At 71.3% G+C, this 45,703-nt stretch carries 40 protein-coding genes, 1 tRNA gene and 2 pseudogenes (1 of these 43 only partly in view); 23 read left to right on the forward strand and 20 right to left on the reverse strand.

Annotated features, from left to right (window positions below):
- A protein-coding gene (locus ACZ60Q_RS30800; protein WP_469640843.1) for an NADP-dependent oxidoreductase crosses the window boundary here: on the forward strand, positions 1-519 show its 3' portion. 417 nt of this gene lie to the left of the window's left edge; only the last 519 of its 936 coding nucleotides appear in the window; the start codon falls outside the window, past its left edge; it ends in the stop codon at positions 517-519.
- Positions 520-587: 68 nt separating this feature from the next.
- On the opposite strand, the gene ACZ60Q_RS30805 is transcribed toward ACZ60Q_RS30800, so the two are convergent.
- The 3 genes from ACZ60Q_RS30805 to ACZ60Q_RS30815 form a co-directional block, all read right to left on the reverse strand.
- The gene (locus ACZ60Q_RS30805; protein WP_469640844.1) at positions 588-902 is read right to left on the reverse strand and encodes a DUF202 domain-containing protein; all 315 of its coding nucleotides are present in this window, start codon (positions 900-902) and stop codon (positions 588-590) included.
- Positions 899-1,294 carry a YidH family protein gene (locus ACZ60Q_RS30810; RefSeq protein WP_469640845.1) on the reverse strand — a complete coding sequence of 132 codons (396 nt, stop codon included), beginning with the start codon at positions 1,292-1,294 and terminating at the stop codon, positions 899-901. Before ACZ60Q_RS30810 ends, ACZ60Q_RS30805 begins: the two co-directional genes overlap by 4 nt.
- Before the next feature lie 118 nt (positions 1,295-1,412).
- Positions 1,413-1,922 carry an NUDIX domain-containing protein gene (locus ACZ60Q_RS30815; RefSeq protein WP_469640846.1) on the reverse strand — a complete coding sequence of 170 codons (510 nt, stop codon included), beginning with the start codon at positions 1,920-1,922 and terminating at the stop codon, positions 1,413-1,415.
- 139 nt (positions 1,923-2,061) lie between these two features.
- Between ACZ60Q_RS30815 and ACZ60Q_RS30820 the strand changes: the two genes are divergently transcribed.
- Positions 2,062-3,717: an FAD-binding dehydrogenase gene (locus ACZ60Q_RS30820; protein ID WP_469640847.1), complete on the forward strand. Its 1,656-nt coding sequence runs from the start codon at positions 2,062-2,064 to the stop codon at positions 3,715-3,717.
- A 77-nt stretch (positions 3,718-3,794) separates the two neighbouring features.
- Here ACZ60Q_RS30820 and ACZ60Q_RS30825 read toward each other — a convergent pair whose 3' ends face one another.
- On the reverse strand, positions 3,795-4,220 hold the full coding sequence (locus ACZ60Q_RS30825; protein ID WP_469640848.1) for an ASCH domain-containing protein: 426 nt from the start codon (positions 4,218-4,220) through the stop codon (positions 3,795-3,797).
- A gap of 203 nt (positions 4,221-4,423) precedes the next feature.
- Between ACZ60Q_RS30825 and ACZ60Q_RS30830 the strand changes: the two genes are divergently transcribed.
- Positions 4,424-5,395 (forward strand): hypothetical protein, encoded by a 972-nt coding sequence (locus ACZ60Q_RS30830; RefSeq protein WP_469640849.1) that lies wholly within the window; start codon positions 4,424-4,426, stop codon positions 5,393-5,395.
- Between the two features lie 45 nt (positions 5,396-5,440).
- The gene (locus ACZ60Q_RS30835) at positions 5,441-7,012 is read left to right on the forward strand and encodes an APC family permease (RefSeq protein ID WP_469640850.1); all 1,572 of its coding nucleotides are present in this window, start codon (positions 5,441-5,443) and stop codon (positions 7,010-7,012) included.
- Positions 7,013-7,088: 76 nt separating this feature from the next.
- Here ACZ60Q_RS30835 and ACZ60Q_RS30840 read toward each other — a convergent pair whose 3' ends face one another.
- A complete protein-coding gene (locus tag ACZ60Q_RS30840) occupies positions 7,089-8,486 on the reverse strand; it encodes a GntP family permease (RefSeq protein WP_469640851.1) in 1,398 nt (465 codons plus the stop codon).
- An 11-nt stretch (positions 8,487-8,497) separates the two neighbouring features.
- The gene (locus ACZ60Q_RS30845; RefSeq protein ID WP_469640852.1) at positions 8,498-9,025 is read right to left on the reverse strand and encodes a gluconokinase; all 528 of its coding nucleotides are present in this window, start codon (positions 9,023-9,025) and stop codon (positions 8,498-8,500) included.
- A gap of 131 nt (positions 9,026-9,156) precedes the next feature.
- Here ACZ60Q_RS30845 and ACZ60Q_RS30850 point away from each other — a divergent pair, with 131 nt between their 5' ends.
- From ACZ60Q_RS30850 to ACZ60Q_RS30860, 3 genes are all read left to right on the forward strand, one after another.
- Positions 9,157-9,858: a FadR/GntR family transcriptional regulator gene (locus tag ACZ60Q_RS30850; RefSeq protein WP_228924992.1), complete on the forward strand. Its 702-nt coding sequence runs from the start codon at positions 9,157-9,159 to the stop codon at positions 9,856-9,858.
- Between the two features lie 96 nt (positions 9,859-9,954).
- Positions 9,955-11,040 carry an S-(hydroxymethyl)mycothiol dehydrogenase gene (locus ACZ60Q_RS30855; RefSeq protein WP_469640853.1) on the forward strand — a complete coding sequence of 362 codons (1,086 nt, stop codon included), beginning with the start codon at positions 9,955-9,957 and terminating at the stop codon, positions 11,038-11,040.
- The gene (locus ACZ60Q_RS30860; protein ID WP_469640854.1) at positions 11,040-11,669 is read left to right on the forward strand and encodes an MBL fold metallo-hydrolase; all 630 of its coding nucleotides are present in this window, start codon (positions 11,040-11,042) and stop codon (positions 11,667-11,669) included. The genes ACZ60Q_RS30855 and ACZ60Q_RS30860 overlap by 1 nt, the downstream gene beginning before the upstream one ends.
- Positions 11,670-11,681: 12 nt before the next feature.
- Here the strand turns inward: ACZ60Q_RS30860 and ACZ60Q_RS30865 are convergent, their stop codons facing one another.
- Together ACZ60Q_RS30865 and ACZ60Q_RS30870 are read right to left on the reverse strand one after the other, a co-directional pair.
- On the reverse strand, positions 11,682-12,620 hold the full coding sequence (locus ACZ60Q_RS30865; RefSeq protein ID WP_469640855.1) for an RluA family pseudouridine synthase: 939 nt from the start codon (positions 12,618-12,620) through the stop codon (positions 11,682-11,684).
- A 62-nt stretch (positions 12,621-12,682) separates the two neighbouring features.
- Positions 12,683-12,770: transfer RNA gene (locus tag ACZ60Q_RS30870), tRNA-Leu, on the reverse strand.
- A 184-nt stretch (positions 12,771-12,954) separates the two neighbouring features.
- Here ACZ60Q_RS30870 and ACZ60Q_RS30875 point away from each other — a divergent pair.
- The 3 genes from ACZ60Q_RS30875 to ACZ60Q_RS30885 all read left to right on the forward strand — a co-directional run bounded on the left by ACZ60Q_RS30875 (position 12,955) and on the right by ACZ60Q_RS30885 (position 15,631).
- Positions 12,955-14,289 (forward strand): M20/M25/M40 family metallo-hydrolase, encoded by a 1,335-nt coding sequence (locus ACZ60Q_RS30875; protein WP_381874789.1) that lies wholly within the window; start codon positions 12,955-12,957, stop codon positions 14,287-14,289.
- Between the two features lie 153 nt (positions 14,290-14,442).
- A complete protein-coding gene (chpH, locus tag ACZ60Q_RS30880; protein WP_469640856.1) occupies positions 14,443-14,676 on the forward strand; it encodes a chaplin ChpH in 234 nt (77 codons plus the stop codon).
- 139 nt (positions 14,677-14,815) lie between these two features.
- Positions 14,816-15,631 (forward strand): chaplin, encoded by an 816-nt coding sequence (locus ACZ60Q_RS30885; protein ID WP_469640857.1) that lies wholly within the window; start codon positions 14,816-14,818, stop codon positions 15,629-15,631.
- A gap of 70 nt (positions 15,632-15,701) precedes the next feature.
- Here the strand turns inward: ACZ60Q_RS30885 and ACZ60Q_RS30890 are convergent, their stop codons facing one another.
- The gene (locus ACZ60Q_RS30890) at positions 15,702-15,890 is read right to left on the reverse strand and encodes a DUF5703 family protein (protein ID WP_469640858.1); all 189 of its coding nucleotides are present in this window, start codon (positions 15,888-15,890) and stop codon (positions 15,702-15,704) included.
- A 47-nt stretch (positions 15,891-15,937) separates the two neighbouring features.
- On the opposite strand from ACZ60Q_RS30890, the gene ACZ60Q_RS30895 reads away from it, so the two are divergent.
- The gene (locus ACZ60Q_RS30895) at positions 15,938-16,603 is read left to right on the forward strand and encodes a hypothetical protein (RefSeq protein WP_469640859.1); all 666 of its coding nucleotides are present in this window, start codon (positions 15,938-15,940) and stop codon (positions 16,601-16,603) included.
- Between the two features lie 101 nt (positions 16,604-16,704).
- On the opposite strand, the gene ACZ60Q_RS30900 is transcribed toward ACZ60Q_RS30895, so the two are convergent.
- Together ACZ60Q_RS30900 and ACZ60Q_RS30905 are read right to left on the reverse strand one after the other, a co-directional pair.
- Positions 16,705-19,014, reverse strand: coding sequence for a helix-hairpin-helix domain-containing protein (locus ACZ60Q_RS30900; RefSeq protein WP_469640860.1), 2,310 nt, complete (start codon positions 19,012-19,014; stop codon positions 16,705-16,707).
- Positions 19,011-19,994 (reverse strand): aldo/keto reductase, encoded by a 984-nt coding sequence (locus tag ACZ60Q_RS30905; RefSeq protein ID WP_469640861.1) that lies wholly within the window; start codon positions 19,992-19,994, stop codon positions 19,011-19,013. The genes ACZ60Q_RS30900 and ACZ60Q_RS30905 overlap by 4 nt, the downstream gene beginning before the upstream one ends.
- 138 nt (positions 19,995-20,132) lie before the next feature.
- Between ACZ60Q_RS30905 and ACZ60Q_RS30910 the strand changes: the two genes are divergently transcribed.
- Positions 20,133-21,182 (forward strand): LLM class F420-dependent oxidoreductase, encoded by a 1,050-nt coding sequence (locus ACZ60Q_RS30910; RefSeq protein ID WP_469640862.1) that lies wholly within the window; start codon positions 20,133-20,135, stop codon positions 21,180-21,182.
- 222 nt (positions 21,183-21,404) lie between these two features.
- Complete coding sequence (locus tag ACZ60Q_RS30915) at positions 21,405-22,193, forward strand: ferritin-like domain-containing protein (protein ID WP_469640863.1); 789 nt, start codon at positions 21,405-21,407, stop codon at positions 22,191-22,193.
- 28 nt (positions 22,194-22,221) lie between these two features.
- Here ACZ60Q_RS30915 and ACZ60Q_RS30920 read toward each other — a convergent pair.
- Positions 22,222-23,215, reverse strand: a pseudogene (locus tag ACZ60Q_RS30920) (magnesium and cobalt transport protein CorA).
- Between the two features lie 54 nt (positions 23,216-23,269).
- On the opposite strand from ACZ60Q_RS30920, the gene ACZ60Q_RS30925 reads away from it, so the two are divergent.
- The 5 genes and pseudogenes from ACZ60Q_RS30925 to ACZ60Q_RS30945 form a co-directional block, all read left to right on the forward strand.
- Positions 23,270-23,992, forward strand: a complete 723-nt coding sequence (locus ACZ60Q_RS30925; RefSeq protein ID WP_469640864.1) for a histidine phosphatase family protein — start codon at positions 23,270-23,272, stop codon at positions 23,990-23,992.
- Positions 23,993-24,062: 70 nt separating this feature from the next.
- A complete protein-coding gene (locus tag ACZ60Q_RS30930) occupies positions 24,063-24,653 on the forward strand; it encodes a DUF3090 domain-containing protein (protein ID WP_469640865.1) in 591 nt (196 codons plus the stop codon).
- Positions 24,617-25,456 (forward strand): SCO1664 family protein, encoded by an 840-nt coding sequence (locus ACZ60Q_RS30935; RefSeq protein WP_469640866.1) that lies wholly within the window; start codon positions 24,617-24,619, stop codon positions 25,454-25,456. The genes ACZ60Q_RS30930 and ACZ60Q_RS30935 overlap by 37 nt, the downstream gene beginning before the upstream one ends.
- 121 nt (positions 25,457-25,577) lie before the next feature.
- A complete protein-coding gene (mshC, locus tag ACZ60Q_RS30940) occupies positions 25,578-26,807 on the forward strand; it encodes a cysteine--1-D-myo-inosityl 2-amino-2-deoxy-alpha-D-glucopyranoside ligase (protein WP_469640867.1) in 1,230 nt (409 codons plus the stop codon).
- 212 nt (positions 26,808-27,019) lie between these two features.
- A pseudogene (locus ACZ60Q_RS30945) lies at positions 27,020-27,313 on the forward strand (NPCBM/NEW2 domain-containing protein); the annotation flags it as partial.
- A gap of 81 nt (positions 27,314-27,394) precedes the next feature.
- On the opposite strand, the gene ACZ60Q_RS30950 reads toward ACZ60Q_RS30945, so the two are convergent.
- The 6 genes from ACZ60Q_RS30950 to ACZ60Q_RS30975 all read right to left on the reverse strand — a co-directional run bounded on the left by ACZ60Q_RS30950 (position 27,395) and on the right by ACZ60Q_RS30975 (position 34,984).
- Positions 27,395-28,447 carry a PAC2 family protein gene (locus ACZ60Q_RS30950; RefSeq protein WP_469640868.1) on the reverse strand — a complete coding sequence of 351 codons (1,053 nt, stop codon included), beginning with the start codon at positions 28,445-28,447 and terminating at the stop codon, positions 27,395-27,397.
- Between the two features lie 194 nt (positions 28,448-28,641).
- On the reverse strand, positions 28,642-29,700 hold the full coding sequence (locus ACZ60Q_RS30955) for an LLM class flavin-dependent oxidoreductase (protein WP_469640869.1): 1,059 nt from the start codon (positions 29,698-29,700) through the stop codon (positions 28,642-28,644).
- 129 nt (positions 29,701-29,829) lie between these two features.
- Complete coding sequence (locus ACZ60Q_RS30960; protein WP_469640870.1) at positions 29,830-31,440, reverse strand: glycerol-3-phosphate dehydrogenase/oxidase; 1,611 nt, start codon at positions 31,438-31,440, stop codon at positions 29,830-29,832.
- Positions 31,441-31,454: 14 nt separating this feature from the next.
- On the reverse strand, positions 31,455-32,999 hold the full coding sequence (glpK, locus tag ACZ60Q_RS30965; protein ID WP_469640871.1) for a glycerol kinase GlpK: 1,545 nt from the start codon (positions 32,997-32,999) through the stop codon (positions 31,455-31,457).
- 39 nt (positions 33,000-33,038) lie between these two features.
- Positions 33,039-33,830 carry an MIP/aquaporin family protein gene (locus ACZ60Q_RS30970; protein ID WP_469640872.1) on the reverse strand — a complete coding sequence of 264 codons (792 nt, stop codon included), beginning with the start codon at positions 33,828-33,830 and terminating at the stop codon, positions 33,039-33,041.
- Between the two features lie 389 nt (positions 33,831-34,219).
- Positions 34,220-34,984 (reverse strand): IclR family transcriptional regulator, encoded by a 765-nt coding sequence (locus ACZ60Q_RS30975; RefSeq protein WP_032752890.1) that lies wholly within the window; start codon positions 34,982-34,984, stop codon positions 34,220-34,222.
- Between the two features lie 239 nt (positions 34,985-35,223).
- Here ACZ60Q_RS30975 and metH point away from each other — a divergent pair, with 239 nt between their 5' ends.
- The 3 genes from metH to ACZ60Q_RS30990 all read left to right on the forward strand — a co-directional run bounded on the left by metH (position 35,224) and on the right by ACZ60Q_RS30990 (position 41,519).
- Complete coding sequence (gene metH, locus ACZ60Q_RS30980) at positions 35,224-38,742, forward strand: methionine synthase (RefSeq protein WP_469640873.1); 3,519 nt, start codon at positions 35,224-35,226, stop codon at positions 38,740-38,742.
- Between the two features lie 145 nt (positions 38,743-38,887).
- On the forward strand, positions 38,888-39,598 hold the full coding sequence (locus ACZ60Q_RS30985) for an HAD family hydrolase (RefSeq protein ID WP_469640874.1): 711 nt from the start codon (positions 38,888-38,890) through the stop codon (positions 39,596-39,598).
- Positions 39,599-39,920: 322 nt separating this feature from the next.
- Positions 39,921-41,519: an ABC transporter substrate-binding protein gene (locus ACZ60Q_RS30990; protein WP_469640875.1), complete on the forward strand. Its 1,599-nt coding sequence runs from the start codon at positions 39,921-39,923 to the stop codon at positions 41,517-41,519.
- A gap of 123 nt (positions 41,520-41,642) precedes the next feature.
- On the opposite strand, the gene ACZ60Q_RS30995 is transcribed toward ACZ60Q_RS30990, so the two are convergent.
- Together ACZ60Q_RS30995 and ACZ60Q_RS31000 are read right to left on the reverse strand one after the other, a co-directional pair.
- A complete protein-coding gene (locus ACZ60Q_RS30995) occupies positions 41,643-42,314 on the reverse strand; it encodes a response regulator transcription factor (RefSeq protein ID WP_352241707.1) in 672 nt (223 codons plus the stop codon).
- 9 nt (positions 42,315-42,323) lie between these two features.
- Positions 42,324-43,169, reverse strand: a complete 846-nt coding sequence (locus ACZ60Q_RS31000; RefSeq protein ID WP_469640876.1) for a RecB family exonuclease — start codon at positions 43,167-43,169, stop codon at positions 42,324-42,326.
- Between the two features lie 177 nt (positions 43,170-43,346).
- Between ACZ60Q_RS31000 and ACZ60Q_RS31005 the strand changes: the two genes are divergently transcribed.
- On the forward strand, positions 43,347-44,597 hold the full coding sequence (locus tag ACZ60Q_RS31005) for a site-2 protease family protein (protein WP_469640877.1): 1,251 nt from the start codon (positions 43,347-43,349) through the stop codon (positions 44,595-44,597).
- 82 nt (positions 44,598-44,679) lie between these two features.
- Positions 44,680-45,591, forward strand: coding sequence for a tRNA (adenine-N1)-methyltransferase (locus tag ACZ60Q_RS31010; protein WP_469640878.1), 912 nt, complete (start codon positions 44,680-44,682; stop codon positions 45,589-45,591).
- Positions 45,592-45,703: the final 112 nt, after the last annotated feature.

Raw genomic sequence — 45,703 nt, forward strand, 5'->3', positions numbered from 1 at the left:
CGCACCCTGAGGATCCGCGACGGCGACACCGTCCTGGTCCACGCGGCGGCCGGCGGCGTCGGATCGCTGGCCGTCCAGATCGCCCGGCACACCGGCTGCCGGGTGATCGGTACCGCGAGCCCCCACAACCACGAGCACCTCCGCAGCCTCGGCGCGGAGCCCGTGGAGTACGGCGAGGGACTCGTCGACCGGCTGCGCGAACTGGTCCCGGACGGCTTCGACGCCTCCTTCGACACGGTGGGCGGCGACGCGTTGCGCGCCTGTGCCGACACCCTCGCCCCGGGCGGCCGACTCGCCTCCATCGCGGACAGCGAGGTCTTCTCCTACGGCGGCCGCTACGCCTTCGTACGCCCCGACGCGAACGACCTGGCCCAGGTCGCGGAGCTGGCCGAACAGGGCATCGTCACCGTCCATGTGGACCGGGTGTTCCCGCTGGAGCAGGCCGCCGACGCGTACCGGCTCAACCAGGAGGGGCGGACCCGTGGCAAGATCGTGGTGACGGTGGACTGGGACGGCTGAGGGTCCCCGCCGGAGCGGGCGCGCTCAGAACAGCGCCGCCGCCCGTGTCCGGGTCGGGCCGGTCCGGCTCAGAACAGCATCGCCGCCGCGAACACCGCCAGTGCCACCGTGCACAGGGTCGCCGCCACTGCTCCACGCGGGGGGAGCGGCTCCGGCCGCGCCACCTCCATCCGCGTCATCCGGCGGTGGGCCACCACCAGGAAGCCCAGCCAGGCCGCCGCGCTCAGTGCCACCGCGATCAGCCCGGCCGGGGTCACCCCGCCGTGCAGCGCCTGCCGCACCGCGAGCAGTGCGACGACCGTCGCGGACAGGGTCGTGCGCCGCCAGGCCAGCCGCGTCCGCTCGGGCTGGAGCCCGGGATCCCGGTCCACCGTCGCCGTCACACGCCCTCCCAGCGGAAGAGGACCACCACCACCATCGCCACGGCGACGACGGCGACCACCAGGCTCAGCAGGGTCGGGAACCGGGACACCGGCAGGTCCTCGCCCCGCCGCATCGCCCGCTCGCACCGCACCCAGTGGTTGACCGCCCGCAACGCGCAGAGCACCCCGGCGGCGAGCAGCCCGAGCGCGAGCCCGGCCCGCACGCCCCACACCAGCTCCGGCAGGAACTGGTCGACGGCGAAGCCCCCGCCGATCAGGGCCAGTGCCGTCCGGATCCAGGCGAGGAACGTCCGCTCGTTGGCCAGCGAGAACCGGTAGTCGGGGGTGTCCCCCTCTTCCCGGATCCGCTGCGGCGCGAACCACATCCGTACGCTCTGCACGATCTTGTTCACACCGGGAACCCTAGAGGCTGCTCGACGATCGGGCCCGGTCAGCCCCGGTCAGCCCCGGTCAGCCCCGGTCAGCCCCGGTCAGCCCCGCTCGGATCCGGTCGGGGGCGGTCGCGCCCGGTCAGGCCGCCCGGAACTCCCGCAGCCGCCGGTACGCCTCCAGCCCGTCGGGCACCCAGGCCCACTCACCGAGCCGCCGCTCCAGCTCCGCGTCGTCCAGAAAGGTGTGCCAGGCGACCTCCGCCGCCTGCGGGGCCACCGGCAGCTCGCACCGCACCTGATAGACGGCGGACCACCAGGTGTGCTCGCCGTCGGCATAGAGGAACCGGAACAGCGGCTCGGGCTTCGGCAGCCCCGAGACCCCCAGCTCCTCCTCCGCCTCGCGCAGCGCCGCCTCGTCGTAGGACTCGCCCGCGCCCACGACGCCGCCGACGAACATGTCGTAGGAGGAGGGGAAGACCAGCTTGGTGGCCGTACGCCGGTGGACGAACAGCCGCCCCCGGCCATCGCGCGCCTCGATGAAGACACAGCGGTGGCGCAGGCCCCGCGCGGTCGCCTCGCCGCGCGGGGCCTGCCCGATGACCTCGTCTCTCTCGTCGACGATGTCCAGAATCTCGTCAGAGGGCGTCATACGTCTCATCCAACAGCACCCGGACGGTTGACGTGGCCCCGGCGGTTATCCAAGATCTGACGCACGGGTAACGTGAACGTTCCTTCCGCCGCCGAGCCACCCCGACAGAGCCCCTGAGCCACCCGACAGGATGGGACCCATGGCGTACGACGCTGATGTGATCGTGATCGGGGCAGGACTCGCCGGGCTCGTGGCCACCGCCGAACTGGTCGACGCCGGCCGTTCTGTGATCCTCCTCGACCAGGAGCCCGAGCAGTCCATCGGTGGCCAGGCGCACTGGTCCTTCGGCGGCCTCTTCCTCGTCGACTCGCCCGAACAGCGCCGGCTCCGGATCAAGGACAGCCGGGAGCTGGCCCTCCAGGACTGGTACGGCACGGCGGGCTTCGACCGCGAGGAGGAGGATCGCTGGCCGCGGAAGTGGGCCGAGGCGTACGTCGATTTCGCCGCCGGTGAGAAGCGCTCCTGGCTGCACCAGCAGGGGCTGCGCATCTTCCCGGTCGTCGGCTGGGCGGAGCGCGGCGGCTACGACGCGATGGGTCACGGCAACTCCGTCCCCCGCTTCCACATCACCTGGGGCACCGGTCCCGGCGTCGTCGCCCCCTTCGAACGGCGGGTCCGCGAGGGCGTCGCCAAGGGGCTCGTCCAGCTGAGGTTCCGCCACCGGGTCACCGGCCTCGCCCGCACCGCCGGGGCGCTCGACACGGTAACCGGCGAGATCCTGGAGCCCAGCGCCGCCGAGCGGGGCACCGCGAGCGGCCGGGAGGCCGTGGACGCCTTCGAACTGAAGGCCCAGGCGGTGATCGTCACCTCCGGCGGCATCGGCGGCAACCACGACCTGGTCCGCTCCCAGTGGCCCGAGCGCCTCGGCACCCCGCCCGAGAAGATGCTGTCCGGGGTGCCCGCGCACGTCGACGGCCTGATGCTCGGTATCGCCGAGAAGGCGGGCGCGCACCACATCAACCGCGACCGGATGTGGCACTACACCGAGGGCATCGAGAACTGGAACCCGATCTGGGCCAAGCACGGCATCCGGATCCTGCCAGGCCCCTCGTCCCTCTGGCTGGACGCGCGCGGCAAGCGGCTGCCGGTCCCGCTCTTCCCGGGGTTCGACACGCTCGGCACCCTCGAACACATCATGGGCTCCGGCCACGGCTACACCTGGTTCGTGCTCAACCAGCGGATCATCGGCAAGGAGTTCGCGCTCTCCGGCTCCGAGCAGAACCCGGACCTGACCGGCAAGTCGGTCCGCGACGTGATCGGCCGGGCCCGCGCGGACGTGCCCGCACCGGTCAAGGCGTTCATGGACCACGGCGTGGACTTCGTCGTCGAGAAGGACCTCGGCGCGCTGGTCCGGGGCATGAACGCGGTCACCGGCGAGGACCTCATCGACGAGGAGGGCCTGCGCCGCGAGATCACCGCCCGCGACCGGGAGATCGCCAACCCGTTCACCAAGGACCTCCAGGTCACCGCGGTCCACGGAGCCCGCGCCTATCTGGGCGACCGCCTCATCCGTACCGCGAAGCCGCACCGGATCCTGGACCCTGCGGCGGGCCCGCTGATCGCCGTCCGCCTCAACATCCTCACCCGCAAGTCCCTGGGCGGCCTGGAGACGGACCTGTCCTCCCGCGTCCTGACCGCCGGGGGTGCCCCCCTCCCCGGCCTGTACGCGGCGGGCGAGGCCGCGGGCTTCGGCGGCGGCGGAGTCCACGGCTACCGCTCCCTGGAGGGCACGTTCCTGGGCGGCTGCATCTTCTCCGGCAGGGCGGCGGGCAGGGCGGCGGCAACCGCCCTGTAGACCTTCTGGACCGGGCCCGCGCATCGCCATCCCCTCCGGCGACGGGCGCAGCGGGGTCCGGGGCGGAGCACCGACGGTCACCCCAGCCGCTCGACCACCCGGAACCGCTCCGCCACGATCAACGTCCCGTCGTCCACCGTGAACGACGGATCCCCCAACGCCTCCCGCATCTCCTCGCTGTGCCAGAACCGCTCGTGCGCCGCCCGCCACTCGGCCACCGACCGAAATCCCTCGCCCTCGTCGAGCGCATGCTGGAGATCCACCTCCCCGAGCGGCAGCACCCGTACGCCGGTCAGCTCCAGCACCGCCACCTCCCGCCCTTGCGAGTCGATCAGCGCGGACCGCATCCCCACGGGGGGAAGCTCTTCCCGCTCCCGTTCGTACTCGGCCAACAGCCCGGAGGTGGAAACCTTTTCGCCGGAGAGGACCGCCGCCACCAGCTGGTCGCGCAAGGGTCCGGGAAAGGCGAGGAGGAAGGGGCTGAGGGGTTCGCGAGGTTCCATGTCCTCAGTGTGTCAGGCGCCACTTCGCGCCCACCGACCCCGCCGCACGCTGCGCGAACACCCCACCCGACGAGGTGAATTCCAGCCAAGTAGTCGAAAAATGAACGGAGTTGACACAAAGCGCCCCTTGACGTGGAGCACGGCCTGCCGGTTTGCTGTGCGCGATCATCCGCTCGCACACCGCATCGAAAGAAGCCTGCGGAATGCCCCCGCCTCCGCCGCCCCTGGGCCGCTCCCGCCGCCGGGGCGGCCGCTCGGACCACGTCTTCGACCCGGCCCTCGACGACGATGAACTCATCGCCGCCCGCGGCCGGTTCGTTCAGGGCAGATGGTCCGAGGCCCGTACCCTGCTGGTGGCCACCGGGCGGGACTGGGACCGCCGCGGGCATCGTGTTCTGGCCTTGGCCGAGACCCCGTCCGCCGTGGACTGGGCCGGTGACTGGCTGCTCGTCGAACCCGAGAGCGCCGATGCCGCCACCCTTCTCGGCTGCGCCCGCGTCGCCCGCGCACTGCGGCCCAAGGCCAAGGCGAACGACGCCGCCCGCGCCCGGGAGGCCTGCCTGGCAGCCGCCCGCCTCATCCCCGACGACCCCACCCCCTGGCTCGCGCTCCTCCTCCTGGACCGGGGCCGCGACGACGGGGCGGACGAGACCGGCCGGCTCTTCGAGGAGGTGCGCTCCCGCCATCCCGACCACCATCACGCCCACCATGTGATGACCGCTCTACTGGCCGAGAGCAACCCCGCCAGCGGCCACGACCCCCTCCACGAGGTGTACGACTTCGCCGCCTGGGCCGCCGAACTGGCCCCCGCCGACTCCCCGTTGGCCGTTCTCCCGGTCATCGCCCACGCCGAGCGCTACCGCGTCCTGGTCGCCGCGGGCATCGAGTCCGAGGACCCGGCGGACTCCGGGCACTGGTCCGGACGCCGGGCCCGCCAAGTGATGAAGGCCGCCTTCGACTGGTGGCTGGAATGGGAGCGCGAGGACCACCCGCGCCACCGCCTCGACCTCAACTTCCTGGCACACGCCAAGGTCTGCGAGGGGCGGCCCGCCGAGGCCGCCGCCCTCTTCCACCGCATCGGCCCGTACGCCACCGCCGCGCCCTGGTCGTACGCGGGCCGGGAGCCGCACGACGCGTTCGTCGCCGCGCGCGCCCACGCGCTCGGCACCCCGTGAAGCACGAAAGGCATCACCCACCACGAAGAAGGGACCCATCCCGCCATGTCGAGGGGCAGTTCGTTTTCCAGCGAGACCGGCACCACGAGGGGGGCCGCCGATACCGGGGGGATCAACACCTACAAGGGTGAGGAACGCGCCCTGCGCGCCGACCGGCTCGGTACCCCCGGCCTTCTGCTGTCGGTCGTCGCGGCCAGCGCCCCCCTGATGGTGGTCGCCGGAGTGATGCCCACGGTCTTCGGTGTGACGGGCATCGTCGGCCAGCCGCTGCTCTACATCATCCTGGGCGTCGTCCTGATGCTGTTCAGCGTCGGCTACGCGGAGATGAGCCGGCACGTCCACAACGCTGGCGCGTTCTACGCGTACATCGCCCGCGGGCTCGGCCCGACAGCCGGCGCCGGAGCCTCGCTCGTGGCGCTGGTGGCGTACAGCGCGATGCAGGTCGGCATCTACGGGATCCTCGGCTTCGAGGTCTCCGGCATCTTCGCCACGTATCTCGACATCGAGCTGGCGTGGTGGATTCCTGCCCTGGTCGCGGCGGCCGTCGTCGGCGTCCTCGGCTGGCTGAAGATCGACCTCAACGCCAAGGTGCTCGGCGTCCTGCTGGTCATCGAGTGCGCCCTCGTCGTGATCTTCGACATCGCCGCCGTCAGCGAACCCGGCCCGGAGGGCCTGTCGCTGCACGCCTTCAACCCCGACACCCTCACCGGCGTCGGGCTCGGCACCGCGCTCTGCTTCTGCATCGCCGCGTTCGTCGGCTTCGAGCAGGCCCCGGTGTACGCGGAGGAGACCAGCCGCCCGCAGATCGTGGTGTCCCGGGTGATGTTCCTCGCGGTGGGATACGCCGCGCTGTTCCTGGCGATCAGCTCCTGGGCCCTCACCGTCGCCGCCGGACCCGGCTTCATCGTCGACACCTCCGTCAAGGAGGGTCCCGGCGTGCTGTTCGGCCTCACCGAGGATCGGCTCGGCTCCACCTTCACCGACATCCTGCACGTCCTCTTCGTCACCGGGATGTTCGCCGCGCTCCTCAGCTTCCACAACGTCGTCGCCCGTTACGCGTTCGCGATGGGCCGCGAGGGCCTGCTGCCCGCCCGCTTCGGCCGCACCAACCGGGCGAGCGGCGCCCCCGGCACCGGCTCGCTGCTCCAGACCGTCGTCTCCGTCGTGATCGTGCTGACCTTCGCCCTCACCGACGACAAACCGGTCGGCGACCCCACCGCCCCCGTCCTGCGGCTGTTCACCTGGATGGGCAACGTCGGGGCGCTCGGCGTCATCCTGCTGATGGCCGCTGCCTCCTTCGCCGTCATCGCCTTCTTCGTCAGGCGCGGCGCGGGCCGCGCGCAGGCCCCGCGCCTGGTCGCCTCCGGCCTCGCCGGACTCGCGCTCCTGTCGATCGCCGTCCTCACCGTCCGCGACTTCGGCGTCCTCGTCGGATCCGGCCCCGGCTCGGCCCTCAACTGGCTGCTGCCGGGCGTGATCATCCTCGCGCTCGTCGGAGGCCTCGTGTACGGGGCGGTGCTGCGCTCGGTCAAGCCCGAGGTGCACGCCCGGATCGGTCTCGGCAACGAGGCGTTCCAGCTGGAGAAGGCGGCCGAGAGCGAGTCCGCCCGCCGCTGACGACTCCCGGTCGCACAGGGAAGCGCCCGCCCCGGACACCGGAGCGGGCGCTTTCGTCCACGGAAGTGGGGTCGCGCTACAGCAACAGCGACAGCAGCAGGATGAAGGCCAGGGCCACCACGGAGATGATCGTCTCCATCACCGACCAGGTCTTCACGGTCTGGCCGACGTCCATGCCGAAGTACTCCTTCACCAGCCAGAACCCGGCGTCGTTCACATGGCTGAAGAAGAGCGAACCGGCGCCGACGGCCAGCACCAGCAGGGCCGCGTGCGAGGCCGACATGTCGGCGGCCAGCGGGGCGACCAGACCGGCGGCCGAGATGGTGGCGACGGTGGCCGAGCCGGTGGCGAGGCGGATCGCGACGGCGATCAGCCAGCCGAGCAGCAGGGCCGGGATCGACCAGTTCTCGGAGAACTCCAGAATCATCTGGCCCACCCCGGCGTCGATCAGCGTCTGCTTGAAGCCGCCGCCCGCGCCGACGATGAGCAGGATCCCGGCGATCGGGGCGAGGGACTTCTCCACGGTGCCGGCGAGCCGGTCCTTGGTGAACCCGGCGGCCCGGCCGAGCGTGAACATCCCGACGAGGACGGCCGCGAGCAGGGCGATCAGCGGCGAGCCGATGACCTCGGTGACCTTCTGGAGACTGTTCTCGGGGTTGTCGACCACGATCTCGACGAGCGCGTTCAGCAGCATCAGGACGACCGGCAGCAGGATGGTCGCCAGGGTCGCGCCGAAGCTCGGACGGCGGTCCAGGTCCTCGGAGGGGCGCTGCGGGATCATGTTCTCCGGCGGCTTGATGTCCACCCAGCGCGCGGCGTAGCGGGAGAACACCGGACCGGCGATGATCACCGTCGGGATGGCGACCAGCACGCCGAGCGCCAGCGTCACGCCGAGGTTGGCGTCCAGGGCGTCGATCGCGACCAGCGGGCCGGGGTGCGGCGGGATCAGCCCGTGCATCACGGAGAGCCCGGCCAGCGCCGGGATGCCGATCCGCATCAGGGAGTAGTTGCCGCGCTTGGCGACGAGCAGCACGACCGGGATCATCAGCACGATCCCGACCTCGAAGAACAGCGGCAGCCCGATGATCGAGGCGATCAGGACCATCGCCCAGGGCATGACCCGGCCGCTCGCCTTCGCGAGGATGGTGTCGACGACCTGGTCGGCCCCGCCCGAGTCGGCGAGCAGCTTGCCGAGTATCGCGCCGAGCGCGATCAGGACGCCCACGCCCGCGACGGTGGAGCCGAGGCCCTTGGTGAAGCTGAGAATCGTGTCGGCCGGGGCGGCTCCCGCGAAGGAGCCGAGCGCCAGCGAACCGATGGTCAGCGCCAGGAACGCGTGCATCTTGAGCTTGGTGATGAGGAGAACGATGACGGCGATGCCCGCCAGGACGGCGATGCCCAACTGAGCGTTGCCTGCCGAGGTGATCGGTTCGGCGGCTTCCGCTGCCAGCATCTCGACGCTGAGACTGGTCACGGTAATGGTCCTTAACTGTCGAGCCGGCGCAGCGCGGCGACGGCTCGCTGGGTGATTTCCTCGGGGGTGCCGGACACGTCGACGTCCACCCCGGCCTCGTCGGCCTGGAGCGACTGCAACGTCGCGAACTGGGAGTCGAGCAGCGCGGTGGGCATGAAATGGCCCTTCCGGTCGGCCATCCGCTCCTCGATCAGCGCCCGCTCGCCGGTCAGGTGCAGGAAGACGGCGTCCGGCGCCCCGTCCCGCAACCGGTCCCGGTAGACGCGCTTGAGCGCGGAGCTGGAGACGACCCCGCCGAGCCCCGCCCGTCCGCGCGCCCAGGTACCGATGGCGTCCAGCCAGGGCCATCGGTCGTTGTCGTCCAGGGGGGTGCCGGCCGACATCTTGGCGATGTTCGCCGGGGGATGGAAGTCGTCGCCCTCGGCGTACGTAACGCCGAGTTCGGCGGCGAGCAGGGGACCGATCGTGGTCTTGCCGGTTCCTGCTACGCCCATCACCACGACGACGTGGGGGGTGCTCATGGGGGGTGCGGTGTTCATGGAGGTGTCTCGCTGTCTTCTTCGACATCGGTCCGTCGCGCTACTGAAACCTATTAGGTACGACGTATTCAAGAGGTTGTGACATAAACGTCGTACTTATTGTTCCTGGGGGCGCCCCGTAGGCTTGCCCCATGACCACACAGAGCCAGGGGCTGCATACACATGTGCTGGACACCCTGGGTCTGGAGATCTCCTCCGGCCAGTGCCCGCCCGGCAGCGTCCTGCGCACCGACGAGCTCGCCCAGCGCTTCGACGTCTCCCGTACGGTCGTGCGCGAAGTGGTCCGGGTCCTGGAATCGATGCACCTGGTCGAATCCCGCCGCCGCGTCGGCGTGACGGTCCGCCCCACCGAGACCTGGAACGTCTACGACCCCCAGGTCATCCGCTGGCGCCTGGCCGGTGCCGACCGCCCCCGCCAACTGCGCTCCCTCACCGTGCTGCGCTCCGCGATCGAACCGGTCGCGGCGTCCCTCGCCGCCCGTCACGCCACCGCCGCGCAGTGCGCCGAGCTCACCGAACGCGCCCTCGGCATGGTCGCCACCTCGCGCGGCCAGCAACTGGAGGGCTACCTCGAACACGACATCGCCTTCCACCGGATCGTCCTCAACGCCTCCGGCAACGAGATGTTCGCCCGGCTCGGGGACGTCGTCGCCGAGGTCCTCGCGGGCCGCACCCACCACCAGGTGATGTTCGAGGACCCCGACCCGGCCGCCGTCACCCTGCACGTCCGCCTCGCCGAGGCGGTCCGCGAGGGCGACCCGGAGGCCGCCGAACGGATCACCAAGGAGATCGCTGTCGGCGCCCTGCACGAGCTGGACGTCCTCGCCCCGTAGCGCCTCTGCCGCAGCGCCGCGCAGGACCGCTTCCCGGGGCGTACGGTTGTCCGCGATCGATCTTCACGAAAGCTCAGCAGCAGGGAGAGCACGGTTATGGCGCAGCAGGTGCAAGGGGTCATCGCACCGGGGAAGAACGAGCCGGTCAGGGTCGAGACGATCGTGATCCCGGACCCCGGCCCCGGCGAGGCGGTCGTGAAGATCCAGGCGTGCGGTGTCTGCCACACCGACCTGCACTACAAGCAGGGCGGCATCAACGACGAGTTCCCCTTCCTCCTCGGCCACGAGGCCGCGGGAGTCGTGGAGTCGGTCGGCGAGGGCGTCACGGACGTCGCCCCCGGCGACTTCGTCGTCCTCAACTGGCGTGCCGTGTGCGGCCAGTGCCGCGCCTGCCTGCGCGGCCGCCCCTGGTACTGCTTCGACACCCACAACGCCAGACAGAAGATGACCCTGCTCGACGGCACGGAGCTGTCGCCCGCACTGGGCATCGGCGCGTTCGCCGAGAAGACGCTGGTCGCCTCCGGCCAGTGCACGAAGGTCGACCCCGAGGTCTCCCCGGCCGTCGCCGGACTCCTCGGCTGCGGCGTCATGGCGGGTATCGGCGCCGCCATCAACACCGGTCAGGTCGGCCGGGGCGACTCCGTCGCCGTCATCGGCTGCGGCGGCGTCGGCGACGCGGCGATCGCCGGGTCCCGGCTGGCCGGCGCGGCGAAGATCATCGCGGTCGACATCGACGACCGCAAGCTGGAGACGGCGAAGAAGATGGGCGCCACCCACACCGTCAACTCCCGCTCCACCGACCCGGTCGAGGCCATCCGCGCCCTCACCGACGGCAACGGCGCCGACGTCGTCATCGAGGCGGTCGGCCGCCCGGAGACCTACCAGCAGGCCTTCTACGCCCGCGACCTCGCCGGAACGGTCGTCCTCGTCGGCGTCCCCACCCCGGACATGAAGCTCGAACTGCCGCTCCTGGACGTCTTCGGCCGCGGCGGCTCGCTCAAGTCCTCCTGGTACGGCGACTGCCTGCCCTCCCGCGACTTCCCGATGCTCGTCGACCTCCACCAGCAGGGCCGACTCGACCTCGCCGCCTTCGTCACCGAGACCATCGGCCTGGGCGACATCGAGCAGGCCTTCGCCCGGATGAACGACGGCGACGTCCTCCGCTCGGTGGTGGTCTTCTGATGTCGCTCCGCATCGACCACCTGGTCACCTCCGGCACCTTCGCCCTCGACGGCGGCGAGTGGGACGTCGACAACAACGTCTGGATCGTCGGCGACGACACCGAGGCGATCGTCATCGACGCCGCCCACGACGCCGCCGCCATCGAGGCCGCGCTCGGCGGCCGGACGCTGCGCGCCATCGTCTGCACCCACGCGCACAACGACCACATCGACGCGGCCCCCGCCCTCGCGGAGGCCACCGGTGCCCCGATCCTGCTCCACCCGGACGACCTGCCGCTCTGGCAGCGGACCCACCCGGACCGCACCCCCGACGGCGCCCTGGCCGACGGACAGGAACTGACCGTCGCCGGCACCACGCTCACGGTCCTGCACACCCCGGGCCACGCCCCCGGCGCGGTCTGCCTGTACGCCCCCGGCCTCGCCACGGTCTTCACCGGCGACACGCTCTTCCAGGGCGGCCCCGGCGCCACCGGACGGTCCTTCTCGTCCTTCCCGACGATCATCGACTCGATCCGGGACCGGCTGCTCACCCTGCCCGGCGACACCGCCGTCCGTACCGGCCACGGAGCCCCCACCTCCATCGGCGCTGAGGCCCCGCAACTCGACGAATGGATCAGGCGCGGCCACTGAGCGCCGCCCGCCTCACCCCTCCGGCCAGGCGGAGAGCCGCAGCCCGCTCTCGAAGCGGCGCGGTTCCCCGCCGACCGGATCGGTGAACTCCAGCACGCGAGCCAGCAACTGCAACGGCCGCGAGAAGTCGTCCGCGGCCTCGTCCTCCTCCACCACCGGATACAGCGGATCGTGGACGATCGGCAGCCCCAGCACGTTCATATGGACCCGCAGCTGATGCGTCCGCCCGGTCGCGGGCGACAGCCGGTAACGCCCGACCCCGCCCCGGTGCTTCACCAGCTCCACGCGACTCTCACTGTTCGCCTCGCCCGGCTCCTCCCGGGCGGCGAGCACCCCGCGCTCCTTGACGATCCGGCTGCGCACGGTCCGGGGGAGGACCACCTCCGGGTCGTACGGGGCCACCGCCTCGTACTCCTTGCGCACCAGCCGGTCCCGGAACAGCGTCTGGTACGCCCCCCGGTCCTCGGGCCGCACCACGAACAGCACGAGCCCCGCCGTCAGGCGGTCCAGCCGGTGCGCGGGTTGCAGGGCGGGCAGGTCCAGCTCCCGCCGCAGCCGGGCCACCGCGGTCTCGGTGATGTGCCGGCCCCGGGGCGTGGTCGCGAGGAAGTGCGGCTTGTCGGCGACGACGAGATGCTCGTCCCGGTACACGACACCGACCGGGAAAGGCACCGGTCGCTCCGGCGCGAAGTCCCGGTGGAACCAGAGGTACCGCCCGGCGCGGTACGGCTCGTCGCCCCGCACGGCGCCCCCGTCGGCCCCCACGAACCGCCCCGCGTCGAGCATCTCCGCCACCCGGCCCGCCCCGATCGCCCCGCCGAACCGCCCGGCCAGATGCTCCCCGACGCATCCCCAGAGCCCCCCGGGATCCTCCGGCAACCGCACCCGCACCGCGTCGATCCCGTTCCGCTGGGGGAGCGGCGCGGGAGGCGGCCTCCTACGACCCCGCATCGTCGCCCCTCTCCATGATCACCCGGTGACGCAAAAGAGCCCCACCGAAGTGGGGCTCCTGCTGGTGTCCGAGGGGGGACTTGAACCCCCACGCCCGATAAAGGGCACTAGCACCTCAAGCTAGCGCGTCTGCCATTCCGCCACCCGGACAAGGTGTCTGTCTCGCGGGCCCGTGCCCGTTCCGACGTGGAAAACCATAGCAAACATTCGGGGTGCTCGATCACGCCCCGATGGCTGTGAACGGTGCGTGACGGGGGGTGCGCGGCCTTGGGCAGGGGCCGTGGGCGCGGGAGGATGAGGAAGGAGCACCACAGCGACAGTGGAAGGAACCAGCGTGAGCGAGAGCAGCACGGGCAGGGCCGTCACCGGTGGCAACGCCGAGAGGGAGGTCGTCGACCTCTGTCGTGACCTGATCCGGATCGACACCAGCAACTACGGCGACCACTCCGGCCCCGGTGAGCGACTCGCGGCCGAGTACGTCGCGGAGAAGCTCGCGGAGGTCGGCCTGGAGCCGCAGATCTTCGAGTCGCACAAGGGACGGGCCTCCACAGTCGCCCGCATCGAGGGCGAGGACCCCTCCCGCCCGGCGCTCCTGATCCACGGGCACACCGACGTCGTCCCGGCCAACGCGGCGGACTGGACGCACGACCCGTTCTCCGGGGAGATCGCGGACGGCTGCGTCTGGGGCCGGGGCGCGGTCGACATGAAGGACATGGACGCGATGACCCTCGCGGTCGTCCGCGAGCGCATGCGCACCGGCCGCAAGCCCCCGCGCGACATCGTGCTCGCCTTCCTCGCGGACGAGGAGGCCGGCGGGACGTACGGGGCGCGCTACCTCGTCGACAACCACCCCGGGCTCTTCGAGGGCGTCACCGAGGCGATCAGTGAGGTCGGTGGCTTCTCCTTCACCGTCAACGAGAACCTTCGGCTGTATCTGGTGGAGACGGCCCAGAAGGGCATGCACTGGATGAAGCTGACCGTGGACGGCACCGCCGGGCACGGTTCGATGATCCACAAGGACAACGCCATCACGGAGCTGTCCGAGGCGGTCGGGCGGCTGGGCCGGCACAAGTTCCCGGTGCGGGTCACCAAGACGCTGCGGCACTTCCTGGACGAGCTCTCCGACGCGCTGGGCACCGAGCTGGACCCGGAGAACATGGACGAGACGCTCGCCAAGCTGGGCGGCATCGCCAAGCTCATCGGCGCCTCCCTCCAGAACACCGCCAACCCCACGCAGCTGGGCGCCGGCTACAAGGTCAACGTCATCCCGGGACAGGCGACCGCCCACGTCGACGGCCGGTACCTGCCGGGGTACGAGGAGGAGTTCCTCGCGGACCTGGACCGGATCCTCGGGCCCAACGTCCGGCGCGAGGACGTGCACGCGGACAAGGCCCTGGAGACCACGTTCGACGGCGCGCTGGTCGACGCCATGCAGACCGCGCTGGTCGCCGAGGACCCCATCGCCCGGGCCGTGCCGTACATGCTCTCGGCCGGCACCGACGCCAAGTCCTTCGACGACCTCGGCATCCGGGGCTTCGGCTTCGCCCCGCTGAAGCTGCCGCCGGAGCTGGACTTCGCCGGGATGTTCCACGGCGTCGACGAGCGGGTCCCGGTCGACGGTCTGCAATTCGGTGTGCGAGTGCTCGACCGGTTCATCGACCACTCCTGACCGCTCCGTGACCGATTCACCGTCGATTCGTCCACCAGTGCGGACATGTCCGAACGAGTGAAACGAGCCGTTCACACGTAGCCCCGCCATTTTCTCCTCGTTAGAGGGTTTGCGGTCCGCGGCTGGGACCGCGTTTTCCAACTAGGAGGAATCATGATCAAGAAGGTCGTCGCAGTTGCGGCTGCTACGGGTGGCCTCGTTCTCGCGGGTGCGGGCCTGGCTTCCGCCGACGCGGGCGCCCAGGGTGCTGCCATCGGCAGCCCCGGCGTGCTCTCCGGCAATGTCGTCCAGGTTCCGGTCCACGTGCCGATCAACCTGTGCGGCAACACGATCTCCGTGATCGGTCTGCTGAACCCCGCCTTCGGCAACACCTGCGTCAACGCCTGACGTTGAACGTCAACCCGTAAGGGTTTGAGCTCGACCGGTCCCGGAGCGCACTCCATGCGCTCCGGGACCGTTCGGCATTCGGCTCCCGCACGGTCATGTCCGGGGGCTTTTCGGAAGCCAGAAGGCAGGAAACGAACCTATGCGACAGGTCACTCGTAAAGGCCTGATCACCATGGCGGCTGCGGGCGGAGTGCTCGCACTGAGTGGCGGATACGCTCACGCCGACTCCGGGGCGGCCGGCACCGCCGCCGGCTCGCCGGGCGTGCTGTCCGGCAACTCGGTCCAGGTCCCGATCGACATCCCGGTCAACGTCTGCGGCAACTCCATCAGCGCCGGCGGCCTGCTGAACCCCGTCTTCGGCAACGACTGCGGAAACGGATCAGCAGCAGCATCCGACCGCTCCGGGGACCGCTCGGCAGCTCCCCGGAGCCGCCCGGTCCCGGGCGGCTCCGGAAACGGCGCCCAGGCCGGCGACACCACCGCCTCCGGCGGGCACGCGGACGCGTCGGACCGGCACTCCGAGCCCGGCACCGGCCGTCACCGGGCCCCGGGTGGCGGCGCCGCGGCCGAAGGGATCGCCCAGGGCTCGCCCGGCATCCTCTCCGGCAACTCGGTCCAGGCGCCGATCGACACCCCCGTGAACCTCTGCGGGAACAGCGTCACCATCGGCGGCCTGCTGAACCCCGTCTTCGGCAACAGCTGCTCCAACGACGCCGAGGTTCCGCCCCCGCCGCCCGAGCAGCCGGAGAAGCCCCCGGTCACGCCGGAGCAGCCGGTCGTCCCGCCGGCCAACCAGCCGCCCGAGCCGAATGCTCCCGAGCCCCAGCACTTCCCCGATGAGCAGCTCGCGCAGACCGGTGGGGGCGGGCTCGAACTGCTCATCCCGGCCAGTGCCGGACTGCTGCTCGCCGGTGCGGGATCGGTCCTCTACCGCCGCTCGCGCAGCGCCGCCTGATCCGGGCGCGCACAGCTCCGCACAGCCCGGACAGGGGAGCGGGCCCCGCGACGGCAGGGCCCGCTCCATGTCACCAGGTGGCCCGTAGCTGACGGATGATCCGTCTGCGCATCCGCACCCTGCGGCTGCCGTCCCTGCGCAGCGTCAGGCGGTCCAGTTCCCAGTGTCCGTACTCGGCGTGGTCGGTCAGGAGTCGGGCCGCTTCCTTGCGGGAGACCCCGCGCGGCACGTACACGTCGACGAATTCGTATTCCGGCATCGCATCTATTGTGCGGGCAGAGGCCCGGTACGGATAGCGTCTGCACTATGTCTGATGCTGCGCAGCCCACCGCTGCCGAGGTACGTGCCGCCGCCGAGGCGGTCAAAGCCGCGATCGACCGCCACCTCGACGCGGTCGAACGCCGTACCGGGGACGACGACCCCGCCGTCTACGACGCGTTCAACGGCCTTGCCGCTGCCGCCGAGGTCTACGACGAACTTCTCTACGAGCGCTACGACGAAGTCACCCCCTTCGAGATCCCCGGCGCTGACGACTCGCTGCCTCCCTACGCCGGGCCCGCCGAGCCCAGCGCGCTCAGCGTCCTGATCCGGCGCGACTACGTGGTCGCGGAGCCTCCGCGCCTGCTCGCACAGGCTCAGCGCCTCGCCGACCTCGACACGGGTCCGGGCGGTGGAGCGGACACGGCCCCGGTGGTCGGCACCAGCGTCCACGCCGCGCTCGGCGTGCTCTTTGGTGAGTACGAACCGGACGAGATCGCCTCCCGGCACAAGGAATTCGGCCTGGAGGAGGGCGACTCCACGCTCTGGGTCTCGGCCGGGGAGGCGCCGCCGGAGCCGGGGGAGTGGCTCGGCGCCCCGTTCGAGGACGCCGACCCCGAACTGGTGGTCTGCCGCTTCGACGTCAGCGCGGTATTCGACGAGGAGGACGAGTCGGACGAGGACTTCGCCGGGCCCTTGGCGGGCGGCCTCTGACCCCTCTCCTCCCTCCCGCACCGGACGTGACGGTGGGGCCCCGGCGCACCTTGAGTTCCGGCGCACCGGGGCCCCACCGCTGTCCGGATCAGTTCAACCGCTCAGGACGACGCGTCGGGCGTCGGGAGAGCCTCCAGCAACGGGCGCAGCCGTGTCGTCCGCTCCTGGGCCGGAACCTGCGCCACCGCGTGCGGGAGCGCCTGGTCCACCCCGTGCACCACGGACAGATGCCGCTCGCCCCGGCCGAACGCGGTGTACACCCACGGCCTGCTCAGCCCCTGCACGGCGTCGCCAGGCAGCACCACGACCGCGGCGGGCCAGCGCATTCCGGCCGCCTGATGGGCGCTGAGGGCCCAGCCGTGCCGCACCGACGACTCCACCCGCTCCTGCGGTACGAGGACGGGGACGCCCCCACAGTCCAGCCGCAGCCCCTCGGCGTCGGCCGAGCGCACGACCCCGGGCACCGTCCGGCCGGGCGCGGGCACATGGACCACGCGGTCGCCCGGGTCGAAACCGCCGAACCGGCCGGGGCCCGGGTTGAGCCGCTGCTTCAGTGCCTCGTTCAGTGCCCTGGTCCCGGCGGCCCCACCATGGCCCACGGTGATCACCTGGGTCTCCTCGGCGGGGATGCCGAACGCCCGGGGTACTGAATCCGCGACCAGCTGCACGGTGCGGTGGACGGCCTCGCCCGCGTCGCGGACCGGGACGATCACCACCTCCTTGCCCGGGGCGTCGACCTGGTTCAGCTCGCCGATGCCGATACCGGAGACCAGCTCGCCGATCGGTCCGGGGTCCGGGGTGCGGGAGACGACCTGCGGGCAGGAGTGGGAGGCCAGCACATCGGCGAACACCCGCCCGGCGCCCGCGGAGCCCAGCACGCCCGGGTCGCCGCTCAGCACCAGCCGGGCGCCGTCGGCCAGCGCCTCGACCAGGACCGCCGCGCCCTCCACGTCCAGCTGCGGGGCGTCCAGCACGACCAGCAGGTCCAGGGCGAACGCCCCGTCCTCGTCCCGGCCGGGGCCCTGCGCACCGGACAGCAGGCCGGCCAGCGTGACCGCCGTGTCCGGATCACCGGTGGCCGCCGCGAGCCGTCGGCGGCCGTCCTCGCTGTGGGTGGCGCCCAGGGCCCGCAGCCCCAGGCCGCGCGCCGCCGCGATCAGCGCCGCGGGCTCGGCCCGGGCCGCCTCGCCGCCGCTGTGCGCGACCAGCCCGGCGACGGCCGCCGTACGGATCAGCTCGGCGGCCGACGGGCTCGGGGCGGCGGCGGCCGCCGCCGCCCAGTCGGCGGCCTTCTCACAGGCGTTGACCAGCCGTGCCAGGCCGTCGGCGAGACTCTCCTCGGCCAGCGCGTAGCGGTCCAGGCCCAGCAGCACCTGGACCGGCTCCCGGGCCGCGCCGGCGTCCTCCGCGAGGCCCGCTTCCCCGGCCTCCGCCTCGGTGTCCTCCGGCTCCTGCTCCTCGCCCTCCCCGAAGAGCAGGGCGACGCCTTCCTCGACGGCGTCCCGCACCGCCGCGTCCGGATCGCCTACCGCATGCTCGGCGAGCGCCTCCCGCACGGCCTGCGCGTCCAGCGCGGTGTGGCCCTGGAGCGCGGCGCGCTCCAGCAGCCGGCCGATCAGGGCCGCCGTCCTGCGGCCGTCGTCCGGTCCGCAGTCGGCGCCCAGCAGGGCCCGTGCGAAGCCGTCGGCCTGTTCCGGCCGCACGCCGGGCACGGCCAGCAGCTGCCAGGGGTCGGTGCGCAGCAGCTCGGCCGCCTGCTCGCCGAGCGCGCCGACGGCCGGGCGGGCCAGGGCCTCGGGGGCCCCGCCCTCCGTGAGCACCGTGAGCACCGAGTCCAGGGCCTCCGGCGTGGCGGTTTGTGCCGCGGGGTCGGCCCGGGGCGCGGGCGGCCGGGGCGGCTGTGCCCCGGCCGGGGCGGGACGAGGGGGGGCCGGGGCGGTGGCGGGCCGGTCGAAGAACGCGGTGCCCGCCTCCTCGCCGCTCTCCACGGCGCGGACGGCCGCGAGCAGATCGGCGGCCGTGCCGCTCAGACCCGTACCGGCGGCGATGGGCGCGTCCTTCTCCGCCTTGCGCTTGTCGATTCGCTTCCGCAGCTCGCGCTGGGCGGCCAGCTCGGCCTGCGCCTCCGAGAGCTCGGCGGCGGGCGCGGCTTCGGCGGGCGCGGCGTCAGCGGTCGCTTCGGTCTCCCCGGCCTTCCCGTCCTCCGCGTCGCCCCTCGCGTCGTCCTCACCGTCCGCCGGAGTGCCCGAGGGCTCGCTGCCTTCGGACTCATCGGACGCGTCAGGCGCATCGGGCGCATCGGGCGCTTCGGCGTGCTCGGGGCCTTGGGCACCGGCCTCCGGCGGGGACACGGTGTCCTGTGGTGTGTCCGTGCCGACGGTGCCGGGGGTCTCCCCGGGAAGCGCAGTCACAGCGTGCTCCAGTCCTGGTCGGGATAGCGGTGCACGGGCGCCGACACATCGTCGAGCGCCTGGCAGATCTCGTAGGGAAGACTAAGCGCCTCTACTGACAAAGCCTCCGTGAGCTGCCCGGCGTTGCGCGCACCGACGATCGGCGCGGCCACCCCGGGCCGGTCCCGGATCCAGGCGAGTGCCACCTGGAGCGGGCTCGTCGCCAGTCCGTCCGCCGCCGTCGCCACCGCGTCGGTGATGCGGGCCGCCGCGTCGTCGAGATACGGCTCGACGAACGGGGCGAGCCGTATCGACGCGCCCCGGGAGCCGGACGGGGTGCCCCGGCGGTACTTGCCGGTGAGCACGCCGCGCCCCAGCGGCGAGGACGGCAGCAGCCCGATCCCGAGGTCCAGCGCGGCGGGCAGCACCTCGCGCTCGATGCCCCGCTGGAGCAGCGAGTACTCCATCTGCGTACTGGCCAGCCGGGTGCGCACCCCGGGCGCGGCGAGCTGCCAGGTGGCGGCCTTCGCCAGCTGCCAGCCGCAGAAGTTCGAGACGCCCGCGTAGCGGACGCGGCCGGAGGACACGGCGAGGTCCACCGCCTGGAGGGTCTCCTCCAACGGGGTCGACGGGTCGAAGGCGTGGACCTGCCACAGGTCCACGTAATCCGTGCCGAGCCGTTCCAGGGACGCGTCCAGAGCGGCCAGGAGGTGCCCGCGCGAACCGTCGAAGCGGCGACAGGGGTCCGGGACGTTGCCCGCCTTCGTGGCGAGGACCAGATCCTGACGGGGGACCAGGCTCCCCACGAGCCGCCCGAGCAGATATTCGGCCTCGCCGCCGCCGTACACATCGGCGGTGTCCACCAGGGTGCCGCCCGCGTCCCAGAAGGTCTTGAGCTGGTCGGCGGCGTCGTGCTCGTCCGTGTCCCGGCCCCAGGTGAGGGTGCCGAGCCCGATCCGGGACACGCGAAGGCCGGTACGGCCGAGATGCCTCTGCTCCATGGGCGCTGAGATTACTGGCCATGGCCCCACCGGGTGGAGGCCTGTGGACAACCGGGGGTCCGCCGGGCCTGCCGGATCCCCGACACCCGCGCTAGAGTCCGGAGAAAGAGACGTTACTGATCAGTAAGGGGAGCGGCTATGCGGCTCGGCATCAATCTGGGTTACTGGGGCGCCGGCATGGACGGCGACAACCTCGCCGTCGCGCAGGAGGCCGACCGGCTCGGCTACGACGTCTGCTGGGCGGCCGAGGCCTACGGTTCCGACGCCCCGACCGTGCTGACCTGGGTCGCTGCCCGGACCGAGTCGATCGACGTCGGCTCCGCGATCATGCAGATCCCGGCCCGCCAGCCCACCATGACGGCGATGACCGCCGCCACCCTCGACTCGCTGTCCGGCGGCCGCTTCCGGCTCGGCCTCGGGGTCTCGGGCCCGCAGGTCTCCGAGGGCTGGTACGGCGTGAAGTTCGACAAGCCGCTGGCCCGCACTCGGGAGTACGTGGAGATCGTCCGCAAGGCGATGACCCGCGAGCGCGTGTCGTACGAGGGAGCGCACTGGACGCTGCCGCTCCCCGGCGGTCCGGGCAAGCCGATCAAGCTCACCGTGCACCCCCAGCGCGAGCACATCCCGCTCTACATCGCCGCGATCGGCCCCAAGAACCTGGAACAGACCGGCGAGATCGCCGATGGCGCCCTGCTGATCTTCCCCTCCGCCGAGCACCTGGAGGAGACCGCGATCCAGCCGCTGCGCGCGGGCCGGGAGAAGGCCGGGAAGACGATGGAGGGCTTCGACGTCAGCCCGACCCTGCCGCTCGCCGTCGGCGACGACGTGACCGGTCTCGCCGATATGTTCCGCCCGTACACCGCGCTGTACGTCGGCGGCATGGGCAGCCGTGAGCAGAACTTCTACAACCAACTCGCCCAGCGCATGGGATACGGGAAGGAGGCCGCCGAGATCCAGGACAAGTACCTCGGCGGGGACAGGGCGGGGGCGGCCGCCGCCGTGCCGCACCAGCTGATCGACCAGACCGCGCTGCTCGGTCCCGTCGAGCGGATCGCCGAGCGGATGCAGGCCTACGCCGCCGCCGGGGTCACCACACTCAACCTCGCCCCGGCCGGTTTCACGCTGGAGGAGCGGCTCACCGCCCTGCGCGCCGGCACGGACGCCCTGGAGCGCTCCGGACTCGCCTGACGGGTCCCGGGACAGCACTACGGCCGTGGTGGGGGCTCGGGGGTCCTCCCCGCCACGGCCGTCACCGGGAACAACGCGCCGCGCCCCCGGGGTTACGTCGCGCCGCCGTGCGCCGGCCGTGACCGCTCCGGGTTGCCGACCGCCCCGCCGGGCCTTTGACTCTCCCTGCGGACTACTCCGCGGACTTCGGCTCCGCGGGCGACGGGTACGGAGGTAGCCGGAATGCTCTCAGCGCAGACCCTGTTCCAGGAGATCCTGGACAACGACGAGTCCTACCGGCTCTTCTGTTCCATCGCCGCGAGCGGCGAAGCCCAGGGCGGCTGGGAGAACGCCCGTATCGCCGCCCTCGTCCCGGAGGGCTGCCGCGATCTGGCCCCCAGGATCGTCCGGCACGGCGCCGACGAGGACAAGCACGGCAGGATCTTCAACGCGCTCCTGAAGAAGCGCGGACTGCCGCCCGTCGAGGTCCCGCCGGAGACCGACTACACGATGCTCCTGGAACAGCAGGGCATCGGCCTCGCACACTCCCGGCTGCGCGGCGAGGAGCGGCTCACCGAGCGCGACATCATCACCTATCTGGCCCACAGCCGCGTCACCGAGCAGCGCGCCTCCGAGCAGATGCGCCTGCTGCGCCGGTACTTCGCCGACCACCCCGACATCGGCCGCGCGGTGAAGATGATCTCCCACGACGAGGACAACCACCTCGCCTACTGCCACGAGGAGCTGCTCGCACTCGCCCGCGCCGGGCACGGCCGGACCATCCAGCGGATCATGCGCGAGTGCGCCCTGGCCGAGATCCGCGTCTACCGCGACGTCAGCCTCGCCGTGATGGCCGCCATGGGCCGGGTGCTCGGCTGGTCGCGGCCCAAGGCGGCCGTCCTCGCCGCGGGCATCCACGCGGTGTACGCGTACGAGCGCCTCGTCGGCTGGCGGCGCATGGTGAGCCTTAAGACGCCGCGGCGGCGCGACGCGTTGGGCAGCTCCGCCGCACCGGAACGTGAGTACGCCTGAGCGCGCACGGCCCGCGGTCACCGGGCGCTCAGAGCCAGCCGCGCCGCTTGAACAGCCGGTGGAGACCGAAGACGGCGCAGCCCATCGACGCGACCACCGCCGGGTAGGTCCACACCCAGTGCAGCTCCGGCATGTGGTCGAAAGTTCATGCCGTAGACGCCCGCCACCATCGTGGGGACGGCGGCCATGGCCGCCCAGGCGGAGATCTTGCGCATGTCGTCGTTCTGCCGCACGCCCATCTGGGCCAGATGGGCCGACAGAATGTCCGAAAGTAGTCGGTCCAGCCCCTCCGCCTGCTCGTTGGCGCGCGTCAGATGGTCGGCCACGTCCCGGAAGAACGGCTGCGCGTGCTCGTGGACGAACGGCACGCCCGCTCCCGCGAGCCGGGCCATCGGAGCGGTCAGCGGTCCGGCCGCCCGGCGGAACTCCAGCACCTGCCGCTTGAAGGTGTAGATCCGGGCCGCGGTGTTCTTCGAGTCGCCGCCGCTCGGGGCGAACACCTGCTCCTCCAGCTCGTCCAGGTCGAGCTGAAGCTCACCGGACACGTCCAGGTAGTGGTCCACGACGGCGTCGCTGACCGCGTACAGCACCGCCGTCGGGCCGTGCTTCAGCACCTTGGGCTCGGCTTCCAGCCGGCGGCGCACGGCCGCCAGCGGGGCGCCCTCGCCGTGCCGGACCGTCACCACGAACGAGTCACCTATGAAGACCATCAGCTCGTCGGCGCTGACCGTGTCGCCCTCGGGTTCGTAGACGATCGGCTTGAGGACCGCGAACAGGGAGTCGTCGTACACCTCGAGCTTGGGCCGCTGATGTGCCCGCAGCGCGTCCTCCACGGCCAGCGGGTGCAGCCCGAACTCGTCCCGTACGAGGTCGAACTCCTCCTCCGTCGGCTCATGCAGCCCGATCCACAGGAACGCCTCCCGTGAGGCCCGCGCCTCGTCCAGGGCATCGGAGAAGTCGTCGGGCCGTTCGGTGCGGCGCCCGTCCCGGTAGATGGCACAGTCCACGATCACGGCGGGCATTCTTCCCTGTGACAGGCTCCCGCGCACCTTCGCCGTCCCTCTAGGCTGGCGAGTATGCCCACGCTGATCCTCGTACGCCACGGACGCTCCACCGCCAACACCGCCGGAGTGCTCGCGGGCCGCACCCCCGGCGTCTCCCTCGACGAACGCGGCGCCGAACAGGCCGCGGCCCTCCCCGCGCGACTCTCCGCCGCGGCCCCGGTCCTCGCCGTCAGCAGCCCGCTGGAGCGCTGCCGGCAGACACTCCAGCCGCTCCTCGACGCCTGCCCCGACCTGCCCCTGCACACCGATGACCGCATCAGCGAGTGCGACTACGGCCACTGGTCGGGACGGAAGCTGGCCGAACTCGCCGATGAGCCGCTGATGTCCGTCGTCCAACAGCACCCCTCCGCGGCGGTCTTCCCGGGCGGTGAGTCGATGCGCGCGATGCAGGCCCGCGCCGTCGACGCCGTACGCGACTGGAACGAACGGGTCGAGGCGGAGCACGGTGCGGACGCCACCTACGTCATGTGCTCGCACGGCGACGTCATCAAGTCCCTCGTCGCCGACGCCCTGGGCATGCATCTGGACCTCTTCCAGCGCGTCCACGTCGACCCCTGTTCGGTCACCGCGATCCGCTACACCCGGCTGCGCCCCTTCATCCTGAGGCTCGGCGACACCGGTGACCTCTCCTCCCTGGCCCCCCGTGAACACCCCGTCGGGGCGGACGCCGCCGTGTCCGCCCCGGACGACGGCTCGGCGGAGGCGACGGTCGGGGGTGGTGCGGGCGCGCCGTGATCGCTCCGGGCAGTAGGGTGGACGCGCCGTAGCGCCGCCCAACCACCATCGAAGCTCTAGGGAGCAGGACGTGTCCCGTCAGGTGTTCCTCTACGACCCACCGGACCGATTCGTGGCCGGTACGGTCGGGTTGCCTGGCCGCCGTACGTTTTTCCTGCAGGCGTCCACCCAGGGCCGGGTCACCAGCGTCGCCCTGGAGAAGGCCCAGGTCGCCGCTCTCGCCGAGCGGATCGACGAACTGCTCGACGAGGTCGTACGCCGCACCGGGGGCAACTCCCCGGTGCCCGCGGTGGCCCCCGCCGCCGTCTCCGACACCGCGCCGCTCGACGTTCCCGTCGAGGAGGAGTTCCGGGTCGGCACCATGGCCCTGGCCTGGGACGGCGAGGAACAGCGCATGATCGTCGAGGCGCAGGCCCTCGTCGAACTCGACGCCGGCTCCGAGGACGACCTCGCGGAGGCCGAGGAGAAGCTCCTCCAGGACGAGGAGAACGGCCCGCCGATGCTCCGGGTCCGGCTCAGCGGCGCCCAGGCCCGCGCCTTCGCCAAGCGGGCCCTGGACGTCGTCAACGCCGGCCGCCCACCGTGTCCGTTGTGCAGCTTGCCACTTGATCCGGAAGGACACGTATGCCCGCGCCAGAACGGATACCGTCGCGGAGCCTGACGGACACCGACCTGCTCACCCTGCTCACCGAGGGCGTGATCACCGTCCTCGGGCAGGTCGGCGGGGCGTCCAACGCGGTGCTGCACTGCACGGTGGCGTACGAGGGCGAGGAGCGCGCCTGCGCCTACAAGCCGGTCGCGGGGGAGCAGCCGCTGTGGGACTTCCCCGACGGGACCCTCGCCCAGCGGGAGGTCGCCGCGTACGAGATCTCCCGGGCGACCGGCTGGGACCTCGTGCCGCCGACCGTGCTGCGGGAGGGGCCGTACGGGCAGGGCATGTGCCAGCTCTGGATCGATGGCCCCGCAGCCGATGAGGACGCGCCCTCGCTGCTGGCGCTCGTCGAGGGCGAGGAGCCCGGTGACGGCTGGAAGGCCGTGGGCTTCGCGGACGTGGGGGAGGGGAAGACCGCGCTGCTGGTGCACGCCGACGACGTCCGGCTCCAGCGGCTCGCCGTGCTGGACGCGGTGATCAACAACGGTGACCGCAAGGGCGGACACCTGCTGCCGGCCCCCGGCGGACAGCTCTTCGGCATCGACCACGGTGTCACCTTCAACGCGCAGGACAAACTGCGGACCCTGCTCTGGGGCTGGGCGGGCGAGCCGCTGACCGAGGAGGCGCTGGCGGTGCTGGGCCGGCTGGCCGGTGAGCTGGCGCCGGGGACCGTCCTCGCCACCCGGATGGCCGAACTCATCACACCGGCCGAACTGGAGGCCCTGCGGGAGCGGGTCGCCGGGCTGGTCAAGAGCGCCGTGCACCCGCAGCCGAGCGGTCAGTGGCCGCCCATTCCCTGGCCGCCGGTGTAGAAGCCCCTCGCGACAGGGCCGGGCCTTACCGCCTGCCAGGTGTTTCACGCAAGAGGGCCTCTTCGGACAGGTTTCCGGAGCCGGTTCGTATCCGGAAGCATCGTCCGGTTAGGCTCATGACATGCATGCCTGGCCCGCTTCTGAGGTCCCCGCCCTGCCTGGCAAGGGCCGCGACCTTCGGATCCACGACACCGCGACCGGCGGACGGATCACCCTTGACCCCGGTCCCGTCGCCCGCATCTATGTCTGCGGCATCACGCCGTACGACGCGACCCATATGGGTCATGCGGCGACCTACAACGCGTTCGACCTCGTTCAGCGCGTGTGGCTCGACAACAAGCGGCAGGTTCACTATGTCCAGAACGTGACCGACGTGGACGATCCGCTGCTGGAGCGGGCCGTGCGCGACGGCCAGGACTGGATTGAGCTCGCGGAGCGCGAGACGGCGCTCTTCCGCGAGGACATGACCGCCCTGCGGATGCTGCCCCCGCAGCACTACATCGGAGCCGTCGAGGCGATACCGGGCATCGTGCCCCTCGTCGAACGCCTCCGGGACGCGGGCGCCGCCTACGAACTGGACGGCGACGTCTACTTCTCCGTCGACGCCGACCCGCACTTCGGCGAGGTCTCCGGCCTCGACGCCGAGGCGATGCGCCTGCTCTCCGCCGAGCGCGGCGGCGACCCGGAGCGCCCCGGCAAGAAGAACCCCCTCGACCCGATGCTCTGGATGGCCGCCCGCCCGGGCGAGCCGAGCTGGGGCGGGGCCTCCCTGGGCGAAGGCCGCCCGGGCTGGCACATCGAGTGCGTAGCCATCGCGCTCGACCACCTCGGCATGGGCTTCGACATCCAGGGCGGCGGCTCCGACCTCGCCTTCCCGCACCACGAGATGGGGGCCTCCCACGCCCAGGCGCTGACCGGCGAGCACCCGTTCGCCAAGGCGTACGTCCACGCCGGAATGGTCGGCCTGGACGGCGAGAAGATGTCCAAGTCGCGCGGCAACCTGGTCTTCGTCTCGACGCTGCGCCGCGACGGCGTGGACCCGGCGGCCCTCCGCCTCGCCCTGCTCTCCCGCCACTACCGCTCCGACTGGGAGTGGACCGACCAGGTGCTGGCCGACGCTGTCGAGCGCCTCGGACGCTGGCGGGCCGCCGTCTCGCGCCCCGACGGGCCGTCGGCCGACGCGCTGGTCGAGGAGGTCCGCGAGGCCCTCGCGGACGACCTGGACAGCCCTTCGGCGCTCGCCGCGGTGGACCGCTGGGCCGCGCTCCAGGACGCGGAGGGCGGCACGGACGAGGGCGCGCCCGGCGTCGTCTCCCGTACGGTCGACGCCCTGCTGGGGGTCGCGCTGTAGGACCGAGCGCGGCTCCCGCCGCCCGATCCGATCAACCGGACCCGGTCCCGGACTTCTCCACGAAGTTCGGGGCCGGTTCCTTTTTGTTCATGGCCAGGTGCTTGAAGTTGCGCTAAAAGCTCGCTATGCAAACATCAACGCGCATGAGAGTGGTGGTAGTCGCTGCGCTGCTCGGGCTGCTCGGGCTGCTCGGGCTGCTCGCGGGGCCCGGCGGGGCCCACGCCGACTCCGGCATCGCCGTCCACCTCGGGGGCCGGTGCACCGCGTTCACCGCCGACGTCGGGATCGACGACGAGATCAACGGCTACGGGGAAGTCGCGTTCTCCGTGGAGGGCGACGGCAAGGTGCTGTGGACCTCGCCGAAGCTGACCGGGGCATCGGCGACCCTGCCGGTGGACGTGAGGCTCGACGGCGTACGGCAGGTGCGCCTGAAGGTCACCGACACCAACGGGTCCAGGACCGGGGACCACGGCGACTGGGCCGCGGCGAAGTTCCACCGCGCCTGAGCCGCACCCGGACCCACGAACAGGAGCGCCGCACGGGATCCTCTCCCGTGCGGCGCTCCGCGGTTCGCCACCGCCGTGCGGTCAGTCCTGGTCGGGAGCGCTCCCGGAACCTTCACCGGAGTCGTCCCCCGGCGCGTCGTCAGGCCCCTGGGCACCCTTGTCGCCGGAGGCTTTCCCCCGCCCCGTCTCCGGACGCGGCGGCTTCGGCGGGCGGGTGCGGCCGCTGGAGGAATCGCGCAGATACGGCACGTCCCCGGTCTCCGTCGCATGGCCGCCCGGCCCCTGTCCGGGACCGCCGTCCCGCCGTCGCAGATAGCGCTCGAACTCCCGGGCGATGGCCTCGCCGGACGCCTCGGGGAGCTCCGCGGTGTCCCGCGCCTCCTCCAGCGTCTGCACGTACTCGGCGACCTCGCTGTCCTCCGCGGCCAGCTGGTCCACACCGAGCTGCCAGGCCCGTGCGTCCTCGGGCAGCTCGCCCAGCGGGATGCGCAGCCCGATCAGGTCCTCAAGACGGTTCAGCAGGGCCAGCGTCGCCTTCGGGTTCGGCGGCTGCGACACATAGTGCGGAACCGCCGCCCACAGGCTGACCGCGGGCACCCCGGCGTGCGTGCACGCCTCCTGAAGGACCCCGACGATGCCCGTGGGACCCTCGTACCGCGTCTCCTCCAGGTCCATCGTCCGTGCCAGGTCCGGGTCCGAGGTGACCCCGCTCACCGGCACCGGCCGGGTGTGCGGGGTGTCGCCGAGCAACGCGCCCAGGATGACGACCATTTCGACGCCCAGCTCATGGGCGAAGCCGAGGATCTCGTTGCAGAAGGACCGCCAGCGCATCGACGGTTCGATGCCGCGTACCAGGACCAGGTCCCGGGGCTTCTCCCCGCCCACACGCACCACGGACAGCCGCGTCGTCGGCCAGGTGATCTTCCGCGTACCGCCGTCCAGCCACACCGTGGGCCGGTTGACCTGGAAGTCGTAGTAGTCCTCGGCGTCCAGCGCCGCGAACACCTCGCCCTTCCACTCCCGGTCCAGATGACCGACCGCTGTGGAGGCGGCGTCCCCGGCGTCGTTCCAGCCTTCGAACGCGGCCACCATGACCGGGTCGATCAGCTCGGGCACCGACTCGAGCTCGATCACCCGGGCCTCCTTCCGATGTCTCCATACGTACGGAGCAACCTTACGGCTTCCGGGCCTCCACCCCGCAGCCCTCTCGCACGGCCGGGTGAACCCTGCCACCGGGAGTGGATCAGCGGGCGGATCAGTGCATCATGGCCCCCGCGTCGCGGGGGCCGGCCGGCTCCACGTCGGTACCGCGGCGAGCCGGCTCCGTGTCAGCGCCGGGGCGAGGACGGCGCCTCCCGCCGCACCACCGGGGCGATCTCCTGCGCGAACCGCTGGAGCGTCTCCAACTGCTCCGGCCTCTCCAGCCCGAAGCCGTCCACGGTGATCGACTGGAGATCGTGGCGGTAGACCTCGTGCCAGCCGAGGATCTTGTCGATGATCTGCTGCGGGCTGCCGATCAGCTGCGGGCCGCCCTCGATCGCCTCCTCGATCGTGCGGAACGGTGTGTTGTAGCCGGCCCTGCCCTCCAGATGCGGCTTGAAGGTCTGCCGCACCCGCGCCTCGTACAGGTCCTTGTACCGCTCCACGGCCGCCTGCGAGCTGTCGGCGATGAGGAGTCCGCCCGATCCCGCCGCCACCTCGGCATCCGCCGGATCATGCCCGTACGCCTCGAACCGCTCCCGGTAGTGGGCGATGAGCCTGGCGTACGCCTCGCGCGGCTGGATGGCGTTCGCGGTGAACAGCGGGTCGCCGTGTTTGGCCGCCAGCTCGGGGGAGTTGAGGCTGGTCGCCGAGCCGTGCCACACGCGCGGCACGCCCGCGTACGGGCGCGGCACCGTCGTCACGTTCTTCAGGGGCGGCCGGAACTCGCCCTCCCAGTCGACGCCCTCCTCGCTCCACAGCCGCCGCAGCAGCTCGTACTTCTCCTTCTGAAGGTCCCACTGCCGTGCCTCGTCGAGCCCGAACAGGTCGAAGTGGCCCGCCTCCGCGCCCTTGCCGACGACCAGTTCGACCCGACCCCGGGATATCTGGTCGAGGGTCGCGAAGTCCTCCGCCACCCGGACCGGGTCGAGGATCGCGACGACGGTCACCCCGGTGAGCAGCCGGATGGTGCTCGTACGGGCCGCGATCGCGCCCAGCACCACGTTCGGACTGGAGGAGAGGAAGGCCCCGGCGTGCCGTTCGCCCACCGAGTACGCGTCGAAGCCGAGCCGCTCCGCCACCGCGGCCGTGTCGATCACTTCCTCGAACCGGTCGGCGGCCGGGAGGAGTTCGCCGGTGAGCGGGTGCGGTTCGTGGCCGATCAGGGAGAGCACGGAGAATCTCATGAACTCCACTTTCCCCGGGGCACGTTGCGAACGTATGGCGGGAGTGTGGCGCGTGCGCCGGGGCGTTCGCGCACGCCGACGGGGGCGGCTCCGTGGGAAGCCGCCCCCGTCCCCGCGACCGCGGGTGGGTCAGTCCTTCTCGGCCAGCAGCTTCTCGACGCCGGCGCGGACGTCGTCCGTCGCCAGGCCCCGGATCGTCAGCGTGGTCCGGCGGCGCAGCACGTCGTCCGCCGTCTCGGCCCACTCGTGGTCCCGGGCATAGGCGACCTGGGCCCAGATCTCCGGGGCGTCCGGGTGGACGCGCTCGGCCAGTTCCGGGCTCTCGTTGGCCAGGCGGGCGATGTCGAAGGCGAGCGATCCGTAGTGTGTGGCCAGGTGCCGGGCGGTGTCCGGCGCCATCCGGGGGCCGGGGGCGGGGCCGTCGATCAGCAGCCGGTGCGCTACCGCGTTCGGGTTGGCGATACCGGGCAGCGGCAGCTTCCTCGGCAGCCGGTTCATCGGCTCCATGTCCTCGGCCAGCGGGTGCCCCGGCAGGGCGGCCAGCTTGTTCATCACGGTGCGGCCGATGTGGCGGAACGTCGTCCACTTGCCGCCGGCGACCGACAGCATCCCGCCGCGGCCCTCCGTGACGACCGTCTCGCGCTTGGCCTTGGAGGTGTCGCCGGGACCGCCGGGCAGCACCCGCAGCCCCGCGAAGGAGTACGTGATCAGATCGCGCGACAGCTGCTGGTCCTTGATCGAGAACGCCGCCTCGTCGAGGATCTGCGCGGTGTCCGCCTCGGTCACCGCGACATCGGCCGGGTCGCCTTCGTACTCCTCGTCCGTCGTGCCGAGGAGCAGCATGTCCTCCCACGGCAGAGCGAACGTGATCCGGTACTTGTCGATCGGGGTGGCCAGCGCCGCCCGCCACGGCCGGGTCCGCTTGAGAACCAGGTGCGCGCCCTTGGACAGCCGGATGGAGGGGGCCGCGTTCGGGTCCTCCATCTTCCGCAGGTGGTCGACCCAGGGGCCGGTGGCGTTCAGCACGAGCCGGGCGGTGACGCCGAACTCGGTGCCGTCCGCGCTGTCCTTCAGGTCGGCGCCGGTGACCCGGCCCCGGGTGAAGCGCAGGCCCGTGACGGCCGCGTGGTTCAGGACGACCGCGCCCGCCTCGACGGCGGCGCGGACCGTCATCAGGGCCATACGGGCGTCGTTCATCTGGTCGTCGCCGTAGACCGCGACGGCCTTCAGCTGGTCGGTGCGCAGCTCGGGGACGTCGCGCTGCGCCTTGGCCGGGCTGATCACATGGCCGACGCCGTCGCCGAACGCGGAGAGCGCGGAGTAGGCGAAGACGCCCGCGCCGAGCTTGGCCGCGCCGTGCGGGCCGCCCTTGTAGACGGGCAGGTAGAAGGTGAGCGGGTTGGCCAGGTGCGGGGCCACCTCGCGGGAGACCGCGCGACGCTCGAAGTGGTTCTCCGCGACCAGCTTGACCGCGCCGGTCTGGAGGTAGCGCAGCCCGCCGTGGAGGAGCTTGGAGGAGGCGGAGGAGGTGGCGCCGGCGAAGTCACCGGCGTCCACCAGGGCCACCCGCAGCCCGGACTGCGCGGCATGCCAGGCGGTGGAGATGCCCAGGATGCCGCCGCCGATGACCAGGAGGTCGTACGTGGCCCGGGACAGCTGCTCCCGGGTCTCGGCGCGGCTCGGCAGCGAGCCGGAGGCCGGGTGCGTTCCGAGGGCGGGAACGCTCTGCAGGGTGGTCATGGTGATGCTCCTCGTCAGCTTTCTTCGTCCTCGATCCAGCCCATGGTCCGTTCGACGGCCTTGAGCCAGCTCTTGTACTCGCGGGCACGGGTGTCCGCGTCCATGCGGGGTGTCCACTCGGCGGCCCGGCGCCAGTTGGCGCGCAGCGCGTCGGTGTCCGGCCAGAAGCCGACGGCGAGACCGGCGGCGTAGGCGGCGCCGAGGCAGGTGGTCTCGGCGACCATGGGGCGCACCACCGGCGCGTCCAGGAAGTCGGCGAGCGTCTGCATCAGCAGGTTGTTGGACGTCATGCCGCCGTCGACCTTGAGCGCGGTCAGCTCGACGCCGGAGTCCTTCGTCATGGCGTCGCTGATCTCGCGGGTCTGCCAGGCGGTGGCCTCCAGGACGGCACGGGCGATGTGCGCCTTGGTGACGTAGCGGGTGAGGCCGGTGATCACGCCCCGGGCGTCGGGACGCCAGTAGGGGGCGAACAGGCCGGAGAAGGCGGGCACGAAGTACGCGCCGCCGTTGTCCTCGACCGAGGAGGCGAGCGTCTCGATCTCGGCGGCCGACTTGATCAGGCCCATCTGGTCGCGCATCCACTGCACCAGCGAACCGGTGACCGCGATGGAGCCCTCCAGCGCGTACACCGGGGGCTTGTCGCCGATCTGGTAGCCGACGGTGGTGAGCAGCCCGTTGTACGAGTTCACCGGGGTTCCGCCGGTGTTCATCAGCATGAAGGTGCCGGTGCCGTACGTGGACTTGGCCTCGCCCTCGGCGAAGCACGTCTGGCCGAACAGCGCCGCCTGCTGGTCGCCGAGGGCGGAGGCGACCGGGATGCCGTCGAGGATGCCGCCCTTGGCGTGGCCGTACACCTCGGCGGAGGAGCGGATCTCGGGGAGCACCGCGGCCGGGATGTCGATGGACGTGAGGATCTTGTCGTCCCACGCCATGGTGTGCAGGTTCATCAGGAGGGTGCGCGAGGCGTTGGTGACGTCGGTGACGTGCACCCCGCCGTCGGTGCCGCCGGTCAGGTTCCAGATGACCCAGGAGTCCATGGTGCCGAACAGGATGTCGCCGCTCTCGGCGCGCTCGCGCAGCCCCTCGACGTTGTCGAGCAGCCAGCGGACCTTGGGTCCGGCGAAGTACGAGGCCAGCGGCAGCCCGGTCTCGCGGCGGAACCGGTCCTGGCCCACGTTGCGGCCGAGCTCCTTGCAGAGCGCGTCGGTGCGGGTGTCCTGCCAGACCAGCGCGTTGTGCACCGGCTCACCGGTGTTCTTGTCCCACATCAGCGTGGTCTCGCGCTGGTTGGTGATGCCGATCGCCTTGACGTCGGCGGAGGTGATGCCGGCCTTGACGATGGCCCCGGCGACGACCTCCTGGACGTTCTCCCAGATCTCGGTCGCGTCGTGCTCGACCCAGCCCGGCTTCGGGAAGATCTGCTCGTGCTCCTTCTGGTCGACGGAGACGATCCGGCCGTCCTTGTCGAAGACGATGCAGCGGCTGGAGGTGGTGCCCTGGTCGATGGCCGCGATGAACGGCCCGGTGCCGTGGGTGCCGGTGGTGTGTGCGTCGGTCACGGTGTGCTCCCGGAAGTCTGTGAGGTGATGAGAGTGCGGCTACGCGAAGGCGAGGTTGTAGAGCCCGCCGGCGAGTGCGCCGCCGACGAGCGGACCCACGATGGGTACCCACGCGTAGCCCCAGTCCGAACCACCCTTGTTCGGCAGCGGCAGCAGGGAGTGCACGATGCGCGGACCGAGGTCGCGGACCGGGTTGATGGCGTAGCCGGTCGGGCCGCCGAGCGAGAGTCCGATGGAGACGACGACCAGGGCGGTGATCAGCGCGCCGAGGGTGCCGAGGCCGTTGCCCTCGTTGTTCAGGCCCTGGGTCAGGATCGCCAGGACCAGCACGGCGGTCGCGATGATCTCGGTGATCACGTTCTGCACGCCGTTGCGGATCTCCGGCCCGGTGGAGAAGATCCCGAGCACCGGGCCCGCCTTCGGGGCGGCGGTCCGGTCGACCATGCCCTCGTCGGTGGACTTGGTGCCGACGATCTCCGGGTCGGTCAGATGGGCGTGGAACTGGCCGTAGTAGACCGCCCAGACCAGCAGGGCGCCGATCATCGCGCCGAGCAGCTGCGAGCCGAGGTAGAGGGGGACGTCGCCCCACGCGGTGCCGCCCTCGATGGCGAGGCCGACCGTGACCGCGGGATTGAGGTGGGCGCCCGATACGCCGCCGGCGAGATACGCGCCGGTCAGCACGGCGAAGCCCCACCCGAGGGTGATGGCGAGCCAGCCGGCGTTGTGCGCCTTCGAGCGCTTCAGCGTGACGGCGGCACAGACACCACCGCCGAGCAGGATGAGTACGGCGGTACCTATGGTCTCGCCGATGAAAATGTCGGAGCTGGACACCCGCGACTCCTTTGTCCTTCGTCCAGGGGAGAGCGGAGCACCGGTCCCGCCGGTGTTCCGCGCCCCAGGTGGGTATCCACGAAGCGTGGGCAGCCCACCTGTAAGGGCTTGACCGGCCCTTGGCACTGTCACACCCTAACGCGTATAGCCGTTAGGTGTTCGACAATGCCGACCGTTGAACGGCAGTGTTTCCCCCGAGTGAAGGAAGCGTCAAGGGTTCTGTGGTCCACGACTCGGTGCGCGACGCGATCGTTACCGCGTGCGGGATGTGCCGGGGCGCGGGCGCCCGCCCCACCGGCGCCCGGCGGGCGAGGCCGCGTGCGGGACGGGTGCGCGGAGCGGCGATGCCCGCGGCGGTGCGGGGAGCGGGAGGAGGGCCGTGCGGATCGTCAGAAGCGGCCGGCGCCCAGATCCCGCGAGACCGCGCGGGCGCAGTCGCGTACGGCCGCGATCAGCTCGGGGCGCAGCGTCCCGCCCGGGGCCACCCGCTCCACCGCGCCCGTCACGGCGACGGCCCCGACGGGCATCCTGCGCCGGTCGTGGATCGGGGCGGCCACCGCGGCCACGCCCTCCCAGGTCTCCTCGGCGTCGGCGGCCCAGCCCTGGGCCCGGATCAGGTCGAGCATCGACTCGAAGGCGTCGGCGGCGGTGACGGTGCGCCCGGTGAAGGAGCGGCGCTCCGCCTCCATGACCTCGCTGTGGGCCACCGGGTCGTACGCGGACAGCACCTTTCCCAGCGCCGTGGAGTGCAGCGGCTGCATGGCCCCGACCTCCAGCACCTGGCGGCTGTCGTCGGGCCGGAAGACATGGTGGACGATCAGCACTCCGTGCTGGTGCAACACCCCGAGGTGGACGCTCTCGCCGCTGGAGCGCGCCAGGTCGTCCGTCCAGACCAGAGCGCGCGCCCGCAGCTCGTGGACGTCCAGATAGCTGTTGCCCAGCCGCAGTAGTTCCGCGCCCAGTTGGTAGCGGCCCGACGCCGCGTCCTGCTCGACGAAGCCCTCCAGTTGGAGCGTGCGCAGAATGCCGTGCGCGGTGCCCTTGGCCAGCCCCAGTGAGGAGGCGATGTCGGAGAGCCCGAGCCGGCGCTCGCCGCCCGCCAGCAGGCGCAGCATCGCGGCTGCCCGCTCCAGCGACTGGATGTTCTTGGCCATCGCGCCGTACTCCTCCACCTCGGTTCGACAATGCTGAACACTATCGGTCGATGCCGACCTACGTCGGACTCCGAGGGAAAGTCCCCGCCACCGGTCCGTCCGCGCCGCACCCGCACAGCATGCAGTCCGTCCCATGGACGCACCTACGGTCCCGGGCGGTGTCCGGCTAGGCTGGCGAGGTGCGCCTTCCCCAAGAAGGACGCAAAGCCGACAGCCGTCGCATCCCTGGGAGATCATCCATGGCCTCGTTGCCGACATCCGCCGCCGACAGCCGGACCCGCGCAGACGCGCTCCGAGAGGCACTTGCCACCCGCGTGGTGGTGGCCGACGGGGCGATGGGCACCATGCTCCAGGCACAGGACCCCACGCTGGAGGACTTCGAGAACCTCGAAGGCTGCAACGAGATCCTGAACGTCACCCGGCCCGACATCGTGCGCTCGGTCCACGAGGAGTACTTCGCGGTCGGCGTCGACTGCGTCGAGACCAACACCTTCGGCGCGAACCACTCCGCCGCGAACGAGTACGAGATCGCGGACCGGATCCATGAGCTCTCCGAGTCGGGCGCCCGGATCGCCCGCGAGGTCGCGGACGAGTTCGCCGCCAAGGACGGCCGTCAGCGCTGGGTCCTGGGCTCGATCGGTCCCGGCACGAAGCTGCCCTCGCTCGGCCACATCACCTACGACGTCCTGCGCGACGGCTACCAGAAGAACGCCGAAGGCCTCCTCGCGGGCGGCTCCGACGCCCTGATCGTCGAGACCACCCAGGACCTGCTGCAGACCAAGTCGAGCATCATCGGCGCGCGCCGGGCGATGGACGCCCTCGGCGTCCACGTGCCGCTGATCTGCTCCCTCGCCTTCGAGACGACCGGAGTCATGCTCCTGGGCTCCGAGATCGGCGCCGCGCTGACCGCCCTGGAGCCGCTGGGTATCGACCTGATCGGTCTGAACTGCTCGACCGGCCCGGACGAGATGAGCGAGCACCTGCGCTACCTCGCCCGCCACTCCCGTACGCCCCTGATGTGCATGCCCAACGCCGGACTGCCCGTTCTGACCAAGGACGGCGCGCACTTCCCGCTCGGCCCCGACGGTCTCGCCGACTCCCAGGAGAACTTCGTCCGGGACTACGGCCTCTCCCTCATCGGCGGCTGCTGCGGTACGACGCCGGAGCACCTGCGGGCCGTCGTCGAGCGGACCCGGGGGCTCACGCCGACCGAGCGGGACCCGCGCCCCGAACACGGCGCGGCCTCCCTCTACCAGACGATCCCCTTCCGCCAGGACACCGCCTACCTGGCGATCGGGGAGCGCACCAACGCCAACGGTTCAAAGAAGTTCCGCGAGGCCATGCTGGAGGCCCGCTGGGACGACTGCGTGGAGATGGTCCGCGACCAGATCCGCGAGGGCGCGCACATGCTCGACCTCTGCGTCGACTACGTGGGCCGCGACGGAGTCGCCGACATGGCGGAGCTGGCCGGCCGCTTCGCGACCGCCTCCACCCTCCCGATCGTGCTGGACTCCACCGAACTGCCCGTGCTGCGCGCCGGTCTGGAGAAGCTCGGCGGCCGGGCCGTGCTGAACTCGGTGAACTACGAGGACGGCGACGGCCCCGAGTCCCGCTTCGCGCAGGTCAGCGCCCTGGCCTCCGAGCACGGGGCCGCCCTGATCGCCCTGACGATCGACGAGGAGGGCCAGGCCCGCACCATCGAGCACAAGGTCGCCATCGCCGAGCGGCTGATCGAGGACCTCACCACCAACTGGGGCATCCACGAGTCCGACATCCTCATCGACACCCTGACCTTCACCATCTGCACCGGCCAGGAGGAGTCCCGCGGCGACGGCATCGCCACCATCGGGGCGATCCGCGAGCTGAAGAAGCGCCACCCCGACGTTCAGACCACCCTCGGCCTCTCCAACATCTCCTTCGGCCTGAACCCGGCCGCCCGGACCGTCCTGAACTCCGTCTTCCTCGACGAGTGCGTCAAGGCGGGCCTGGACTCCGCGATCGTGCACGCCTCGAAGATCCTGCCCATCGCCCGGCTGGAGGAGGAGCAGGTCAAGGTCGCCCTCGACCTGATCTACGACCGCCGCGCCGAGGGCTACGACCCCCTCCAGAAGCTCATGGAGCTCTTCGAGGGCGTCAACATGAAGTCGATGAAGGCCGGCCGGGCCGAGGAACTGATGGCCCTGCCGCTGGACGAGCGCCTTCAGCGCCGCATCATCGACGGCGAGAAGAACGGCCTGGAGGCGGACCTCGACGAGGCACTCCAGGACACCCCGGCCCTCGACATCGTCAACAACACGCTGCTGGAAGGCATGAAGGTGGTCGGCGAGCTGTTCGGCTCCGGCCAGATGCAGTTGCCGTTCGTCCTCCAGTCGGCCGAGGTCATGAAGAGCGCGGTGGCCCACCTGGAGCCGCACATGGAGAAGACCGACGCCGACGGCAAGGGCACCATCGTGCTGGCCACCGTCCGCGGCGACGTCCACGACATCGGCAAGAACCTCGTCGACATCATCCTCTCCAACAACGGCTACAACGTCGTCAACCTGGGCATCAAGCAGCCCGTCTCCGCGATCCTGGAAGCCGCCGAGGAGCACCGCGCCGACGTGATCGGCATGTCCGGCCTCCTGGTGAAGTCGACGGTGATCATGAAGGAGAACCTCCAGGAGCTCAACCAGCGCAAGATGGCCGCCGACTTCCCCGTGATCCTCGGCGGCGCGGCGCTGACCCGGGCCTACGTCGAACAGGACCTGCACGAGATCTACGAGGGCGAGGTCCGCTACGCCCGGGACGCCTTCGAGGGCCTGCGCCTCATGGACGCGCTCATCGGGGTCAAGCGCGGCGTGCCGGGCGCGGTCCTGCCCGAGCTCAAGCAGCGCAGGGTCCCCAAGAAGAACACCGACACCGCCGTGCTGGAGGTCGAGGAGCCCGAGGGCACGGTCCGCTCGGACGTCTCCACCACCAACCCCATCCCCGAACCGCCGTTCCGGGGCACCCGCGTCATCAAGGGCATCCCGCTCAAGGACTACGCCTCCTGGCTCGACGAGGACGCCCTCTTCAAGGGCCAGTGGGGTCTCAAGCAGGCCCGGACCGGCGACGGACCGACATACGAGGAACTGGTGGAGACCGAGGGACGCCCGCACCTGCGCGGCTGGCTCGACCACCTCCAGTCCAACAACCTCCTGGAAGCCGCCGTCGTCTACGGCTACTTCCCCTGCGTCTCCAAGGGCGAGGACCTGATCCTCCTCCACGAGGACGGCTCCGAGCGCACCCGCTTCACCTTTCCGCGCCAGCGCCGGGGCCGGCGCCTCTGCCTCGCCGACTTCTTCCGCCCCGAGGAGTCCGGCGAGACCGATGTCATCGGCCTCCAGATCGTCACCGTAGGCTCCCGGATCGGCGAGGCCACCGCCGAACTGTTCGCCGCCAACTCCTACCGCGACTACCTGGAGCTGCACGGCCTCTCCGTCCAACTCGCCGAGGCGCTCGCCGAGTACTGGCACGCCCGGGTCCGCAGCGAGCTCGGCTTCGCCGGGGAGGACCCCGCGGACGTCGAGGACATGTTCGCGCTGAAGTACCGCGGCGCGCGGTTCTCGCTCGGTTACGGGGCGTGCCCGGACCTGGAGGACCGGGCGAAGATCGCCGACCTTCTCCAGCCGGAGCGGATCGGCGTACACCTCTCCGAGGAGTTCCAGCTCCACCCGGAGCAGTCCACCGACGCCATCGTCATCCACCACCCCGAGGCCAAGTACTTCAACGCCCGGTAACCCCGTATTCCCGCCGCGGTCTCGCGCCCTCCGCGCACCCCGGCCGGACACGTCGTACACTGGTCGGTCCAGTGCAGGCCGGTCGCCCTCCCGTTTCTCCGGGAATGGCGGCCGGCCTTCTCGTCCCTTACGGAAGGTGTGCCGGATGACCAGTACGGTCCCCGCGTCCTTGACCCGCACGGCCGAAGGCGCCGCCCTGCAGGCGGTCCTTCTCGACATGGACGGAACCCTGGTCGACACCGAGGGCTTCTGGTGGGACGTCGAGAAGGAGGTCTTCGCCGGCCTCGGGCACCGGCTGGACGAGTCCTGGCGGGACGTGGTCGTCGGCGGCCCGATGACCCGCAGCGCCGGCTACCTCATCGACGCCACCGGCGCCGACATCCGGCTGGACGAGCTGACCGTGCTGCTCAACGACGGCTTCGAGAAGCGCATCGTGCGCGGGGTGCCGCTGATGCCGGGCGCCGAGCGGCTGCTCGCCGAACTGTCCGCGTCACAGATCCCCACCGCGCTCGTCTCGGCCTCCCACCGCCGGATCATCGACCGGGTGCTGGACTCGGTCGGTCACCACCACTTCGCGCTCACCGTCGCCGGGGACGAGGTCGCCCGGACCAAGCCCCACCCCGATCCCTACCTCACCGCGGCCGCGGGCTTCGGCGCCGACCCCTGGTGCTGCGCCGTCATCGAGGACACCGCCACCGGCGTGGCCGCCGCCGAGGCCGCCGGCTGCCGGGTCGTCGCCGTGCCGTCGGTCGCCCCCATCGCGCCCGCGGCCGGACGCGTGGTCGTCGGCTCCCTCGAAGAGGTCGACCTCGCCTTCCTGCGCAAGCTCATCACCCAAGCGGGCGGTACGGGCTGACCCGTACCGAGCACGCACCAGTACCGAGCGTGCACTTGTGAACGAACAGCGGATTTTCTGGTCGCCTTCGTGTGCGTTCCGACAATGTTCCGTGGATGTGGATCAGTTGAGGGTGCATCTGTGAAGAGGTTGGATGGGTGACCTTCCTCACCCGTGGGTCTTCGGTGGGCCGCCGGGATCGGGTGAACTGTCCTCAATGGTGATCGTATGTCGCCTCATCCGGTCGGCGGGGGAGTGGGAGCCGCCCGCCGAACGGTCGGAGCGGTCACCCGCGGCTACTAGCTTTGATTCCTCACCCGCCGGGATGAGGGAGAACGTCCAGATGAACCGCAAGACCCTGGTGCTGCCGGCCGTCGTCGGCCTGCTCGCCCCCGTGCTCGCCGCCTGCGGCGGCACGGACAGCGGCGCCGGTGGCAAGGGGGCCATCGTCGTCGGCACCACGGATCAGCTCGTGGCCTCCAAGGAGAACCCCGCGCCGCTCGACCCGGCCATCGGCTACGAAGCGGGCGTCTGGAACGTCCTGCGGCAGACCGTGCAGACCCTGACCACGGTGCCGGGCGGCGGCGGCGAGCCGGTGCCCGAGGCCGCCCGCAGCTGCACCTTCACCGACACCGCGAACGAGAGCTACCGCTGCACCCTGCGGGCCGGCCTCACATTCGCCGACGGGACGGCCGTCACCGCCGAGGACGTGAAGCACTCCATCCAGCGCGTCATCGACATCGACGCGGACAGCGGGCCGGTCGGACTGCTCGCCAACATCGACACGATCGAGACCAAGGGCGACGACCAGGTGATCTTCCACCTGAACACGCCCGACGCGACCTTCCCGTACAAGCTCGCCACCCCCGCCGCCGGCATCGTCCCGAAGGCGCAGTACCCGGCGAAGGAGGGACGCGCCGGCTTCCAGGTGAACGGCTCCGGTCCGTACACCATGAAGCCGCAGGTCGAGGACGGCCGGGTCGTCAAGATCGCCTTCGACAGGAACCCCTCGTACAAGGGCGAGCTGAAGGTCCTCAACGACAGGGTCGAGATGGACCTCTTCCCCGACGCCGAGGCCATGGGCAAGGCGCTGGACGAGGAGAAGATCCACATGATGACCCGGGCGATGTCGCCCCAGCAGGCCCACGACATGCTCGTGGAGCCGAAGGAGGGCGTCGAGCTCACCGAGCTGCCCGGCCTGGCCATCAGCTACGTCGGGTTCGACACCAAGGACCCCGTGGTCAACAAGCCCGTCCGGCAGGCCATGGCGCAGATCGTCGACCGGGGCGAGATCGCCGGCAAGGTGTACGGCACCACCGCCGAACCGCTCTACTCGCTGATCCCGTCCAGCATCGCCGGGCACACCAACGCCTTCTTCAACAAGTACGGCGAGCCCAGCACCACCAAGGCCGCGGCGATCCTCCGCGACGCCGGGGTCAAGACGCCGGTCAAGTTCACCCTGCACTACACCAGCGACCACTACGGCCCGGCCACCGCCGAGGAGTTCAAGGCGATCCAGCAGCAGCTGAACAGCTCGGGCCTCTTCGACGTCTCCGTCCAGGGCAAGGAGTGGTCGAAGTACCGCCCCGAGCAGAAGCGCGGCGACTACGCGGCCTACGGCATGGGCTGGTTCCCCGACTTCCCGGACCCGGACAACTACACCGCCCCCTTCCTGGACGAGAACAACTTCCTCAACTCGCCCTACCGTTCGCGCGAGGCGCAGAAGGTGCTCATCCCGCAGTCCCGCCGCGAGAGCGACCGCACCGCCGCCGGTGCCACCTACGAGAAGCTCCAGAACATCGTCGCCACCGATGTGCCGGTGCTGCCGATTTGGCAGGCCAAGCAGTACGTGGCCTCCCGCGACGGGATCGCCGGGGTGGAGCGCTCCGTCAGCGCCACCTCCGAGCTCCAGCTCTGGGAGCTCAACCGGCCCGGCGCCTGAGACCTGACCGGGAAAAGCCGTCCGGCCCGTTCTCCTCCTGTTTCAAGGCCGGGAACGGGCCGGACGGCTTCGTCGTGTGCGTGTGCGTGTGCGTGTGCGTGTGCGTGTGCGTGTGCGGGGCCGCTACTGCGCGCCGGGACGCACCAGTCCGCTCTCGTACGCGTACACCGCGGCCTGCACCCGGTCCCGCAGACCCAACTTCGTGAGCACATGGCCCACATGCGTCTTGACCGTCGTCTCACTGACGAAGAGATCCGCCGCGATCTCCGCGTTGGACAGCCCCCGCGCCACCAGCTTCAGCACCTCGACCTCACGGTCCGTCAGCGTGTGCAGGGCGTCCGGCACCGGATCCTCACCGGACGGCAGGTGATCCGCGTACTTGTCCAGCAGCCGGCGCGTGATGCTCGGCGCGAGCATCGCCTCGCCCGCCGCCACCACCCGGATCGCCTGCACCAGCTCCGCCGCCGGAGCGTCCTTCAGCAGGAAGCCGCTCGCACCCGCACGCAGCGCCTCCACCACGTACTCGTCGAGATCGAAGGTGGTCAGTACCAGCACCTTCGCCGGGCCGTCCTTCCCGGGGCCGGAGATCTGACGGGTGGCTTCCACACCGTCCATCCGTGGCATCCGGATGTCCATCAGCACCACATCGGGCTGCAGCGCCCGCACCTGATCGATGGCCTGCAGACCGTCACCGGCCTCACCGACCACCGCCAGATCGCCTTCGGCCTCCAGAATCATCCGGAAACCGGTGCGCAGCAGAGGCTGGTCATCGACCAGAAGGACGCGGATCGCCACAGGAACTCCTTAAGGGCCCTCAAGGGCCACGGCACGGCCGGCCTCGGCCTGGACCGGTCCCATTCTGCCCTGGCCATCCTCACCCGAATCCGCCGGGCGGACCGACAGCGGATATACCGGGGGAGTCCCGCCGAATTCAGGACACACCGCTTGGTGGTCGCACCAGCCGCACAGCTTCGTCGGCCGGGGCCGCCAGTCACCGGTCTCCGTCGCCAGCGAGATCGCGTCCCACAGCGCCAGGAGCTTGCGTTCCACCCGCTCCAGGTCCGCCACCACCGGGTCGTACGTCAGCACATCCCCGCTGCCCAGATAGACCAGCTGGAGGCGGCGCGGCACCACGCCCTTCAGCCGCCAGATCACCAGCGCGTAGAACGTCATCTGGAACAACGGGCCCTCGGAATACTCCGGCCGCGGCGCCTTCCCCGTCTTGTAGTCGACGATCCGGACCTCGCCGCTCGGCGCGATGTCCACCCGGTCGATCACCCCGCGCAGCCGCAGCCCCGACTCCAGCTCCGTCTCGACGAACAGCTCACGCTCCGCCGGCTCGAGACGTGTCGGGTCCTCCAGCGAGAACCACCGGTCCACCAGCCGCTCCGCCTCACCCAGCCAGCGTGTCAGGCGCTCACCCCCGGTGTCTCCGGCGAACAGCCCGGTCAGCTCCGGCTTCGACTCCAGCAGCCGGTCCCACTGGCCGGGAATCAGCGCCCGCGCCCGCGGCGCCGTCCGGTCGGCCGCCGGGGTGTCGAAGAGCCGCTCCAGCACCGCATGGACCAGCGTGCCGCGGGTAGCCGCCTCGCTGGGCTTCTCCGGCAGCTTGTCGATGACCCGGAAGCGGTAGAGCAAGGGACACTGCATGAAATCGCTCGCCCGCGACGGCGACAGGGACGAAGGCGGCTGGGGCTGCCGCGGCACGGAAGTCATGTCTGAAGACCCTACGGCCCGCCACTGACAGCGAGCGGCATACCATCGACGGCAGACCCTCGCACACTGCATGATCGTGGCGAACGCCACTCACCGAACCGAAGGGACCCCGTGGACGACAGCGGCGACAGCGGGCGGCCGCAGCCCGGCGCAGGGGGAACGGCCCCCGGCACCGATCCCGACAACGGCAAGCCGAAGCGTCCCGCCGAGCCGGGCGGCGGTCTGCTCATGGGCCGGCCCTTCGGCGTGCCCGTGTACGTCGCCCCCAGTTGGTTCGTCGTCGCCGCGCTGATCACCTGGGTGTTCGGCGGCCAGCTCGACCGTGTGCTGCCCGAGCTGGGCGCCGTCCGCTACCTCGTCGCCCTGTTCTTCGCCATCGCCTTCTACGCCTCCGTGCTCGTCCACGAACTGGCCCACACAGTCGCCGCGCTGCGTTACAAGCTCCCGGTCCGCCGCATCCAGCTCCAGTTCTTCGGCGGCGTCTCGGAGATCGAGAAGGAGAGCGAGACACCCGGCCGCGAGTTCGTCCTCGCCTTCGTCGGACCGCTCCTGTCCCTGGTCCTCGGCGGCGTCTTCTACGGCGCGATGCAGTTCGTCGAGCCCGGCACGGTCCCCGGCGTCCTGCTCGCGGGCCTGATGATCTCCAACCTCATCGTGGCCGCCTTCAACCTGCTGCCCGGCCTGCCCCTCGACGGCGGCCGGATGCTCCGCGCCGTCGTCTGGAAGATCACCGGCAAGCCCATGAGCGGCACCATCGCCGCCGCCTGGGTCGGCCGCGGCCTCGCCGTCGTCGTCCTCGTCGGACTGCCGCTGCTCACCCACACCGGGAAGCTGGGCGGCACCGCCCAGGACATCGGCGGGGTCGAGACCGTCATGGACGCGCTCCTCGCCGCGATCCTCGCGGGCATCATCTGGACCGGTGCCGGGAACAGCCTGCGCGTGGCCCGCCTCCGTGAGCACCTGCCCGACCTCCGGGCCCGCACCCTGACCCGCCGCGCCGTTCCCGTCGAGTCCGCCACCCCGCTCTCCGAAGCGCTGCGCCGGGCCAACGAGGCGGGCGCCCGCGCCTTGGTCGTCGTCGACGGACAGGGCAACCCCAAGGGCGTCGTCCGCGAGGCCGCCATCGTCGGCGTCCCCGAACACCGCCGCCCCTGGGTCGCCGTCAGTGGCCTCGCCCAGGACCTCACCGACGGCATGAAGGTCCCCGCGGAACTGGCCGGCGAAGCCCTCCTGGACCGGCTCAAGGCCACCCCCGCCACCGAATACCTGGTCGTCGAGGAGACCGGCGAGATCTACGGAGTCCTCTCCACCTCCGACGTGGAACGCGCCTTCGTCAAGGCCATGGCCCGCCCCGGCGCCTGACGGCCCTCCCGGGCCGTCGACCGGTGTGGCCCGGTGTGGCCCGGGCGGTCGGCGGCCCGGGAATCACCGGTAGGCTGGTCACATGTCTGAACCGACCGGTGCCGCCCGCCGACGTGGGCCCTTCAAGGTCGGGGACCAGGTACAGCTCACCGACCCCAAGGGCCGCCACTACACCTTCACGCTCGAAGCCGGAAAGAACTTCCACACCCACAAGGGTTCTTTCCCGCACGACGAGCTGATCGGTGCTCCCGAGGGCAGTGTTGTCCGCACCACGGGAAACGTCGCCTATCTCGCGCTGCGCCCCCTGCTCCCCGACTACGTCCTGTCCATGCCCCGCGGCGCCGCCGTGGTCTACCCCAAGGACGCGGGTCAGATCCTGGCCTTCGCCGACATCTTCCCCGGCGCCCGCGTCGTGGAGGCAGGGGTCGGATCCGGCTCGCTCAGCACCTTCCTGCTGCGCGCCATCGGTGAGCAGGGCATGCTGCACTCCTACGAGCGCCGCGAGGACTTCGCCGAGATCGCCCAGCAGAACGTCGAGCGCTACTTCGGTTCCCCGCACCCGGCCTGGCAGCTGACCGTCGGCGACCTCCAGGACAACCTCTCCGACACCGACGTCGACCGCGTCGTGCTGGACATGCTCGCCCCCTGGGAGTGTCTGGAGGCCGTCTCCAAGGCCCTGGTGCCCGGCGGCATCCTCTGCGCCTATGTCGCCACCACCACCCAGCTCTCGCGCACCGTCGAGTCCATCCGCGAGATCGGCTGCTTCGCCGAACCGCAGCCCTGGGAGTCGATGATCCGCAACTGGCACGTGGAGGGCCTCGCCGTCCGCCCCGACCACCGGATGATCGGCCACACCGGCTTCCTGGTCACCGCCCGTCGGCTCGCGGACGGCGTCGAGCCGCCGCTGCGCCGCCGTCGCCCGTCCAAGGGCTCCTACGGTGACGACTACGACGGACCCGGCAGCCAGAGCGGCTCCGCCGCCTCCCGCGGCTGATCCGCCCAACGAACCGGCGTGGGGGGGGGGGGGGGGGGGGGGGGGGGGGGGGGGGGGGGGGCGGCCCCCGCCGCGGCCCCCCCCCCCCCGCCACCCCCCCCCGGAGATGGGA

Source organism: Streptomyces sp. NPDC104313, assembly GCF_055583985.1.

Bases quoted from the DNA above. Each gene is read 5' to 3' on its own strand.
- ACZ60Q_RS30815 (WP_469640846.1), bottom strand. From the start codon at position 1,922: ATGACGCCCTCTGACGAGATTCTGGACATCGTCGACGAGAGAGACGAG.
- ACZ60Q_RS30820 (WP_469640847.1), top strand. From the start codon at position 2,062: ATGGCGTACGACGCTGATGTGATCGTGATCGGGGCAGGACTCGCCGGG.
- ACZ60Q_RS30825 (WP_469640848.1), bottom strand. From the start codon at position 4,220: ATGGAACCTCGCGAACCCCTCAGCCCCTTCCTCCTCGCCTTTCCCGGA.
- ACZ60Q_RS30830 (WP_469640849.1), top strand. From the start codon at position 4,424: ATGCCCCCGCCTCCGCCGCCCCTGGGCCGCTCCCGCCGCCGGGGCGGC.
- ACZ60Q_RS30835 (WP_469640850.1), top strand. From the start codon at position 5,441: ATGTCGAGGGGCAGTTCGTTTTCCAGCGAGACCGGCACCACGAGGGGG.
- ACZ60Q_RS30845 (WP_469640852.1), bottom strand. From the start codon at position 9,025: ATGAACACCGCACCCCCCATGAGCACCCCCCACGTCGTCGTGGTGATG.
- ACZ60Q_RS30850 (WP_228924992.1), top strand. From the start codon at position 9,157: ATGACCACACAGAGCCAGGGGCTGCATACACATGTGCTGGACACCCTG.
- ACZ60Q_RS30855 (WP_469640853.1), top strand. From the start codon at position 9,955: ATGGCGCAGCAGGTGCAAGGGGTCATCGCACCGGGGAAGAACGAGCCG.
- ACZ60Q_RS30860 (WP_469640854.1), top strand. From the start codon at position 11,040: ATGTCGCTCCGCATCGACCACCTGGTCACCTCCGGCACCTTCGCCCTC.
- ACZ60Q_RS30865 (WP_469640855.1), bottom strand. From the start codon at position 12,620: ATGCGGGGTCGTAGGAGGCCGCCTCCCGCGCCGCTCCCCCAGCGGAAC.
- chpH (WP_469640856.1), top strand. From the start codon at position 14,443: ATGATCAAGAAGGTCGTCGCAGTTGCGGCTGCTACGGGTGGCCTCGTT.
- ACZ60Q_RS30885 (WP_469640857.1), top strand. From the start codon at position 14,816: ATGCGACAGGTCACTCGTAAAGGCCTGATCACCATGGCGGCTGCGGGC.
- ACZ60Q_RS30890 (WP_469640858.1), bottom strand. From the start codon at position 15,890: ATGCCGGAATACGAATTCGTCGACGTGTACGTGCCGCGCGGGGTCTCC.
- ACZ60Q_RS30895 (WP_469640859.1), top strand. From the start codon at position 15,938: ATGTCTGATGCTGCGCAGCCCACCGCTGCCGAGGTACGTGCCGCCGCC.
- ACZ60Q_RS30905 (WP_469640861.1), bottom strand. From the start codon at position 19,994: ATGGAGCAGAGGCATCTCGGCCGTACCGGCCTTCGCGTGTCCCGGATC.
- ACZ60Q_RS30910 (WP_469640862.1), top strand. From the start codon at position 20,133: ATGCGGCTCGGCATCAATCTGGGTTACTGGGGCGCCGGCATGGACGGC.
- ACZ60Q_RS30915 (WP_469640863.1), top strand. From the start codon at position 21,405: ATGCTCTCAGCGCAGACCCTGTTCCAGGAGATCCTGGACAACGACGAG.
- ACZ60Q_RS30925 (WP_469640864.1), top strand. From the start codon at position 23,270: ATGCCCACGCTGATCCTCGTACGCCACGGACGCTCCACCGCCAACACC.
- ACZ60Q_RS30935 (WP_469640866.1), top strand. From the start codon at position 24,617: ATGCCCGCGCCAGAACGGATACCGTCGCGGAGCCTGACGGACACCGAC.
- mshC (WP_469640867.1), top strand. From the start codon at position 25,578: ATGCATGCCTGGCCCGCTTCTGAGGTCCCCGCCCTGCCTGGCAAGGGC.
- ACZ60Q_RS30955 (WP_469640869.1), bottom strand. From the start codon at position 29,700: ATGAGATTCTCCGTGCTCTCCCTGATCGGCCACGAACCGCACCCGCTC.
- ACZ60Q_RS30960 (WP_469640870.1), bottom strand. From the start codon at position 31,440: ATGACCACCCTGCAGAGCGTTCCCGCCCTCGGAACGCACCCGGCCTCC.
- ACZ60Q_RS30975 (WP_032752890.1), bottom strand. From the start codon at position 34,984: ATGGCCAAGAACATCCAGTCGCTGGAGCGGGCAGCCGCGATGCTGCGC.
- metH (WP_469640873.1), top strand. From the start codon at position 35,224: ATGGCCTCGTTGCCGACATCCGCCGCCGACAGCCGGACCCGCGCAGAC.
- ACZ60Q_RS30985 (WP_469640874.1), top strand. From the start codon at position 38,888: ATGACCAGTACGGTCCCCGCGTCCTTGACCCGCACGGCCGAAGGCGCC.
- ACZ60Q_RS30990 (WP_469640875.1), top strand. From the start codon at position 39,921: ATGAACCGCAAGACCCTGGTGCTGCCGGCCGTCGTCGGCCTGCTCGCC.
- ACZ60Q_RS31000 (WP_469640876.1), bottom strand. From the start codon at position 43,169: ATGCAGTGTCCCTTGCTCTACCGCTTCCGGGTCATCGACAAGCTGCCG.
- ACZ60Q_RS31010 (WP_469640878.1), top strand. From the start codon at position 44,680: ATGTCTGAACCGACCGGTGCCGCCCGCCGACGTGGGCCCTTCAAGGTC.